Raw genomic sequence first — 57,671 nt, 5'->3', positions numbered from 1 at the left:
CAACGCCAACTGACTGTGACGATTTATGGAGAGTATTAATGAGGATTAAACAGTTTGTTGTTGATGCGTTTACCGACCAATTATTTCAAGGTAACGGGTGCAACACATGGCCAATTAACCCCTTATTGGACAAAGCAGTTAGATAAACCCATTTTAGAGGCACGACAACTTTCTCAGCGCGGTGGTGCTTTACGGTGCGAATGGCGTGGCGATAAGGTCATATTGTGGGATAGGGCAGTTACGTTTATGCAGAGTGAGTTATGGTTGGATTGAGGATGGAATCCAGTATCAGGTTATTAAACTCATTACCGCCAGCGTTTGAGATGCTATCGCAAGCTAATGAACGAGAAGGTTTTCATTTTCTCAAACGATTGAAACAAGAGTTTGTTTCAGGCGTAAACTGCTTTGATAAGGAAGGTGAAATTCTCTGTGGTGTTTATCAAAACGAGCAACTAATAGCGCTTGAAGGTATTAATACTTGGCTTTATCAAGATAACAGTGTTGGGCGCTTACGCCGCTTTTATGTACTACCTGATTATCGAAAACAAGGCATCGGGCGATTGTTGCTAACACATTTAGAAAACGCAGCGTCGTCACATTTTGAAACGCTGTATCTTTATACGGATACAGTGAGTGCTGCACAGTTTTATCAGGCTTGTGGCTATGAAGCCTGTGACGAGGCTGAGGCGAACTTTAAAAAAGTGTTTAAAAAACAACCTCGCTAAGGGCAGGATATAGAAGACATTCGAGCACTCCTACACCGGCTCTTTATCTCCTAGTTCAGTCACTTTTTTCAAGCGCTTGCCCTAGGATAAGTTTTGTAAACGAGACTCTACTTCGGCTTGTAAGGCTGAAAGCACAGCAGGGCTAATGGAGTCAGGCACAGGAAACCAAAACATACTGCTTAATAAGGCTAAGAGGGTCAGGGTCAGGGTAATGCCTAGATAAGAACGTTGATAGGCAAAATAGCAAAAGGGCAGTAAGAAAAGGGGGCGAATGTACCAGCTCAGTACATTATGATGTCTAGCCCAAGCCCATTCCATAAAGGTGTTTAGCAGCTCCATTGATACGTACTTCCTATTTTGATTATTGTCGATATGCATTGGTTCACGATACCACAGCGTTTACGGGTATAGTGTGAGCCACGGTCAATCGCCTTGCTCCGTGACTAACAGGCTGCTTTCTTAAAGGCCTCGTCGTAGTGAAGTTTCGGCTTCATCTGCGTCTCCTAGTATTCATCAGCACTGATCCTAAAACACCTCTTAACCACGTGTCCGTTTCTAGTAGACCAGAACACCCTATCAGGCTTGTGTAACACTAAGTTGTTTGGCAGGGTAGCGTACTGCATAGGTAGCAGTGACTTGAGCACAGGGCTTAGTGGATTGACCCGAGTAGAGCTGTGCTTCGACAAATGCCAGTGTCTTACCCTTACGAATGAGTCGTGCTACCGCGACGAGGTCACCAGCGCCTGCGACACTGAAAAACGAAATATTCAATGAAACGATAGCGGCAAATATCGACGCGCCGTAGAAGGCATGCACACAAGCATATAAAGCGGTATCAGCAAATCCCATGGTAATGGGGCCTGAAAGTACCGCTTGGCCTGAGCCAGCGGGTAAGTCGTGGCTCAGATACTGGGAGGTGACAGGAAGACGAATGCGTAAATGAGACTCCCCAATTTCTTCGATAATTTCTCCCCGATGGTCTACCGCTGGAAGGTTGTTCTCTAGTAGTGTCATTAGTTCAGCAGGACTTAGTTGGCTCATAAGCGTTTGACTCAACAGTTTGTGGAATAGCATCTGATATAGCATGGTTGCCAACGTGATGCCTAGCCGAGTGCGCCAATATTGAAACCCAATAAATCGTTTAATAGCCGGTCAATTCCATATACCCCATACCCGATTTGCCTTCATCGACGCTCACAACACCCTCCCAATACGGAAATTGTGCTGCCATCCATTGATTGGGATAAGGTGTGCTAATGTGCCAGCGCTTTTGTAACTGCGGTAATTCAATCGTCCATGCTAAAGGTAAGGTGATTTTGGTGGGTGTCTTTTGCCCTAAGCGTAACACTTCAATCGTTTGGCGTTGCTGAGGTGTTAGCACAATGTCATCCGCTTTTAGGGTTTGACTACTGCCATCAGGGCTAATCCAACTACCACTGAGCCAGTGTTTGCCGTGGGTATTGCGCAATTGATACACCATTAGCGCGTAGCCATCCTTGAAATGTAGTGAGAACCAATCCCAGCCCTGTTGATGCGAGGCGAGTGGTTGCGAACTCCATTCACGATCTAGCCAAGCCTTACCCTCTAAAGGAATGGTTTTTCCTAAACGACTTGCTTTACCTTTGATGGCTATATGTGCTTGGCTGTAATAATAGCTGGCTTGTTTGCCTTCCGACTTTTGACTGTAACCTTGATCGCCTTGTAGCACCCACGGTTTATCGCTTTGCAATTCAAACGTTAAGTTCCAATCTGCGGTCGTAAAGTGTAAGCGTGAGGGAAAAGGCTCTGTCGTATCACCTTGCCATTGCCAATCGTCCAACCACGCCGTAAAAGGTGCACTGCTTACGCCTGCTTGACCGATGCCACCACGCGCAAAACGTTGTTCGGGATAATAGCCGTTGGGTGTAGAAAGCGCGGCATGAGCCATCCACATTTGATTGCTAGCCCAGCCGTCTACCATAGGTGTCGGAGATAAGCTTTGGCGGAATAATGTCCATTGTATGCCCCAAGCATTTCCATCCGGATCGCTTAAATTAGCGGTGATATACCACCATTCAATACGATAATCGGGGTGCGGGGCATGATCAGCAGGGAATTGGAAACGGCGGTTTGGAATGACCTCGGCATAGCCCTGCGCGTCTTGGCGTAGCACTTGGTAGGCATCTTGAGTAACGCTTTGTGCATGAATAAGACTGCTGAGCACTAAACTTAATACGAATAAAATAGACCTCATGCTTGTGCTCCTAATTGTGCTAGCGCCTGTGGCAGTTTGCGGCGTAGTTGCCATGCGACTAGCACTAGCGTGAACAAAATTACACCTAGTGTTAATAGGGCGAGGTGCCACGCTGGCGTCATACTCCACAATAAAGGCATACTCCAACCAAAGGCCATCACATTGAGCTTATGGATGAGAATCCATGACAATAAAGCACCCAAGGGTAGGGCGGCTAGCCAAGTGATACCTGCCCAAATGAATAAAGGCGTACTCATCACCAACCACTGTTCTAGGCGATTCACACCCAAAGCGCGCCACTGTGCAAATTCCGGCAAACGCTCTTGTAAAATAGCCATTAAAGCAGCCAGTAAAGCAATGCTAGCTACCCACAGGGTCAGGCTATTCATGGCAGCGGTCATCGCAAACGTGCGATCAAAAATACTTAACGATAGGCTCTTAATGGTTTTTTGCTCCACCCAATCACCGGCTTTGGCACCCGCCTTTAAAAGTGCTTGTTCAGCCTGTGCGGCGAAGCGCTGATCCTTCAACCAAAGGGAAGTATTCCAAGGCTCAGCGTGCGGCCAATAGCGCTTTAGCAAGGAGTTGGGTAGAAAAAGTTGATAATAAGGATTGCCATAATCATGCACAAAACCAATCACCTGAAAAGCAACGGGGCCTTGAGGTGTTTCTAGTGCTAGGGAGTCCCCTAATTTGACACCCGCTAAATAATGCAATTGTTCATTGGCTAAGACCCACTGCTGTTGTGAGTCAGCCGCCTGCCATGTTTTCAAAGCATCGGGTAAAGCTTGGGTGAAACTAATGGTCTGACTATCCGGTGCGCTTGGATTAACACCACGGAGTAATAACGGGTGTTCCTGCCAACGTAAACTGATTTGCGTGCGCTCATTAACAGCGGCCAGCCAATCAGCGGTGTTTGGATCGTCTAATAGCGTTTGCAGCTTAAACTGGCTACTCCCTTGCACATAGAAATCTGCCGCAATACGTTGCTCAAGCCACGTGGATAAAGCCGTTCTGAAGCTACCCACTAGCATTTCTACGCCTAGATTAGCGGTTAAGGCGAGTAATAAGGCCATCATGGCGGTGCGTAGTGCGGGTAGTTGTGCCCAACCATCCCGTATGAGCCAGCGTGCTTTAAACGAATCTGGCGGCAGTAAATATTCCAAAAGCTTTAGACTGCTGGCCAGCAACGCAGGCAATGCCCAAGCAGCCGCGAGCAAAACCATACCGAGTAAGATAAAGCCTTGGATGAGTTGATGAATCAGTGGATAAATAAAAATAGCTAGTAGCGCCAAAACACTTGCCGCGATCAATAAGCGTTTACGTGTGCGTTGGTCGCTGCGCCAATGGGTGCTAAGTGTATTGCTAGGTAACACCGGCAAGCGTAATTGTTGCCATAAAGGTAAAGCCAGCGCGAGTATCAATCCACCTAAAGTCAGTAGCCATGCCCAAAGGAGTGTGCGGGTTTGGAAAATAATGTCACTACCCAAATTGGCGCCATACAGCGATTGCAGGCTGGAGCTAACCGTGGGTAATAGGCTTTGGCTTAGGAGATAGCCCAATGCTAAACCTAAGCCACTGCCAACAAGACTCCACACTAAGGTTTCTACGGCAATGGCTAAGCTTAGAGTCGAAACGCTAACACCCATGAGGCGTAAGGTGCGTAAGGTGGGTCGTCGATACCATAGTGAGAAACGCACAGCATTGAAAACAATGAATAAACCAACCGCGAAGGATAGTAAGCTCATTGCGGACAGTTGCGTGTGAAGACTTTGCGTGAGTTGGCTTAAATCAACACTTTGGCGATTCTCGACCAAACTTAAATGCGCGGGTAGGCTTTGTTGCAGACGTGTTTTCTCAGGCTCACTGAGTTGTGTGACTGCCAAATAGCTCAACTTGTCGCGTTTGAGTAAGCTTAAAGCGGGCGCAATATCTAATAAAACTTGGCGACCTTGTTGGGTTTGCGTTTGTAGCAGAGCGGGCGGCATCGTTTGCCCATCCTTTAATAGCAGCCGCTCATTCACTTGGACGCCTAGTTCACGCGCTAAACTCGGTGGAAACCACGCTTGATAAGGCGCTTGCATAAAAGCGAGGCCATTAAATTCAGTGGCTGAGGTATTCGTCTGAATAGCCTGTACCGGCAAAGCAATTGGATCGGTGGCAATAATAGGAATCGCTTGCTGTTTGGCGCTTAGGAGGACGCCTTGCACGACGGGATAAACTTCGCGAAACCCTTGGCGGCGTAATTGGGCATAATCGGCGGTACTCACACCAGTCTCATCTTTGGCGCGAATCCAATAATAGGCTTGCGCACCCAAGACTTGATTGCCTTGCTCGTAGCTTGCACGCGCATGCCCATTAATAATTTGCACCGCCGACCACAGTGCGACTCCGGCACAGAGCCCCGCGATTAAAAATAAAGCTTGCCACGGATAGCACCAATAATGGCTGAGCAAGGCTTTTAAACTTAAACCTAAGCCCTTCATGTGTCGATCACTTCGCTATGTAAACTACCTGCTTTGAGCCAATAGGCTTGGTCTAAATAGCTGGCCATTTGACGACTGTGCGTCACCATCAATAAAGCGCTACCCGCTTGTTTGACCAGCTCACTTAATAAAGCCATCACTTGTTCGCTGCTGTGTTCATCTAAATTGCCCGTTGGCTCATCAGCTAAGACTAAAGCCGGTTTATGGAGTAAGGCGCGGGCAATGGCTACACGTTGTTGTTGGCCTCCAGACAGTTGATGCGGATATTTTTGCAATTGATCCCCCAAACCTAGACGGTCCACTAATTGTTTTTCCCATGCGGGGTCGTAGCGCTGAGACAATTGGGCTTGAAAACGAATATTGTCGACCACCTTCAAGGTGCTAATCAGATAAAATTGTTGGAATACTAAACTAATGGTATGGCGTCTGAGTTCCGCTAATTTAGCCTCACTTAAGGTCATAATCGACTGATCGCGCACGACAATCTCGCCACTATCAGGTGTATCTAAACCCGCAATCAAATGTAGCAAGGTACTTTTTCCGCTACCGCTAGCGCCCAATAGCGCCGCCGACTGACCGGCATTAAGCTGGAAATCGATCCCCGCTAAAATCGGCGTTAATTGGCCATCGGGCTGGGGGAAAGCTTTGGAAACTTTAATCAGTTGCAACATAGCAGGCAGGTCTTCATAAAGGTATAGGCTTCACAGCATAGCGCTAGTAGTCATGCGCTTGCTAGTTTGTACTTAACTCCTATGATTATGATGCATTTGAGCGCTTAATTGATTAGGGTATTAGGAAAAATTCTATAGCAACACACTTGATTAATTCAGGTGAATGTCATTTGAGGGCGAGTACATTAACGAAAGGGCATAGGGGTTTGTTGATACATTTGTTTATAACATTACCAGTTAAAGCTTGGGGTATTCGCAGATTCCTATTCAGCATGTTAAAGTCCACGGCTTAAAAAAATTGTTGTTAATTCGCAACATTATTTGTAATTTGAGCGCAAAGTGCTATTGCAGCCAATGGAATTTAGCAGCGCTGTATTTTTTTATGAAAATTAAAAAATGTAATGAGAATTTGTTCAAGGAGCATGACAATGAAAAAAAAGATTTTAGCCGCTGTTGCGGTTAGTGTTTTATGGGGCTGGGGGCAAGCACAAGCGGAGGTTTCTTTGTTTGATTACAAACAAGGCAGCAGTGATTCGGAAGAAGCTTATGTTATTGGCGCCTTTGATTTGAGCAAAGGGCGCAATGATAGTCAATCGAGTTATAACCTAGATTTGAATGCTTTTTATGATCGCCTTTTTAGTACCCCTGCGCGTGATTTTAGTTATGGCGGCGAAATAATTGGTAATGTCAATCGCGGTTCAGCAAAAGATGCCGAGCGTAGTAGCACTTATCAAGCTTCGATTGATGGCAATATTGATTCTTATTTTGTGCCAGGTAGTAGTGGTGCGTTTTGGTATGGCGGCGGTCGTGTTGAAGCACGCGATAAGCTAGAGAATTTAGATAATTTTGATACGGATAATGTGGAGACCACCGCGACAATTGGTGCCGGTATGGGGCGTGTAACAGACGTTACACCGATGGCTTATACCATTCGCGTCATGGATGAATTATATAAACGCCGCATTATTAATGCTAAGCCTGCTGTTGGGGTATATCAAGAAATTGCCCAAATTGTTGCTAAGGAATATATCTACAAGCGTCGTTATGGTGCGAATGATTATGTGATGTATTGGGTCAGTGATATTGAAAAAGCCTTGCGGAATAGTGGTTCATTAGCGAATGGTTTAGGTGCGCAAGGGGCGATTAAAGTACGCGATGTGTTAATGCGTGAAAATACCTTCAAACGTCGTATTGGTTGGAAAGTCCGTGCGGGTTTAGGTTATGCCTTTACGGCTTTTGATGGTGATCCTAATCCAAAGCTAGAAGTGCAGGGTGAATATCATATGCCACTCAATAATCGCACCCAGTTTTCGAATGTTGCTACCTTTAGCACAAAGATTAATGACGGTGATGATTCGTATTCAGCTACCAATGATATGAGTTTGTCCTATGAACTGGCAGATAATATTGATTGGTTGAATTCATGGGATATTGATTATCGCCACAATGGTAAAGCAGATACTAATGGCACGATTCATACATTAGCTTCCACCTTCTCTTATGAGATTAATAATGTATTGAATTTCGAAACCACGGCGTCCTTAGTAAATGAGGATGGTTCTTCAGATGACGGCACCGATCGTCGTTTGACCATGGGCTTGAAGTATCGCCTACGTTAATTTGACGTTCTAGGTTAATGCTATAAAGAAAGGGAGAATGCTGCATTCTCCTTTTTTTTGTGGTTTGATGCGTGTATGACTGAATTAGAACCAATAACGAGGGCTCAGACACAGTCGCCAAGCTATGTAACTTGTACAGATTGTGGTTTAGCACATGATTACCGCCCGATTGCCGTAGGGGAAATAGCGCTTTGTCAGCGTTGTGAAGCCGTCTTGTATCGTAATCGCCCCCATATGGTGCAAATGGCGCTTGCCTTGACCTTGACCGGATTGATTTTGTTTATCTTGTCCAATGCTTTTCCGCTATTAGGCTTATCAGCGCGCGGTTTGATGCAAGAAATTACCTTGATTGGTGCAGGTGTGGCCTTTTGGCAGCAGGGTTATCCTGTTTTAGCCGTGTTATTGCTGTTGACTATTGTGATTTTTCCTTTATTTGAATTGTTGTCTCAGCTTTGGATTTTGCTTAGCTTACAGAGGCATTGGCCGCCTGAACCGGCCATTTTTTTATTCCGCTGGATTCATGAGCTAAAACCTTGGGGGATGCTTGAGGTTTTTATGTTGGGCATGTTGGTGTCTGTGGTCAAACTGGGCGAAATGGCTACTTTGATTGTAGGCCCTGCACTATGGTCGTTTGCTTTTCTGATTCTAACCATGGCAGTCACTAGCGCTACGTTAGATGACTTTAGCGTATGGAGTCAGTTAAAGCGCTGTGATGGCAAGAATGATGAATCAGTCTAATACCGTATTGTGCCGTATCTGCGGTTGCCTAAGCAAAGCCCCCGCTCAGCTTGCGGCACACGATAAATTACATTGCCCCCGCTGCCAGCATGGGATTCATCAAGGCTCAAAACGTAGTGTAGAAGTGACATGGGCTTTGCTGATTGCGGCGGCCATTTTATACGTCCCTGCTAATTTACTCCCCGTGATGAGCGTCTATTTTCTCGGTAAAGGCCAGCCTGATACGATTATTGGGGGAGTTTTTCATTTAGCAGAGGCAGGCCAATGGCCTTTGGCCTTATTAGTATTTGTCGCGAGTATTGTAGTGCCGATTTTAAAGCTGATTGCACTCGGTTTTTTACTGATCACTATCCAGCGTCAGTCAACGTGGCGGCCTTTGGATCGTATTAAGTTATATCGTTTTACCGAATATATTGGACGTTGGTCTATGGTGGATGTCTTTGTGGTGGCGGTGCTTACCGGTTTAGTGCAATTCGGTAATATTGCGCAGGTTCAAGCCAATATTGGCACGTTTTCTTTTGCAGCGGTGGTGGTTCTAACCATGTTTGCTGCACATAGTTTAGATAAGCGCCTCATTTGGGAAGCGCAGCCTATCCCCGGTGCGAATGTGATCGATGGATAATAATCATTTACTGGATATGGCTAGCTTGCCTGAGGTGCGGGTTAAGCGTCAACGTTGGCCTTCACCGGTGTGGTTAATTCCGCTGGCAGCGGCGTTGATTGGTTTATGGCTGCTAGCGACCTATTGGTATAACCGTGGTGATACTATTGTGGTGCGCTTTCCGAGTGCAGAAAATATTGAGCCCGGTAGTACGCGAGTACGCTATAAAGCGGTGACTGTGGGGAAGGTTGAGCGGGTGACTTTGGATGAAAACCTACAGCCTTTAGTCGAGTTGGCGCTCAATAAAGAAATCAGCAATGCCCTGAAATGTAGTGCTAAATTTTGGGTAGTTCGCCCACGGATTAAAGGCACTGAAATTTCTGGTTTGGGCACACTTTTCTCTGGTAGTTATGTGGGGATGATTCCCGCGCAAGAAGAAGAAACTACAGGCACACCAACGCAAGACCCTTTAGCGTGTTATCAAGCCTTGGAAGGGCCGCCACCAACACGCCCTGCGCGCGCTGGGCGCGAATATAAGCTTGTTACCGATACCATGGGATCACTGGATATTGGGACACCGATTTTTTATAAACAATTACAAGTAGGTGAAGTGATTGATTATAAACTTAAAACTGAGGGCGATAAGGTTGATATAGGGATATTTATTGATGAACCTTATTACCGTTATATCAATTCGGGTACTTTATTCTGGAATGTGAGTGGCTTTGATTTCAAAATGGGAACCACTGGTGCGGAATTGCGTATGGAATCGCTTACCACGTTGATTTCTGGCGGTATTGCGTTTGATACACCAGCGGATCAAACCGATAAAACCGTGAGTCCTCCAGGCACTTTGTTTGATTTATTTCCTTCTTATGCCAGTAGCCGTACTAAACGTTATCAAGATCGCTTGTATTACACCTTGTATTTCAACAATAGCGTGCGCGGTCTCGTGGAAAAAGCGCCTGTGGAATATAAAGGGATTCGGGTCGGTCAGGTCGAAAAAGTCAGCTTACTGATGGATAAAAGCACCCAAGATTTGCGTATTCCAGTCTTGATTTCGGTAGAACCCCAGCGTTTCTCAGAATCCATTAGTTTAGACCTAGCGCCGGCTTTGATGGAAAACTTGGTAGCTAAGGGAATGCGTGCCAAATTGCAAAGTGGCAATTTCTTAACAGGACAAGTGTTTGTTGATTTGGATTTTTCCGAGCCTGATGAACATATTAAAATTGCGCGTGGTCAGTTTTATGATGTGTTTCCCACCGTGTCTCAGCCCAGCCTACAAGATTTAATGAATACTGCGAATCAAGTGGCGCAAGATTTACAGCGTACCACGGCGAGCATTCGTCAATTAGTGGACAGTGATGAGGTCAAAAAGGTAGTCAAGAATGCAAATAGCTTATTAGTCGAAACGCAAACCACTATGCAGGAGGCGCAAGCCGCGTTAGCCGATGCACGCCGCGTGATGCAAACGGTGAACGCGCAAACCTTGCCAAATTTCAGCAAAGATATGAATCAAGCTAGCAACAGTTTTACACGTTCTTTGAATAGTCTGACAGGGAATGTGGGGCAGATGTCGAATAATTTTAGTCAATTGTCCGCTACTACTGAAAAGTCGATTCAGACCTTAACCAATAGTTGGGCGCCAACAGGGCGTGATATTTCGGCGAGTAGTGTCGAGTTGAATAAAACCTTGCAACGCTTACAGGGTTCTTTGGGTCACTTAGATCGGGTGATGGCAAAAAATTCCCCTACTCAATATCAATTAACGGAAATGCTTGACGAATTAACGGCAATGTCACGTGCGGTGCGTACTTTAGCAGAAAGCTTGCAGCGTCAGCCGGAGTCATTACTTCGTGGGCGACAGGAGTAATAATGCGGTACCGTGTGCTTATCTTATGGCTAGTGGGGAGTTTGGTGGCTTGTGCAGGCGGTAGCCCCAAAACCGCTTATTACACTTTGAGTTCCACCGAAGTTGCTAAGCCAGTAGCCAATAAGCAACATATTAAAAGTGTCGGGATTAGTCGTGTCCAAATACCGGATTTGTTGAAACGTAGCCAAATGGTGTTGCGTAAACAAGGGTATCAAGTCGATGTCTCGGATACGTATCAATGGGGCGGGGATTTGCGTGATGAGTTAACGAATGCTTTGGTACAGCAATTGCAAGTTCGTTTGCCTGCGACACGGATTCAAACTGCGCCTTGGGAGTTGGAGCAAACCCCTCAATATGAATTTTCACTGCAAGTGAGTCAATTTGATGGAGCCCTGAATGATAAGGCTTATTTAAAGGGGCGTTGGCAATTATTGCGGGGAGCATCGGATAAATTGGTGGAGGCAGGGACAGTAGATTTGGTGCGCAAGGTAGAAGGTGATACTGTTGGAGATATTGTAAAAGCCCAAAATGCCTTAATCGGGCAGTTAGTTGATCTGTGGGTATCTGCATTGCCGAAACCATAAGGAGAGTGTTTATGTCTGTCGCCAATTTAAGTGCCGAAGAAGCTTTAGCGCGTCTACGCGAAGGAAATCAACGCTTTGTTGCTGATTTAAGTAATAATACTACCGAAACAGGCCATCATCGTCGCATGGCATTATTAGCGGGACAGAATCCCTTTGCGATTATTATGGGCTGCTCCGATTCACGGGTGCCGGCGGAATTGATTTTTGACCAAGGCTTAGGGGCTTTATTTGTGATTCGGGTAGCAGGGAATATTGTTGCTCCCTCTCAGATTGGCAGTATTGAATTTGCTGCTACGCAATATGGCACGCGCTTAGTCGTTATAATGGGGCATACCCAATGTGGTGCAGTGAATGCGACAATCAATGAACTACGTAATCATGCGCAAAGCCCTTCCTCGCATCAGCGCTCCATAGTAGAGCGTATCGCTCCAGCCGTCGCAACCCTCATGGAAACGCCTTTGCGGGATGATCACGAAGCTTTAATGCGCCATGCCGTTCGAGCTAATATTCGCATGGCTACCACCCATGCGCGCCACGGCTCAGAAATTCTGGAAAGCTTGATTGCTAGCCGTCAATTGCTAGTAGTTGGTGCGGAATATTCTTTAGAAACGGGGGTGGTGGAATTTTTTGATATGCCACCCCTGTAAGTTTAGGCGTTAATGCGCCGCTTGTCCTAGCTCTTCCGCACTCATCATTTCCAAGCGTTTGCGTGCACGGTCGCGCGACGCTCGGACATGATGGCGCATCAGTAATTCCGCCATTTCCCCATCACGGCGCTCCATGGCTTGAACAATTAATTCATGCTCTTGCATCGCCGTTTCGGAGAAAATCGGATTTAAGCGAAACCGATAAAAGCGCACCAAATCGTATAAATCTTGGCAAAGCATAGTAATAAGACGTGCGTTTTTGCTACCGCGAATAATCGTAAAATGAAAATCTAAATCAGCATCTTGTTTATATTCGGTGCTGACGTGCTTTTCGGGGTGAGCCATCGCATTTTTATGCCATGCTAACAAACCACGTAAATGCTGCAATTCCGCATCACTCATCTGGTGGGCGGCTAAACGCGCGGCCATCCCCTCCATTGCCTCACGAATTTGATAAATCTCCATCAATTGCTCAATGGAAAAGCTAATAATGCGCGCACCAATATTGGGTTTGCGTGTGACCAAATTACAATTTTCTAGTTTGCTAATGGCTTCACGTAATGAACCCCGACTGACCCCATATTGTTGGGCTAATTCGGGTTCACTAATTTTTTTGCCAGCGGATAGCTCTCCCTCCAAAATAGCACGGCGTAAATCTAAAAATAAACGATCTGCAATCGTTACCGGCTCATAAGGGGGTAAGGCTTGAATAGCTATCATGGTGCTGCCTCTAAACTATAATTCATGTTATGTTGACAATCTTAGCGCTAAGCCATGATATTTTAAATGTGCAGTGCAATATTGTTGACATCGTATGCTTGTTTGGCAGGATAGTAGCTTCGAAAAACCCTGCATTTGTTCAGCGCAACTAGGTGAGTGTTGCCAAGCAGAGTATAGTCTTTGCTCTGTCAACTACTGTGCTAGGATCATGGCTGCTGTTATTGCTGTACAAAATTTAAGAAAAATCGTTCCAGCCACCGGCGCTCAAGCCGGTAGCGAATTGGTCATACTGGACGATGTTAATCTCACCATTCAAGCCGGTGATTCGGTCGCAATTACCGGCAGCTCAGGCTCAGGCAAAAGTACTTTATTGGCTTTATTAGCGGGTTTGGATATCCCATCAGCAGGGAAAATCGAGCTATTTGGAGATAGCATTGAAAGCTTAGATGAGGATCAACGCGCGGCAGTACGTTTAGGCAAAGTGGGCTTTGTGTTTCAGTCTTTCCATCTGCTCGATTATTTAACGGCGGCTGAAAATGTCATGTTGCCACTGGAGCTTGGTAATGCCACCGCCAAGGCTCGTAGCATGGCGCTGGATGCTTTAAATCAAGTGGGTTTAGCAGCACGTGCTGAACAATGGGTCAGTAAGTTATCCGGTGGTGAACAACAGCGAGTCGCTTTGGCTCGGGCTTTTGTGACGAAGCCACAACTGCTGTTTGCGGATGAGCCTACCGGTAATTTAGATCGTGCTACTGGTCATGAGGTTGCTGAATTATTATTTCGTTTGCAGCGTGATTACCAAACGACTTTGGTCTTGGTTACACATGACGAAAGTTTAGCGGCTCAATGCCAGCATTGGTACAAGCTGGTGGAGGGTAAGTTGCAAACGGGGAGAGTGAGTCCATGAGTTCCTTTTGGCAAGTGGCTCTAACGCAATGGCAGCGCCGTTGGCGTTTACCAGAAATGCGTTTGCTTTTCCTCGCTTTACTGGTTTCTGCCATGGCAGTTGCTTCAGTGGGGTTTTTTACCAATCGTGTTGATCAAGCGATGCAGCGCCAAGCAAGCCAATTGCTAGGCGGTGATTTAGTACTCAATTCCGCTCGTCCTTTGTCTGAAGAATATGTAGCGCAGGCAGAGACGCTCGGGATTAAGGTAGCACGCACAGTGAAATTGAATAGTATGGTGATGGTGGGCGAACGCCTGCAATTGGCGCAAATTAAGGCTATTTCCGCCAATTATCCGCTCCAAGGGGCAATTGAATTAAGTAATACACTCGGCGTCACGGGAGAAACACTGGAGGCTAATCGCTTAAACTCCGGTGAAGTCTGGGCTGAAGCCCGTTTATTGAATGAGCTACAAATTCAGCCAAATACCGACGTGCAAATAGGCGAAAAAAGCTTTCGCTTAAATTATGTCTTAATTAAAGATCCTGCCGAAGCGGCTAATCCATTTCAGCTTGCTGCCAATGTCTTAATGCCATTGGAAGATTTAGACAGTACACAACTATTATCTCCAGCCAGCCGCGCGGAATATAGCTTGTTATTTGCAGGAAGTCCGAGTGCCATTCGTCAATTTCGCACTAGCATAGCTAATCGTCTGCAACCCACTGAACGCATTCGTTCCTTGGAGGATGGGGCACGACCTGTAAGACAAGCCTTGGAACGAGCAGGACGCTTCTTAGGTTTGGCGGCTTTATTGAGTGTGGTATTGGCAGGCGCTGCTATTGCTTTAGCAGCCGCTAGCTTAATCAAGCATGAAACACGCGCCGTGGCAGTCTTAAAGGCGATCGGTTTACCACGTAAGCGTATTTTGTGGGATTACTTATTGAATGTTTTGGCACTAGCGCTCTTGGCGGGTTGCTTAGGAGCAGTACTGGGATTTGGCCTGCAATTTTTCTTAGCGAATTGGCTTGCGAATATCATTAATTTGGAATTGCCTGCACCCACGTTAGCACCGGCATTAACAGCCATTTTGACCGCAACAATTATGGTAGCAGGCTTTGCAATCCCGTATTTATTAAATCTGGTTAGCCAAGCGCCTGTGCGTATCTTGCAAGGCGATGTCCCTATGAATAATCCTGTAGCGGGTTTGATGGCCTTAAGCATCTTGCCAGCTATTTTTCTATTACTGTGGTTACAGGCGGGTGAATTAGTCTTAGCGGTTTGGTTATTGCTCGGCCTATTAGCAGCGATTCTGATTTTTTGGCTTAGCACTCGCTTGATCTTAACTAGCTTGATCAAGCTGAGCGCCAAACCGCGTTTTAATGGCTTAAGTGTACTGCGTCAGGCGCGTCGTTCAAGTTTATTGGTTGTGGTATTTGCCATGGGCTTATTTGCTTTACTTTTGCTCACTGCATTGCGGACTGATTTAGTGGGGCGTTGGCAAGCCTCTTTGCCCGCCGATGCACCCAATTATTTTATGATTAATATTCAGCCGCAGGAAGTGGAGGCTGTACAAGAATTTTTCAAGCAAAATCAACTCAAAGGCGAGTTGTTTCCGATGATTCGCGGGCGTTTGGTGGAAATAAACGGTAAACCGCTGGATCCCGATCAATTAGGCGCTGAGCGTGCGCAACGTTTGGCGAGACGTGAATTTAATCTTTCTTCTTTTGCTGTATTGCCGAGTAGTAATAAAATTCTGGAAGGCAAATGGTTTGATGCTCAATCACGCTCCGGCTTTTCGATTGAGCAGGAGATTGGCAAGGACTTAGGGTTTGGTTTGGGTGATACCCTTACGTTTGATATTGCAGGCCAGCGCTTCACCGAAAAAATTACCAGTGTACGCTCAGTAAGCTGGGATAGTATGCAACCGAATTTCTTTGTCACCGCAGCTCCCCACGCCTTAGACGATAAACCACGTACTTTTATTACCAGCGTATATGTACCCGCTGCCCAAGCTAAAGCGATTCCTGAATTAATTCGTCGCTATCCTTCGATTACGGCAATTGATACCAGTGCGATTGCCAAACAAGTGCGCAATTTAATTGAGCAAGTGAGTTTTTCCGTACAAGGTATTTTTAGCTTCACCTTAGTCACGGGCATTTTGGTTTTATTGGCTGCTTTGCAATCACAAAAAGCCGAACGGCGGCGTGAGATTGCAGTCTTGAAGTCGTTAGGCGCGGGGCGGCTGGTCTTACGCAAACGTATTATTACGGAATTTGTCCTGCTAGGAGCGATTGCCGGTAGTTTGGCGGGACTGTTTACTGTCTTAACCAGTAATGTAGTGGGCAGTTACTTGTTTGAATTGGAGTGGAATCTGAATCTATGGCTAGTGTTGGCTGGGTTTTTCATAGGGGCTTTATTGGTAGCGAGTGCGGCCTATGGCAATTTACGTGGACTGTTAGGGGTTCCGCCAGCGGTATTATTAAAGAGCTAATCCGATAAACGGTAATCTAACGCAACTGGTCGGCAGAATTCGTACCAACATCCTGTTTTTGCTATCCTCGGGTTAAATATAACAATAAGCCACAAACAGGATTTTTTCGCGATGGAAATCACAGCAGTCTCCCAAGAAGTATCCCCCTATACCATTCCTTTGTCTGAAAATAAGGCTAAGGAATGGATTGACTCGCTGTCAGTAACCGACTTTGGCGAGAGCACTAAACGTATTTTTCACGGCTTAGTAGACTTAAATCGCCGTGCTTTACCTTCTGGTGCAAGGATTCGCATTGGCGAAAAACTAATGCCGAAATTCGATGTATTACTTTCTAATCTACAACGCCATCTTAATCAGCGTTCGTTTCCGCTGCCTGAGCGTAGCCAGCGCATTTTTGATCTGAGCCAAGCTTTATTATTAGAGTTTGCCGGATTATACCAATTAGCCGCTTTGGATATGCTCACCCGCGATGAAGGCGGTAAGCGAGATTTGCAAACCGCTATTTATCGTGTGGTCGATTATTTAGGCCAGTATTTACTAAGTTCCTATTCGGTTTATGCGCGTACAGGCGAGACGATTTGGCATGATATTCATCACATGTACTTACTCGCCAGTGAGCGCGGTTTGGACATGAAAAAGTTTGATGGTGGACGCGAGACCGCAAAGAGTATTGAGGCGCGTTATATTCAAATTAACTTACTCGCTTTATTTAAACCGTATAGTTTGCGCCAAGAAGAAATTGTGCGTATTGCGCGCTATGTCGAAACCGTGACACCTTTGATTCGTATTTCTCAAGAGCCGTTAGTAGATGAGCGGATTGGTGATATTGTGCATTCAGCCTTGCTGAATAATGACGAGCCAGCCGTGATTATGCCGTTCCGTGATTTACCGCATTCGCCCACGGTACGTGTATTTAATATGCGCAAGCTCATTCTACAATTGGATGAGATGATTCAGGAGTTGGCGCAAGATCAATTAGCCGGTTTAGCCATGAAAAATGGCCTGAGCCGCAATCTAATTAAGCGCATGGTATTTAATTTAACGACCGTGCGTAATCGCAGCTCTAATCGTTTTCCAAAGCAAGAAAAATTAGCGGTGGTCATGGGTCTAAATGGCGTGCTAGAAGCATTATCCAAACAGTTTAGAACCAATAGCCCTGATGAGCGTCGTGAAGAGGATCTCTTATTCAATACCATGACCTATGGTGAAGTAAGTTATCTCGTTCAAAGCAGTCCAACCACCACTAAAAGTAATGGTGGTATTGATTTGGAACGTGGGATTTATATTTGGGACATGATTAATAGTAGTGTGGGCGGCTATGGGTTGTTCTGGCCGCACAAAGAACCCTCTAGTGCGCGGGTCGGTGAATTAGTGGGCTTGCGGGATATGTCTTCTGAGGATAATCCTTGGATGGTGGGTGTCATTAAATGGATGGAAAATATTAATAAAAAAGGATTATTTTGTGGTGTTGAGGTGCTATCCAGTAAGTTGATGGAACTTGAAGTTCAAGCGGTAAATAACCGTAAAATTCCACAGCGTTTACCGTTACAAGGATTGATGCTGCCGAGTGTGGAAGGCTTGCGACCTGACCCCGTGATTATTTTACCATCTTATGTATTGCAATCGGGTGATGACCTGACGCTAAAACTACAAGGGCGTCAAGAGCGTGTGTCTTTAGCGGTATTGGATGAATGCTTGGGTTCTTTTGCTCATTTTCGCTTCAAAAAAATTAATGAAAAGCATGGTAAAGAATCGGAAGGTTTCGAGAGTTTGTGGGGAACTTTATAAGATTAATTAATTTGCAGAATAGTTTTTAACCCTTTAACCGCCAAAATCAGCCTGTCAAAAGTCTAATGACGGTAATCGGGAAAAACGGCCTTTATGCTTCTGAAGCTACCAGAACTTGGTATCTTCAGGAGCATGAGCCAGCACCCCGTATCTTGCATTCTTGTACAACCTCGTGAACCGACTAGCCGTGTACTAGAAAGTTCACTACGCCGCGCTGCGCCTCGATTAAGTCTACGTCAAGTCCAGCATATCAACGAACTCGCCAAAAAACTTAATGAGTTGCCTGCCTTATTGCTTTGGAATCGTGCTTTGCCTGATGAACAAGAACATCAATTATTGAGCCTGATTCAGCAGCGTTCCCCTGACACTATTTTAGTAAAAACTTCGACAACTCATTGGGAGCCACTAGAAAAACGCCTGCTCGAAGTGGAGGTATGTACCGTTGCTCTGACCAATGAAAGCTTAGCTGATCAGCAGTTAGATTATTTATTAAATTATGCCAATCTAAAACGTAGTTTTCGCCATAGTAAACAGCTTTTACGGCTTTCTGAGTTGCGTTGTCAGTGGCTAGTCGATCAATCGCGTGAGCCAGTTGCCTTTTTAGTCCAAGGTAAACATGTACATTTGAATGTACCTTATTTGACTTTATTTGGTGCTGAGCATGAAACTGAACTCTTGCACCAGCCCTTTGCTGCTTTAGTACAGCAGGGTGAGTTGGGTATTTTTCAATCGTTATTGAAAAGTGCTGAGCAAAGTATTCAACCCTCCAATAAAGTCTTACTGACACTTTATCAAAAGTCCGGCGAGCCCTTTCGTGCTGAAGTACGTTTTATTCCAGCGGTGTTTCGGCATCAACGTGCGGTACAAGTTTATATTCACCCACTAGACCATCAATTAGACTTAAAAACCCGTTTGGTACGACCAGATTCTGATCCGTGGCAAACGCCGGCAACACTTAATGCGAGTCCTAAAGTTGCAGCGGTGAGTAAGCCTATACTACCTACACAGCCTAGCGCGCCAGTTGCACCTGCTCCAGTCAAGCCCGTCTTAGCTCCACCTAGTCAAGCGGATAAAAAGGGTTTAAGTCTGCACGGGCGTTTCCGTGAGACCCTAACGGTTAGAGCAGGCGAGCCCGCTTTATTATTGGCTGAGCCTTATTTACAAACGGGAACCGGTAAGAAAGTAGCCTATGCTCAGCTTAAACAATATGCCGAGCGGGAAAATAATCGGCGGCGTTTGGATAATTGGACGCTACGTCAGGCAATGGCGCGTGCGATGCTGCCAGCGAAAGCGGGGAATGATGCAAATATTCTGGTCTGGGTTGAGTTAGGCGAGTGGTTCTTGGCTGAACCTAATCATGCAGCTGAATATTTGCGTCATTTACAACAACAACCCTTGTTGGCCATGCGCTTGATTTTATCAGTACGTCTTGATGCTTTTTTAAAATACGAAGGTACTGCCATACGTATTTTGCCATTGCTCAAGAAAGTAGGCTCTCAACTCGCTTTGGAGGCAACACCGGCAATCAGTCAGCCCAGTTTAGAGCGAGCCAAAAAACTTGGAGTGAGCTTTGTCCGTTTAGCTTTGGATAGTGCACAAGTTGCGGCTTGGGCCAAGACTAATGTCAGGGATACCACCTTACAAACCCTTTTAACGCAATTAAATAGCCTTGGCCTGAAAGTTGTGGCCGAAGACTTAGCTGATATAGCCTCGATGAATTGGCTTTGCCAAAGCCCATTGCATTATTTGGCAGGTGGTGTTTTAGATCGTTTTCGGCAGGCTGCTTAAGCCATTTTACCTTTCATCCTTGAAACATCAACGCGTAATCCATAAATTTTGTTTATGTTTTTGAGATGTATAAAAATAACGATTAGTTGAGATTTTCAGCACATAACTGCCGCTGCAACAGGGCTTAATTAACGCAGCTAAATGAAGCGCACACAACATGGTGCTATCGGAATACCTTATTTACCTAGTTTTAGGTTTTTTGTGCAGCGTGTTGCTCGTTGGCTTTGTGTTTTCCTTGAAAACAGCGCTTATTGAAAAATTTTCTTTGGATGAATTTTTGTATAAGTTAGAACTACCACTTGCCGGTGAGATTCCTAGTGTAGATCTTCTAGCGAAGACCACGCCAGCGGCTAACTCTTTTACGATACAGAACGCTTTGGCTGATCAATACCTGACAGTGGCCAAGCGTCTCCCTATCTTTCAGCAAGGTGGCAAACCACAGGTGCTGCTAGTTACTGGTTCGAAAACGGGGGAAGGTTGTTCAACAGTTGCTGCCAATTTGGCGAATAGTTATGCAAAGCTAGGCGCGAAGGTGCTGTTAATCGATGCCAATGCCAGTCGTCCTAGAATTCACTATTTGTTTAATTTACCTAATCAATGGGGGTTGACGCATTATTTGGTAGGGGCTTGCCAATTAGCAAAGGTAACTCAACGCTATAGTACAGAAACCCATGGTTTATATGTTATGAGTGCCGGTGATCCTGCACGCGATGCCTTGCAATTGTTTAGCGGACGTGTAATGCGCCAGTTACTTGAATCAGCGAGACAACATTTCGATGTAACGATTCTGGACTCGCCGTCGGTCAGTGAGGGCGCAGAGGCCTTAGTATTGGCTTCACTAGCCAATGCCACTTTGCTGGTGAGTAGTGTGAAACTATGGCAGCACAAAAATCTAGCGGCAGCCGTGGATCAGTTAGAGCGAGTCACCCCGAATATTGTGGGCGTACTTAAAATGGATGCTAAACAGGGCGCGTTAGAAGATTATTTTGAACAACAACAACGTGAAGCTTTAAAGCGGGTGAATGCGCGTGGTGGTGGTTTAAATCTGTTACGTCGGCACGCGAATTTGCCCAAATTAAAACGTTGATGTTGAAGGTTGTGCTTAAGCAAAAAGCTTAAGCACAACTCAGGACAAGCTCTTAAGGAAGTGTGGTTGTCCCCATGAGGAAGCGATCACATTCCCGTGCGGCTTGGCGGCCTTCATTAATAGCCCAAACTACTAAACTTTGACCACGACGCATATCGCCAGCTGCAAAAACACCATTCAGATTGGTGGTATAACGACCGTAATCTGCTTTTACATTACCGCGTGGATCGATATCCAGTTTAAGATCGTCAATAAGGGTTTTCTCAGGGCCCGTAAAGCCCATCGCCAATAGCACTAAGTCAGCGGCTAATACGCGTTCGCTACCTTCTATTTCAACCAAATTCATACGGCCATCCGCTATTTTTTCCCAGCGTACACCTATGGTATGAATTTCTTTTACCTGACCGTTTTCATCGCCGACAAATTTTTTGGTTGAAACCAAGTAATCGCGTGGGTCAGACCCGAAGATGGCAGCCGCTTCTTCTTGACCATAGTCCATTTTGAAAACCATCGGCCATTCAGGCCAAGGATTCGTTGGCGCACGTTGATCCGGTAAGCGCGGCATGATTTCTAGTTGAGTGACAGTTTTACAGCCATGACGCATGGAGGTGCCGACGCAATCGGTGCCTGTATCGCCGCCGCCAATCACGATGACATGTTTATCTTTAGCAGAGATATAGTTACCGTCAGACAATTTGGAATCTAATAAGCTTTTGGTATTCGCGGTGAGGAATTCCATAGCTAGGTGAATACCTTTTAAGTCACGGCCAGCAACAGGCAAATCACGCCCTTGGGTCGCACCCGCGCATAGTACGACTGCATCGAATTCCTTACGTAATTGTTCAGTAGAGAGCGTTTTACCGATTTCTACACCAGTCACGAATAGTACGCCTTCGTCTTTCATGACTTGAATACGGCGCTCAACGACTTGTTGCTTGTCGAGTTTCATATTCGGAATACCATACATCAATAAGCCACCAACACGGTCAGCACGCTCAAAGACCGTAACATGATGCCCCACTTTATTGAGCTGGTCTGCGCAAGCTAAGCCAGAGGGGCCAGAGCCCACAACCGCAACTTTTTTACCGGTGCGTTCGGCGGGTGGGGTAGCTTTAACCCAACCTTCCTCATAAGCTTTGTCAATAACCGTGACTTCATTAAGCTTAATGGTGACGGGTGGTTCATGAAGTCCCAGTGTGCAAGAGCCTTCACAAGGAGCCGGACAGACCCGACCGGTAAACTCAGGGAAGTTATTGGTCATGCGCAAGCGCTCATAAGCTTCACGCCATAAACCACGATAAATCATATCATTCCATTCAGGAATGAGATTATTCACGGGGCAGCCACTGGCACCACCGGGCAAGATTTTACCGGTTTGACAGAAAGGAATGCCGCATTCCATGCAGCGTGCGCCTTGCCGTTGGCTTTCGGCTTCCGTATGAAAATGTAAGTGGAATTCGTCCCAGTCTTTAATGCGCTCGGCAGGTGATCGGTCTGCTGGCAACTGACGCTGGTATTCGATAAATCCGGTTGGTTTACCCATGTTATAATCTTCCTGTATTAGTTGCCGCTAGCGCGTGTTTCGTCTGCATTGTTCGCTTGGAAGGCCGCCATTAATGCTTCTTCGCCTTTCATACCTTGCGCTTCAAACTTCCTCACGGTGTCGAGCATCCGCTTATAGTCATGTGGCATCACGCGCACAAAATGCTGCACCTGATTTGACCAATCTTGCAGGATTTGGCTGCCACGGGGACTTTCTGTATGCAAGACATGCTTCTCGATCATGCTTTTCACGGTAGCAATATCGTCAGCTTCTTGTAATGCACCATAGGAAACCATTTCGGTATTACCACTCAACGCTAGAATACCTTTCGGGTCATAAACATACGCAACACCCCCCGACATCCCTGCCGCAAAGTTACGTCCCACATCACCTAAGACCACGACACAGCCGCCGGTCATGTATTCACAGCCATGATCGCCGGTTCCTTCTACGACCACATGGACACCCGAGTTACGCACACAAAAACGCTCGCCTGCAATGCCGCGAATATAAGCCTCGCCTTGACTTGCACCAAAGAAAGCAACGTTACCAATGACGATATTTTGCTCGGCAATATATTGGGCTTGGCGGGGAGGATAAACGATGATTTTTCCGCCAGATAAGCCTTTGCCGATATAATCGTTGGAGTCGCCTTCCAGTTCCATGGTCATGCCTTTGGGAATGAAGGCGCCAAAACTTTGACCGGCTGAACCGGTAAATTTCAAGCGAATCGTATCGGGTGGCAAGCCAGCCGCTTGATATTTCTTGGTAATTTCGTGGCCGGTAATTGTACCTGCAACACGGTCAATATTTTTAATGCGGAAGGAAGCTTGAACAGGCGTACCTGCTTCTATCGCGGGTAAGCAGGCCGGTAAAATCTCACGCATATCCAAGGATTCGTCGATATTGTGATTTTGTGAACGACAACAGCGCACACCGTCATTTTCTTCCAGTTCAGGTTGATAGAGAATATTGCTCATATCAATCGAACTGAATTTCCAGTGATCTACCTTTTTGGCATAAAGCTTATCCACACGCCCCACCATTTCATCAATGGTATGGAAGCCAAGCTTCGCCATATATTCCCGCAATTCTTGCGCAATAAAGGTCAATAAATTCACCACATATTGGGGATCACCCGTATATTTTTTGCGTAACTCAGGGTTTTGCGTTGCAATGCCTACTGGGCAGGTGTCCAAATGGCATACGCGCATCATCACACAACCCAAGGCTACCAATGGCATAGTTGCAAAGCCGTATTCCTCCGCACCCAATAAGGCGGCGACGGCAACATCACGACCCGTCATTAATTTACCGTCAGTTTCAACGCGCACACGGCTACGCAGATTGTTGAGCAGTAAAGTTTGGTGGGTTTCGGCCAAACCCAATTCCCAAGGCAAGCCAGCATGTTGCACACTGGTCTTGGGTGATGCACCAGTACCACCATCATAGCCAGAGACTAATACAACATCAGCCTTACCTTTTGCGACACCTGCTGCTATTGTTCCAACGCCTGCACCAGAAACTAATTTGACGTTAATGCGTGCGTGACGGTTAGCATTTTTCAAGTCATAAATCAGTTGGGATAAGTCTTCAATCGAATAAATATCATGATGCGGTGGGGGCGAAATCAATCCAACACCGGGCGTTGTACCGCGAGTTTTGGCAATATAAGGGTAAACTTTTTTCCCCGGCAATTGACCGCCTTCACCGGGCTTTGCACCTTGCGCCAATTTAATTTGCAGTTCTTGCGCATTGGTTAAGTAATGGCTATTTACACCAAAACGACCCGAAGCCACTTGTTTAATTGCGCTACAACGGGAGTCACCATTAGCCTCAGGAATATAACGCGCTGGATCTTCGCCGCCCTCACCTGAGTTTGATTTGCCGCCAATGCGATTCATTGCTATAGCTAAAGCTTCGTGCGCTTCAGGGCTAATAGAGCCTAAAGACATTGCACCACTTTTGAAGCGTTTGAAAATGCTTTCCACCGATTCTACTTCTTCGAGCGGCACGGGCTGTTCGGCGTAATGGAAATCTAATAAGTTACGCAGATTGAATTTTACTTCGGGATCATCAATCAGCAAAGAAGTGTATTGCTTGAATAGTGCGTAATCATTGGTGCGCACGGATTTTTGCAGCATATAAATCGTTTGCGGATTGTATTGATGGGCTTCTTCACCGCTACGCCATTGGAAAGCACCGCCGGAAGGCAAGGTACGCATTTCACTGTCATGGTGCGCGTATGCACGGCTATGGCGCATCAAGGTTTCTTTGGCGATCAGATCTAAATCGATCCCGCCGATACGTGAAGCAGTAGCAGTAAAATAGCGATCAACCACTTTAGGGTGGATACCCAAGGCTTCGAAAATTTGCGCCCCACGATACGATTGAACCGTTGAGATACCGATCTTCGACATGACTTTTATCACGCCCTTGGTTACGGCTTTGATGTACTTATAAACCGCCGTTTCATGGTCGGTACCTGTCATTAAGCCTTCACGAATCAAGTCATCAATCGATTCAAACGCGGTATAAGGATTAATGGCTTGTGCACCATAACCGAGCAGCGTAGAAAAATGGTGTACTTCGCGCGGTTCGCCCGATTCCAGAATTAAGGCCACCCGCGTGCGTTTACCATCGCGAATTAAATGGTGATGTAAGCCAGCAACCGCTAATAAAGAGGGAATAGGTGCATATTCTTTATCGACACCACGATCCGATAAAACGATGAGATTGGCGCCACCATCAATAGCAGCATCTGCGGCGGCAAATAAGTCATCTAAAGCCTGTTCCAAACTACCTTTTTCTTCAGACGCTTTAAAGAGAATAGGCAAGGTGACACATTTAAAACCTTGTCGCTTCACATTTTGTAATTTTGCTAGCTCACTATTATCCAAGATCGGTGTTTCGAGCAAAATTTGGCGGCAACTTTCAGCATTGGGCTGGGTAATATCGCCTTCTGAACCTAAGGTAGTGAGCGCGGAAGTGACTATTTCTTCGCGAATCGCATCTAAAGGTGGATTAGTGACCTGTGCAAACAATTGTTTGAAATAATTGAATAAAGGTTGTGGTTTGTCTGACAGAACCGCAATGGGTGAATCAATGCCCATCGCACCTAAAGGATCAATGCCATCTTGAGCCATTGGTACAATAATTTTACGAATATCTTCGTAGGTATAACCAAAGGCTTTCTGACGCTGAATTAAGGTGTCATGGTCTGGCACGGGCACTTCAGGGGCTTCAGGCAAATCCTCTAAACGCACCAAATACTGATCTAACCAGTCTTGATAGGGCTTGGCAGTAGCGATTTGTTGCTTAATTTCTTCGTCAGAAATAATCCGGCCTTGTGCAGTATCAACGACTAACATCCGCCCCGGTTGTAAGCGTTGCTTAGAAATGACTTTTTCGTCTGGTAAGCTATCTAACACCCCTACTTCTGAAGCCAAAATGATCATGTCATCATTGGTTAGATAATAACGCGAAGGACGTAAACCATTACGATCGAGCGTTGCACCCACCAAGGTGCCATCCGTAAAACCTAACGCCGCAGGGCCATCCCAAGGTTCCATTAAACAACTATGATATTCATAGAAGGCACGTTTTGCTGGATCCATATTCTCGTGTTTTGCCCAAGGTTCTGGAACCATCATCATCATGGCGTGGGGCAGGGAATAACCGGATAAATATAAGAATTCCAAGGTGTTATCCATGCGCGCGGAGTCGCTACCATCTGGACGTACAATCGGAAATAAGTTTTTGGGATCTGTACCGAATACCGGCGTTTTGATCATTGCTTCGCGTGCATTCATCCAGTTTTGGTTGCCGCGCATGGTATTAATTTCACCATTATGAATCATATAGCGATTCGGGTGAGCGCGCTCCCAGCTGGGGAAGGTATTGGTAGAGAAACGTGAGTGAATTAAAGCAATCGCAGACTCCATATCAGGATCGCTTAAGTCAGGATAAAATTCTTGCACTTGTTCCGTAGTCAACATGCCTTTGTAGATCAAAGTGCGCGTTGATAAACTGGCTAAGTACATATAACCCGGATTATCTTTGCGATAGAGCACATCAGTCGCTGTACGTTTACGAATGACATAAAGCTTACGTTCAAAATCAAGGCCGGGTTTTACGTCATCGGAGCGCTGAATAAAGACCATGCGCATCACCGGCATAGTTTTCAAAGCACCCTTGCCTAAGGATTTTGGATTAGTGGGGACATCACGCCAGCCCAATAATTGTTGGCCTTCAGCTTTAATATTGCGCTCAAATAGGGCTACCGCATCGGCACGCACCGCATCATCTTGCGATAAATAAGCGAAGCCAACCGCATAATCCCCTGGTTCAGGTAGAGTAATGCCGATTTTGCTACACTCTTTTTTCAGAAAGCGATGGGGTACTTGAATCATAATACCCGCGCCATCGCCGGTATTCACTTCCGCACCTTGAGCTCCTCGGTGCTCCATATGATTCAGTACCGTTAAGGCTTGCTGAACGATTTGGGCGGACTTGACACCTTTTAAATGGGCCACAAAACCCATACCACAGGCATCATGTTCAAAAGCAGGGTCATACAAGCCCTGTGCTGGAGGAGTAAGGTCAGTGTGTTTCATCGGATCCTTCAGGCAACGAATTGGTTGCGATCATGCAAAAAACAAATAGGAGAAATGGCCGGTTAAAAGTGTGATAGCGTGACACAACTTTGGTTAGCGGCGGGCAACTCCAAGCAAATGTTTGGGTATTCTAATAAAATTGTTCCTTTTAAGTAAAAATTTTTGCAGCACAGCATGGCAGGACGTATTCCTAAAGACTTTATTGATCAGTTGATGACTCGCATTGACATTGTCGAGGTCATCCAAGCACGCGTGCCTTTGAAAAAGGCAGGGCGTGAGTATACTGCCTGCTGTCCATTTCATAACGAAAAGTCCCCATCCTTTACGGTCAGCCCAACTAAACAATTCTATCATTGTTTTGGTTGTGGTGCGCATGGTACAGCCATTAGTTTTCTAATGGACTATGAGCATATGGAATATGCAGAAGCTATTGAGGCGTTGGCTGCTGCATTGAGCCTTGAAGTACCTCGAGAGCAAGATGCAAAATCTATGCCCGCCAAAGTAAAACGCCATCAAGATGATTTATTCAGCTTAATGAGCCAAGCGCGTCAATTTTTTGTAGAACAACTGACTAAAGCGCCTCATGCTCAACACTATATCCAACAGCGGGGTCTGAATCCTGAGGTCGTCGCGCAATACCAAGTGGGTTTTGCTCCAGACCAGTTTAATGCCTTAGGTGTGCAATTTGGTCAAACTTTCGGCCAAGCAAAATTATTGGCAAGTGGTCTACAAGTCCGTAACGAAGCAGCTCAAGTCTATGACCGTTTTCGTGGCCGTTTAATGTTTCCCATTCGGAATCGAAAAGGCCAAGTGATTGGTTTTGGGGGGCGAGTGTTGGGGGATGGCAAGCCAAAATACCTGAATTCACCCGAAACGGAGTTATTTCACAAAGGCTCAGAACTGTATGGCCTATACGAAGCACGCCAATATACACGCAATCTAGAACGTCTCATTGTGGTTGAGGGGTATATGGATGTGATTGCCTTAGCGCAATTTGGCATCACCTATGCTGTAGCGACCTTGGGTACAGCCACGACCAGCGATCACATTAAAATCTTATTCCGTTTAGTGCCAGAAATTGTGTTTTGTTTTGATGGCGATAAAGCGGGCAGGAATGCTGCGTGGAAGGCTTTAGAAACCTTATTGCCGCATTTGAATGATGGGCGCGAAGTCCGTTTTTTATTTTTACCTACCGGCGAAGATCCAGATACCCAAGTCCGAAAAGTCGGAACGGAGGCTTTTGAAGCGAGCATTAAAGCAGCACTACCTTTGACCAAGTTTTTTACCTTGGGTTTAAAGGAAAACTTAAGTTTATCGCCAGAGTCTGCGCTTACTACGGCTGAAGAGAATGTGCGTTTTAACCAAGAGGCTGATCGTTTATTGGCTTTAATGCCCGCTAGCAAATTGAAAACTTTACTGGTGGCGCAGAATCAGGGCATGTTTCGGGTTTTGGTTGAGGACGAGGCGAGCAAGCAGAAAAAGAATAAGTTTTTTAAGGATAAAGATGATAAGGCCAAGAGTGCGCCTAAAGCTACCAGCCATGAAGTTAAAAAAACGCCGGTACGTTATGCGATTGCTTTGTTGCTGCACGATCCCACCTTGACGCTATGGATTGAAAATCCTGAACGCTTAGTGGAGTGGGATATTCGTGGGGTGGATTTATTGCTGAAAGTCGTTGAAACGATTGAGGAAAACCCCCAAATCCATAGTGCGGGTTTACTGGAGCGTTTTCGTGGCACACGTTATGAAGCCGCTTTAATGAAATTAATGGCATGGCAGCCCGTGCAAGCAGAGCAGGGTATTTTGCAGCGCGAATTTCAAGATTGTTTACGCCAAATCGCCAAACAAGCGCGTCAAAAAGCGATCGATGATTTACTGCATAAAGAGCAATTGCAGGGTTTAAGTGAGCAGGAAAAGCAGGATTTATTATCTTTATTGAGTTATAAGTGACGGATCACACACCCATAGTTTAATCGGTTCACTAGGATGCTGTGCTAAGTCTAAGCAGGCTTGCTGTTGTGGGCAAAGTTTCCAAGCTGACGGCGTTGTGCCTGATGCCGCGAGTATTAATTCAGTTTGGGCGGGAAGCTGTGGTTGCCATTCCCACCAGCCATTTTTTAGTTGAGCATTTTCCCCTGGTTCCATTCCTGCGCCTGAACCTTTAACACGCGCATTGATCAGTCTTAAGCTGTGATTTTCAACGTGCCAGTCCTCTTGCCATTCGATTTTTTCTACTGAATGTGTCCACGACAAACTAAAGAATGTGCTGGCAAGCACCAAGGTTTTGCCAGCACTAACAATACACAAACTCATAAAATACACGCGCTCATAGAGCCGCTTTCGCTTGGCGCGATTTGAACCATAGCCATGCCACAAAAGCAGCACTGAGGGCAAAGCCAATTTCGTCCGTTAAGGGAATGGCTGCAATGAGGCTAAAGGCTGCAAGCATAGCCCAGCAACGCTCCCACACCGTAAGAGGAGCATTGATATAGCCAATCACCGCCGCACCCCATAAACCAATGGCTATGATGGCTTTTAAGGTAATATAGATCACGCCTAACACCGTAGCATTTTGTAGCATTAAGGCGGGTGTATAAACGGCCATAAAGGGAATGACGAAACCTGCTGCTGCGATTTTTATGGCTTCCAGCGAGATTTTTAAGCCACTTTCCTTGGCAATCGGTGCGGCAGCAAAGCAAGCTAGGGCAACTGGAGGAGTTAGGTCGGCCAAAATGCCGAAATAAAAGACAAACATATGGCTAACGATTAAAGGTACACCTAATTCTAAGAGGGCAGGCCCTGCAATCGAGGAGGTAATAATGTAGTTCGGAATAGTGGGAATACCCATGCCGAGCACAATGCAAGTAAGCATGGTCAAAATCAGCGATAACAGTAAACTTGTGTCGCCTACTGAAACAATGAATTGCCCGAAGGTATTCGCAGCCCCCGTTAGGGTCATGGTGCCAATAACAATGCCTACAATGGCGCAGGCAATACCCACTGGTAAAGCTGTCTTAGCGCCTTCTGCCAGTGAGTCAACGCAATCTTTGAGCGTGGCGCGTCCTCCTTTGACGAAGAAATTCCAGATTACTAATAAGACCAGTGCTACCAAGATGACCTTAATGCCATATTTAAATGAAGCGCCAGCGATTAAACCTAAGCCAATCCAGAATAGAAGGCGAATGGTCGTAGAGGGTAAGCCTAGCGCCACCGAGCCGCCGAGAATCAGTAAGACGGTCAGGGCGAGGCCGACCGTGCCGGCAAATAAGGGGGTATAGCCAGAAAATAACAGGTAGATCAAACCTAATAGGGGTAAGAGCAAATACCATTGGCTGCTAATTGCCTGCCATGCCGACGGTAGTTCCGATTTATTTAAGCCCACTAAGCCATTTTTTCCAGCTTCCAGATGGACCATCCAGAAGGCTGAAGCAAAGTATAAAATGGCAGGAGTCAGTGCAGCCTTTACAATTTCGTGATATTCCACCCCTAAGGTTTCCGCCATAATAAAAGCAACAGCCCCCATAACCGGCGGCATGATTTGTCCACCCATGGAGGCAGTCGCTTCTACACCGCCCGCAAATGCTGCGCGATAACCAAATTTTTTCATCAAGGGAATGGTGAATTGGCCGGTGGTAACTACATTGGCTACGCCCGAACCAGAAATCATCCCCATGAGGCCGGAGGAGATAACCGAAACTTTAGCGGCACCGCCACGTTTTCCTCCCACTAAGCCCATGGACACATCGTTAAAGAGTTGGATCATGCCAGCGCGTTCAAGGAAAGAGCCGAATAAGATAAATAGAAAAATATACGAGGAAGAAACAAAAATCGGGATACCATAAATCCCTTCTGTACCAAAACCCATATGCTCGATAACTTGGGCGAAATCATAGCCCCGATGATTTAAGGGCGATGGCAGATATTCTCCCAACAAGCAATACGCTAAAAATGTACCTGCAATAATGGGCAAAGCAGCGCCCATAGCATACCAAGCGGCAAGGAAGACCAGCATCAGTGATAGCACACCCACCACAATATCGCGCGGTAAAGGATCACCTGCACGTTGCAGTAAGGCGTTGTATTCAAACCAATGATAAAAGGCTAAGCCGACAGCCAAAATTCCTAAACCCCATGCTAGATAGCGCACGGTTTGGGAGTTAGTGCGGGTTTCAGCTAGTAAAGGAAAGGCGAGTAATAGTAAAAAGGCGAGGTGTACCACACGCACGATTTGGCTAGGAAAATCAATAAGGTGGGCAGCGGTCAGTAATTGAAAGCTTGAGAAGGCTACGGCAATGCCAAAAAGCCAACGCCCCGCTGCGTTACTCGGAAAACTGACTTCTAGTGCATCATGGGGTACTGCTGCGGTCACGGGAGAAGATGTTTGCATAAATGACATCCCTTAAAATAAGGCTAAAGCCCTTGCAGATGCGATGAAATGCAAGGGCATCTGTAGATCACTTATTTTATTAAGCCTTTTTCCTTAAAAAACTTTTCAGCGCCTGGATGTAAAGGAATGGGCATACCTTCTAAGGCTTTTTCGAGCTTAATATCTTTGGCTGCTTGATGAGCGGCTTCCATGGCAGGCAAATTATCAAACATCAGTTTTGTCATTTGATAAACCGTCTCTTCCGGTACATCAGCATGGGTCACTAAGAAGTTAATGACGGCTGCGGTGGGCACATCCTTGTCTTGACCTTGATAAGTGCCCGCTGGAATAGTCGTAGCAATATAAGGCGTACCCAGTTTAGTGATAATATCAGCGGGGATAGAAACAACCGTAATGGCTTGGGAAGTTGATAAATCTTTTAGCGAAGCAACGCCGAGACCGGCTGACTGTAAGGTGGAATCGAGTTGGCGATTTTTCATGAGTTCCACGGACTCGGCAAAAGGCAGATACTCGGTTTTACCCAAATCGCTATAACTCATACCAGCCGCTGCAAAAATAGCGCGTGCGTTTAATTCCGTCCCCGATTTGGCTGCACCTACCGATAAGCTTTTGCCTTTTAAATCGCTGAGTGCATTAATCCCTGCTTCCTTAGAGGCCACAATTTGAATGTAATTGGGATAGATCGCCGCAATCCCGCGTAATTTATCTAATTTGCCTTTAAAACCCGCATCGGTATTGCCTTCCCATGCCATTTTAACGGAATCACCCAAGGCTAAAGCAACTTCACCTTTGCCTTGTTGCAAAAGATTCAGGTTTTCAACCGATGCCTTGGTGGCTTGGACTTGGGTGCGAACATCTTTAATGTTTTCGCCATAGATTTTGGATAAGGCAACACCCAAGGGATAATAAACGCCTGAAGTACCGCCGGTTAGGATATTGATAAATTGTTCTGCTTGCGCCGTAACACTGGCAGTGGCTAGGGTTAGCGCCACGCTGCTAGCGAGTAAGTTGCGACGTAAGTTGCGTAGATAGGCCATTTCATTCTCCTCTAATGATGACTGATTTGATGGCTACCATAACAAAAATAATGGAAATCTGTTAGGCGAATTCATCAAACAGCCAGTTTTCTAACCATACTATTTTGAATAAACACAGCTAAGCTCAGAAGAACTTGACAAACGTGTATTGAAACGAATCTGACGTATCCCCATATACGCTAGAACATTAACGCTATGTGCCACTACGAAGCCTTCATGGGGGTTTTTAGAGTTAATACAACAACTTGAATACACACAATCACCTGTAACGGATGCGCGCAGAGTGATTTTTTCAAGTAGGGCTTGTATTTTCAGAATTTGTGATATAATCGCGCGTCCATTTTGTCGAGGTCAATACGGGACATGAGTCAACAAGAGCAGCAACAGTCCAGTCTTAAAGAGCTGATTGCACGTGGTAAGGAACAGGGGTACCTTACTTACGCAGAAGTCAACGATCACTTACCCGATACGATTGTCGATCCCGAACAGATCGAAGACATTGTCGCCATGATTAATGACATGGGGATTACTGTCTATGAGCATACACCCGATGCGGATTCCCTGCTATTAAATGATGAAGCCGTTCAGGCTGATGATGAGGCGGCTGAAGAAGCAGCGGCAGCGCTGGCGAATGTGGATAGCGACTTTGGTCGAACCACTGACCCTGTGCGCATGTATATGCGTGAAATGGGCACTGTTGAGCTTTTAACGCGTGAAGGCGAAATCCAAATTGCGATTCGGATTGAAGAAGGCTTAAACGAGATCTTACGTGCCTTGGCGCAATATCCTGCTTCTACCGAAGTCGTGTTGGATATGTATGACAACATCGACGAAGAGAATAAGACGCTACGCTTAACTGATATTTTGAATGGGTTTGTCGATCCGAATGCGGTTGATGTGAATCCATTACAAATTCAGGTACGTAGTGATGAAGAGTTGGAGGCTGAGTTAGGCGAGGCTGAAGGCGCTGAAGTGTTAGTGGTAGGCGACGAAGAAGAAGAGGAAGTGCCGGAAGATCCAGTGGATACTGGCCCTGATCCGGAAGAAGCCGCGATTAAATTTGCTGAATTGCGTGAATTATACGAAGTGGTTGGCAAAGCAGGTGACGGTAGTGCTAGTGCTTATAGCTCAGCACGCGAGGCTTTAGCGGCTAAGTTTATGGAATTCCGTTTAGCGCAGCCGGTCATTGATAAGTTGACCAACCAGCTCAATGAAATCGTGAATCGTATTCGTGCGCATGAACGCGCGATTATGAAGTTATGCGTGCAAAACGGTGGTATGTCGCGCCAAGTGTTTGTGGATAGTTTTCCACAAAACGAAACGGATACAGGGTGGTTAGAGCGTTATTGCAAAGACTATCCGAATCAACGCACGCGCTTGATGGAATATAAAGCGCAAATCGACGACGCCCAAAAGCAACTGCGTGCGATTGAAGATGAGTGCCGCTTAAGTATTGCCCAAATTAAAGACATTAATCGTAGTATGTCGGTGGGTGAAGCAAAAGCACGCCGCGCTAAGAAAGAAATGGTGGAAGCTAACTTGCGTTTGGTCATTTCAATAGCTAAGAAATATACCAATCGTGGCTTGCAATTCTTGGATTTGATTCAAGAAGGCAATATTGGCTTGATGAAGGCGGTCGACAAATTCGAATATCGTCGCGGTTATAAATTTTCGACGTATGCGACGTGGTGGATTCGTCAGGCGATCACGCGTTCGATTGCTGATCAAGCACGCACCATTCGTATTCCGGTGCATATGATTGAGACGATTAATAAGCTCAATCGTATTTCGCGCAAATTGCTGCAAGAGAAAGGCCGCGAAGCAACACCGGAAGAGTTGGCAGAAGCGATGGATATGCCGGAAGATAAAATCCGCAAAGTCCTGAAAATCGCGAAAGAGCCGATTTCAATGGAAACGCCAATTGGGGATGATGAAGATTCGCATTTGGGCGATTTTATTGAAGATAACAATATGTTGTCGCCTTTGGAATCTGCGACCACGAATAGTTTGGCGGAAGTGACACGTGAAGTGTTAGCCAGCCTAACATCACGCGAAGCGAAAGTATTGCGGATGCGTTTTGGCATTGATATGAATACTGACCATACCTTAGAAGAAGTGGGCAAGCAGTTTGATGTTACGCGTGAACGTATTCGTCAAATTGAGGCAAAAGCGTTGCGCAAGTTGCGTCATCCAAGCCGTTCAGATATGCTTCGCAGCTTCTTAGATGGCGGTAATGATTCGCCATCGTTATCGTAAGCTTTAATGTTTTCGGGCCTGTAGCTCAGTTGGTTAGAGCAGGGGACTCATAATCCCTTGGTCGCGGGTTCAAGTCCCTCCGGGCCCACTTATATTATATTTCTGGACGTTCCAGAAAATCCTAAAACCCTTTGCAGGCATCCATCTGCAAGGGGTTTTTTTGTTTGTTTATTTCAAGAAGCTAATCTTTGATTCGCCATTCCAGCTTCCAAGTCGCATAGTCATTTACCTTCAATGCTTCACATAATTTTGGCAATAAGGCTTTTAAGGGCTCATCGAATTGCCAAGGTGCATTAATAATGGCTACACCTGAACCATGCATACCAAATTCGAGTTGTTGAGATTCCACGGCCAGCTCAGCGATTAATAAGTTCTTACAAGCTAAAGCCTGCAAGCGCCGTAGCAAAGGAATGGATTGATCGCGGCCTTTGGCGAGCAAGGGATACCAAACCATATAAGTTCCAGTCGACCAGCGATGGAGGGCTTTTTCTAAAGCATCCGGTACTTGTTTATATTCATCCACTTGTTCGTAAGCAGGATCCAGCAAGACCAAACCACGACGCGGCGTGGGCGGAAGCAGAGCGATTAAGCCTTCTAAGCCATTGCGTTGATGAATGGTGACGCGCTTATCAAAACCGAGATTATTTTTTAGATTTTCGACTTCACTACTATGCAATTCCATCAGCACGACTTTGTCTTGCTCACGCAATAAACTACGTGCTAGTTCAGGCGAACCCGTGTAATGTTGTAAAGTTCCATTCGGATTATGCGTCGCGAGCACTTGAAAATAATCCTTTAGTTCCGGCCATTTCTGTTGGTTTTGCCATAATCGCTCAATACCATTCTTATATTCGCCGGTTTTTTGTGCCCATTCGCCTTGTAATGCATATAAGCCCGCCCCTGAATGCGTATCTAAATAAATAAAGGGTTTATCCTTTTGGCGAAAGTTGGCGATTAATAAACTTAACGCAGCATGTTTGAGTACATCCGCATGATTACCGGCGTGAAAAGCGTGGCGATAACTCAACATGGCTTAAGCCTCAACAGGTGATGGAATAAATTGGCCGCTACTGACGCGATCTTGACCCGCCAGATCCTTATGACAAGTAACCTTTTGAAATCCAGTGTGACGCAGTAAATCAGTAACAGCTCGCCCTTGATCATAACCATGTTCAAGTAATAACCAAGCGTGGGGGGCTAAAAACTGTGGAGCATTTCGGCAAATGGTGCGCAGCGCGTTTAACCCATCATGGCCAGAACTCAAGGCGCTACGGGGTTCAAAACGCACATCCCCTTGTTGTAGGTGTGGGTCTTGGTCGGGAATATAAGGCGGATTCGACATTATTAAATCAAAGGCTTGCTTGGGAATGGCTGAAAACCAATCGGATTGTAAAAATTGAATAGTCGTCAAGCCTAATTGGTTAGCATTATCTTGGGCTACTGCTAAGGCAGCAGGGCTTGAATCCACGGCAAGCACTTGCGCTTGTGGCCGTTCTTTGGCAATGGCTAAGGCAATCGCACCTGTACCTGTCCCTAAATCCAATACCTTAAAGGCTTGATGCGGTGCTAAGAGCGCCAGTGCTAACTCAACCAATAATTCGGTTTCAGGACGCGGAATTAAGGTATCTGCGGTAACCTTTAATGCCATGCCCCAAAATTCGCGATAGCCAATTAAATAGGCCACAGGCATACCCTTGGCACGTTGTTCAATCAAACGTTCAAACGCCGTGTATTGTTCTTGATTTAAACTCACTTCCGGCCAAGTGAATAAATAACTACGTGGCTTGTTTAACACCTGCATCAGCAGTATTTCTGCATCCAAACGTGCCGAATCGGATTGCGTTAAGCGGGTTTGCGCTTGTTGCAAAGCGTGGCGTATTTGCACCGTTTATTCGCCCGCCAAAGCAGTAAGCTGGTCAGCTTGATATTCATTGATTAATGGCTCAACCACTTGATCCAAATCGCCCGCTACAATCGCATCCAATTTATACAAGGTGAGGTTAATACGGTGGTCAGTCATACGCCCTTGCGGGAAATTGTAGGTGCGAATACGCTCAGAGCGATCACCGGAGCCTACCAAATTGCGACGCATTTCAGATTGCTCATTGGCTTGCTTTTGACGCTCTTGCTCTAATAAGCGAGATTGTAATAAGGACATCGCGCGGGCGCGGTTTTTATGCTGGGAACGTTCGTCTTGGCATTCGACCACTAAGCCGCTTGGTAAATGAGTAATACGAATGGCTGAGTCCGTTTTATTAATGTGTTGTCCCCCCGCGCCCGAGGCTCGATAGGTATCCACTTTTAAATCGGCTGGATTGATGGCTTGTGCTTCTACTTCATCCACTTCCGGCATGACGGCAACAGTCGCCGCAGACGTATGAATGCGCCCTTGTGCTTCGGTTTCTGGCACGCGTTGTACACGATGTGCACCCGATTCAAATTTCAGACGGGAATACACATTATTGCCAATAATCCGCGCGATAATTTCTTTATAGCCGCCATGCTCGCCATCGCTGGTGCTGACCACTTCAATCTGCCAACGGCGTTGTTCCGCATAACGTGAATACATGCGGAATAAATCACCTGCGAAAATAGCTGCCTCATCGCCACCTGTTCCCGCGCGAATTTCCAAGAAAATATTGCTGCCATCGTGAGGGTCTTTAGGAAGTAGCAGTTTTTGCAATACGATTTCTTGTTCAGCAATACGTTCTTTGGCGGAATTGATTTCATCCTGAGCCATTTCTTTTAGCTCAGGGTCATTGAGCATGTCTTGCGCAGTTTCTAAGTCAGCTTGGATTTTCATGTAATCACGATACCCCAAGGCAACCGGCTCTAATTGGCTGTATTCAATGGAGAGTTTGCGAAACTGCTCTTGATCGGCTACTACATCACTTTCACTGAGTAGTGCTGCAATCTCGCTATAACGCTCATTTAGATTTTCGAGTTTTTGTAAAATAGAGGCTTTCACAGCATTAATCTTCAGTTAGGTTAAATAATAATTTGGCTTGCGCCAATAACGCTTCATTGCCTGCATGTGCTGCTTGATTCATCATCTGGGTAGGCGCATGAGTCAATTTATTCGTCAGAGTATGCGCTAAGAATTCTAAGGCTTCTTCGGGTGATTTAGATTGTAATAGTTTTTGTGCACGTGCTAATACATCGTTGCGAATGGCTTCATTATGCTGGCGATATTGTTTAATCACACTCATTTGTTGCTGAGCGCGTAGCCAACCCATAAAGCGCTCAACTTCTTCGTTGACCATGACTTCAGCTTGCATGGCCGCTTCACGGCGTGATTGCAGATTTTCCTCAATGACCGAGCGCAAATCATCTACGGTATATAAATACACATCATCCAGCTTGCCGACTTCTGGTTCAATATCGCGTGGCACGGCAATATCAACCATAAACATAGGACGATGTTTGCGGACTTTCAAGGCGCGTTCTACCATGCCTTTTCCGATAATCGGTAAGGGGGCGGCGGTGGAGGAAATCACAATATCCGCTTTGGGTAGATATTCGCTGATTTGTGGTAGGCCAAAACCAAGGCCGTTATACGATTTTGCTAAGGCTTGGGCACGTTCCACATTACGATTCGCTATCATAATTTGCCCGATGCCATTGGTGGCTAAATGCCGACCCACCAATTCAATGGTTTCGCCTGCTCCTACTAATAAGGCGGTTTGCTGTTCTAATTTACTGAAAATTTGGCGTGCTAAACTAACTGCTGCAAAAGCGACAGAAACAGGATTTGAGCCTATACTGGTTTGCGTGCGCACACGTTTTGCCGTCGAAAATGCATGTTGCATTAAACGATTCAGCTCTAGCCCTGTTGCATGTGCTTCACTGGCATTTTGTAAGGCGTCCTTGAGTTGGCCTAAAATTTGTGGCTCGCCTAACACTAATGAATCGAGGCCACAAGCGACACGCAGGGCGTGTTGCACCGCTTCTTCGTGGTGATACGTAAATAAGTAAGGTTTTAATTGCTTGGCAGGCAATTGATGGAAATGCGCAAGCCAGTCGATTAATTGCTCGGTTGGTGGATGCCCTTGATAAGCGGCATACAGTTCCGTGCGATTGCAGGTAGACAGAATAAGATTCTCAGGCGCAACCAATTTGGCCGATTGTAAAGCATCAGCTAAACGTTCTGGGGAAAAAGCTACCTGTTCACGAATAGCAACAGGAGCCGTTTTGTGGTTGACACCAACGACGAGAATGGACATTCGGAGCGAGTTTTTTACCAAGCATACATTTAATTTTCAGAGTGATTGATTTTCTGATACGTTATGCAGGATTACAAGGTAATTCTCAGAATCTACCGCTTAAGTCAAATACGTAAAAATTTTTAATAATTGGGTGTCCTAAGATACCGGAGTTGCTTATGCCGCGTTTGCAGTTTCTTCATCGCCTTATCCGTTTATCCTTAGTTACAGGGATGGTTGGCTTTGCGATAAGTTCGCCTAGCTTTGCAGAGTCGCCACAAGCAACCCCCAACGCGACCGAAAAAGTTGACGTTCCTGCACCTGAAGTCAGCGCTACAGCAACTGCTACGGATAAAAAGACGCCGGAAAATGGCCCCCTGTTACCGCCTCGTCCCTTTCAATCAGAAGCTAGTTTTGAAATGTATAATTTTTTGATGGGCGAGATTTTGATGCGAGATGGCAAGGCCAAGCAGGCTGTGCAGCACTATGTCTTGGCAGCTTCTCGTAGTTCTAACTCTGAGTTAATCAAGCGTGCCGCCCAAAGTGCGTTGCAAGTGAATGATCCTTCCTTATCTAAGGGAATATTGGATCGTTGGACAACTCTTGAGACCGATTCGCTCGAAGTGCGCGAATACCGTATTCTGCTCAATGCACGCCAAGGCAATTATGAGCAAGCCTTAAAAGATATGGTCTGGGTACGTGATCAAATCGAAAAGAAAGAAGGCCATGGTTTCGAGTTTTTGGTCTCGCTCTTGGCCTTAGAGGTGAATGCTGAGCATACTTTAGAGCTATTTAAGCGTTATGCCAGCACTATTGATGGTGCTCCTAAATCATGGCTGGCGGTTGCCAATTTTGCACTCAGTGCAGATCGTTATGAGGATGTATTAAAAGCTTCGGACAATATCTATGCCAATGGCGACGCCTTACAAAAAGAGCAAGCCATTCGCTTAAAATCCAAAGCTTATATTGGTTTGAAACAATTAGATCAAGCAGCGACTACCCTAAAACCTGTGGCTGAAGCTACCAAGGATCAGCAGATTCGTTTTGAATATGCCCGTCTTTTATTGGTCTTAGATCGCTCGGATGAAGCCCTACCGATATTCTCGGAAGTTTATAAAGCTGCGCCAGATAATGCCGAGGTACTGTATACCCTCGGTTTGCTGCATCTGGAAAAGAAGCAATATAAAGATGCCGAAGAATTAATGAAAAAGCTGCAAGATAATCCCTTGCGCCGTTCGGAGGCCAGTTACTTCCTCGGGCAAATTTATGAGGATCAAAAGCGTAACGATGAAGCGCTAAAGGCTTATGAAGATGCCTTGAATGGACAGTTCAGTAAAGAAACTATTGGGCGTAAAGCGACTTTATTAAAGCGCGAAAAAGGGTTTTCAGTCGCACAAGCTTGGTTAAAAGATTTAACAGCAAATGCCTCGACGGCAGAGGATAAAGTCCCGGCGCTGATGGCCTTAGGGCAATTATTGCACGACGACAATCAATACCAAGCCGCTGTTGATACCTATAGTGAAGCTGAAAAGGCCGGTGCTAAGAAAAGTGAAGTATTGTATGCGCGCTCTTTAAGCTATGAAAAAATGGGTAGTTTAGAGCAAGCAGAAAAAGATTTGCGCAGTTTAATTAGTGATAATCCTAAAGATGCCGATGCTATGAATGCGTTGGGTTATATGCTGACCGTTAATACTACACGTTATCAGGAAGCGGGTGAGTTAATTGATAAAGCCTTAGAGCTAAGTGCGAATAATCCAGCCATTATGGATAGCAAAGGTTGGATTGCCTATAAATTAGGTGATTTGGCGACGGCTGAGACGTGGTTGCGTAAAGCCTTTCAAGCCATGGAAGACCCTGAAATTGCTAGCCATTTGATTGAAGTATTAAGCAAAAATGGTAAAGATGTTGAGGCTAAGCAAATTTTAAAAGATATGATGGTAAAACACCCGAACGATAAGTTGTTGGATGATGTGCAAAAGCGCTTAAGCTTATTAGGGATTTGAGCCCAAGGATCATTGAGAACAAGGAATTAAGTTTCATGAAGCAAGGTTTAGTGGTTTTATGTGTGCTTGCGGTAATGAGTGCAGCGGGTTGTACATCCAATCAAAGCCGTTCTGCTCCCAGTTCAATGCCACAAGCTTCAGGGCTAAGTCCTGAAGCGGCATGGGCTAAGCGCCAAACGCAAGTGGCCAGTATGGCGCAATGGCGTTTACAGGGGCGGGTAGGTTTGCAGATTCGCGAGCAAAGTTGGCCATTTGCGATTGATTGGCAGCAACAGCAAAATGGCGTATATGCCATGCAAATCAATAATCCTTTGACGGGGGCTTTAATGGCGGCGATTGACGCAAGCAGCGATTCCAGCATTAGCTTAAAAGCGTCCAATGGACAGACTTATCGGGATACTGATGCTGAGCGTTTATTGTCCCGTCAATTAAAACTGAATTTTCCGCTTAATAATTTACGCTATTGGGTGCGTGGTATTCCTGCACCTAATAGCCCAGTAGGCCGTTTGCAGCTAGATGCTTATGGCCGTCCTACCCATATGGAGCAGGCTGGTTGGGTCATTGATTATCCCGCTTATCGTGGTAATAGTTTTGATGCCATGCCAGAGAAAATCCAGCTAGAAAAGGCATCTGAGCAAGTTAAGGCTAAGGTTGTTGCAAAACAATGGCAGACCCGTTATTAAGTCTTAGCTTACCTGCACCCGCCAAGCTTAATCTTTTTCTGCACATTACCGGTCAGCGAGCGGATGGTTATCATCTGCTCCAGACTTTATTCGTGTTTCTTGATTATAGTGACACTATTACTTTAACGGTTTTGCCTCAGGCTGAGATCCAGCGCATCAGTACTATTGTAGACGTCCCCGCCGAGCAAGACTTAGTTGTACGCGCTGCAAAATTATTACAACAAGTCACTCAGACCCCAAAAGGGGTGAGCATTCAGGTCATTAAGCGCTTACCGATGGGCGGTGGCTTGGGCGGTGGCAGTTCAGATGCAGCAAGCGTATTAGTAGGCTTAAATAAACTGTGGGACTGTGGCCTTAGTATCGATGAATTAGCCGCGTTGGGCTTGCGTTTGGGGGCGGATGTGCCGGTTTTTGTTAAAGGGCAGTCTGCTTGGGCGGAAGGAGTTGGCGAGATTTTGCAGGCGGTGAGTGTACCGCAGCAGTGGTATGTGGTGGTACATCCGAATGTGCATATTTCGACTGCAAAACTTTTTGCACATCCGGCCTTGACACGCAACTGCCAAGCTAGCACAATGGCGACCTTTCTTGCAGGGCAGACAACAAATGTGTTTGAACCTGTAGTGAAAGAAGCTTGTCCCGCCGTTGCTAAAGCCCATAATTGGCTCTCGCAATTTGCGAAAACAAGCTTAACTGGTTCTGGAGCATGTTTATTTGCGGCTTTCGAATCACAGCTTGAAGCAGAGCAGGTGTTACTTCAACTGCCGCAACAATGGTCTGGATTTGTCGCACAAAGTCAAATGATTTCGCCGCTCTATCAAGTGCTTAATAACCAGTATAGTTAAATAAATATCCTACTAATGGGCCGTCGCCAAGTCGGTAAGGCACCGGATTTTGATTCCGGCATCCCTAGGTTCGAGTCCTAGCGGCCCAGCCATCCTCTATTTCTAGCGCATACGAGTTGTTCATGTCTGACGAACTGATGGTGTTTACTGGCAATGCTACCCCTGCTCTTGCTAGTAAAATCGTTGATCACCTCGGAATTCCCCTCGGAAAAATTAAAGCAGAACGCTTTAGTGATGGTGAAGTACATATCGAGATTCTCGAAAATGTACGGGGTCGAGATGTTTTCATTGTGCAATCAACCTGTTCGCCAACCAATGACAATATTATGGAGTTATTGGTGATGGCCGATGCTTTATATCGGGCATCAGCTGGGCGTATTACGGCGGTTATCCCTTATTATGGTTATGCACGCCAAGACCGGCGAGTGCGTTCCAGACGTGTGCCTATTTCAGCTAAATTAGTGGCTGATATGGTAGCTACCGCGCATATCGACCGTGTTCTCACCATTGATTTGCATTCTGAGCAGGTACAAGGCTTTTTTGATGTGCCAGTCGATAATATCTACGCACAAGGTGTGCTACAGGCTGATGTGCTAGCTAAGAATTTGGACAATGTTATTGTGGTTTCACCGGATGTCGGTGGTGTAGTACGGGCGCGTGCCTTGTCCAAAGCACTAGGTAATAATGTGCAATTGGCGATTATTGATAAGCGCCGTCCCGAGCCTAATAAGGCCGAAATTATGAATATTATCGGTGAGGTCGCAGGACACCATTGCGTACTCATCGATGACTTGATTGATACAGGTGGTACCCTGTGTAATGCTGCGGCAGCCCTCAAAAAGCAAGGTGCACTCAGTGTTTGCGCTTACGCCACCCATGCGGTTTTCTCTGGTAATGCAGTAGAAAATATTATGAATTCTGAGTTAGACGAAGTGGTGGTCACCGATTCCATCCCATTAAGTGCAAAAGCACTAGAATGTGATAGAATCCGCCAGCTTTCGGTCGCAGGAATTCTGGCTAAGACGATTTTGCGTATTAATCGCGATGACTCAGTCTCTTCCTTATTCGAAGAAATCTAAATTTGGCCGCTAGTCAGTGCTTGTAAAAAGACGACTAGCCGCTCGGAAAGTGCCACCGGTTCTGGTCGCGGAACGGGTGGTTTTTGTTTTAATGGGAGTTAATTATGTCTAAATCATTTACGTTGCAGGCTGAAGTCCGCAACGATCAGGGCAAAGGTGCGAGCCGCCGCCTGCGTCAGGGCAATAAAGTACCTGCTGTTATCTATGGCGCTGGTCAAGCGGCACAATCCATTTCTTTAAAGCACAATGAATTGTTGCGCAATTTGCAAGATGAAGCGTTTTATTCGCAAATTATTGCAGTGGACTTTGGTGATCGTAAAGAGCGCGTGATTCTGCGCGATTTGCAACGTCATCCTTCACGTCCTGTGATCATGCACGCTGATTTGTTGCGTATTCAAGAAGACCATGTGTTACAAGTTCATATTCCGTTGCACTTCCTGAACGAAGAAAATTCGGTAGGGGTGAAAACTCAGGGTGGTACGGTGAGCCGCATTACTAACGAAGTTGAAGTAAGCTGCTTACCAAAAGACATTCCAGAATATATTGAAGTCGATATGGTCAATGTAGAAAAAGGCCAAATCGTACACTTATCGGATCTGAAATTACCTGCTGGCGTTTCTTTACCGGCGTTGGCCTTGGGTGAAGATCACAATTTAGCTATTGCAGCGATTCACTAAGTAATAGCAAGTAATGGCTGATCCCATTCGCTTAATCGTAGGCTTGGGCAATCCGGGCAGCAATTACGACAAAACCCGGCACAATGCTGGGTTTTGGTTTGTTGAGGAATTAGCAAGCCAATATGGCGGACAATTTGCGCCAGAAAAACGTTTCTCCGGCGAAGTGTGTCGTATTCAGATTCAAGGTGAGTCCATTTGGCTCTTAAAGCCTATGCTGTTCATGAATCGTAGCGGCTTGGCAGTGCGTCAATTAACTGACTTCTATCGTATTCCCGTTACCCAAATCTTAGTGGCTCATGATGAGTTAGATTTGCCAGTCGGTGATGCACGCCTAAAACAAGGCGGTGGTCATGGCGGTCATAATGGTTTGCGTGATATTCATGCGCACCTTAGTCCTGATTACTGGCGCTTGCGCATCGGTATTGGGCATCCGGGCGATAAAAGTTTAGTCACAAATTATGTCTTAGCTCAGCCTTCCAAAACCGATGAGACTTTGATCAGGCAAGCACTGGAACGTGCAGCAGATCACAGCGGCTTATTGGTTCAAGGCGAGCTACCAAAAGCGATGAATGAATTGCATCGCAAGCAATAAAGGGTAATAGGTATGGGATTCAAATGCGGCATCGTTGGTTTGCCGAATGTCGGAAAATCTACACTGTTCAATGCACTCACGAAAGCAGGTATTCAGGCGGAAAATTATCCGTTTTGTACCATTGAGCCAAACGTGGGCATTGTGCCTGTACCTGATTTACGCTTAGAGGCTTTGTCAGAAATCGTAAAGCCAGAGCGCATTCTGCCTACCACGATGGAGTTCGTGGATATTGCCGGTTTAGTGGCGGGTGCCTCCCGTGGCGAAGGCTTAGGTAATAAATTTTTGGCGCATATCCGCGAAACGGATGCCATTGCTCAAGTAGTGCGCTGCTTTGATAACACCGACATTATTCACGTGGCGGGTAAAATTGATCCTGCTGATGATATTGATACCATCAATACAGAATTAGTCTTAGCGGATTTGGAGTCTATGGAGCGTGCTGTACAGCGTGTGACCAAGGCCGCGAAAGCGGGTGGTAAAGATCAATTAGCGCTTAAAAATCTAGCAGAACGTCTCTATGCGCATCTGTCCGAAGGTAAGGCCGCGCGTTTATTGGCGATGTCTGAGGAGGAGCGGCGGCTAGCCCATGAATTTCACCTGATTACTATCAAGCCTTTATTATTCATCGCTAATGTGAATGAGGATGGTTTCGACAATAATCCTTACTTAGACACGGTGCGTAAGATTGCGGAAGCAGAAAATGCACAGGTGGTGCCGGTATGTGCAGCGATGGAAGCTGAGTTAGCGCAATTAGATGGGCCTGATCAGGCCGATTTCTTAGCAAGTATGGGGCTAACGGAGCCGGGCTTGAATCGCGTAATCCGCGCCGGTTATCAATTACTCGGCTTGCAGACTTTCTTTACCGCAGGGGTTAAAGAAGTGCGTGCATGGACGGTTAATCGTGGTGCAAGTGCGCCGAATGGCGCTGGTAAAATTCATAGTGATTTCGAACGTGGGTTTATTCGTGCGGAAGTGATTGCCTATGAGGATTTCATTAAGTATCGCGGTGAGCAGGGCGCAAAAGATGCAGGTCGTTGGCGCTTAGAAGGTAAAGATTATATTTTGCAGGAAGGCGATGTTGTCCACTTCCGCTTTAATGTTTAAAGCTTGATAAATATCGTATTCATAGACGGTAAAGGTTGACAGCAATCGAGGAGCAGTCTAATATTCGCAGCCTCTTGGCTATGTAGCTCAGTTGGTTAGAGCACAGCACTCATAATGCTGGGGTCGTAAGTTCGAATCTCACCATAGCCACCATTTTCTAGGCCTCAACTCACTATTTGGTTGGGGCTTTCTTTTTTCTGCACTAAAAATTCTTTTTTTCTTCACATTTTTGTCACTTCTGGAAGTCTGCTTAGGGCTATAATGAATTTGTGGTATAAAAACAACTAGGCTAAATCCGTGCGGGGTAGGTCAGAAAACCAGTTACTGTTTGTGTTGGATAGTTTTAAAAGTGCGAGGCCAAACTGGGTATAAATAGAGGACTAAAGATGCAGTGCTGAACCCCGTTTATTGTTGCGATGCTGCATCCTAGTCTACTCATCGCAAGAGTAAGCCGACTGACGTTTGAATATAATAGACGCTTAGATAGGTGGTTGTTTTTGGGGGCTAAATGGCAAAGATGTTGGGTTGAGTCGTTAAATATAATAGCCTTCAAATCAGGTATACTGTTTAAACTGAGCGGTTCGTGTAAAATCACGCCTTGCGGCGAGGTAATCCTAAGAACAATGGACTGCTAAGCTGTTAATTTTTTAAGGTATGTCACGATTTATTCGCAAAAAATAGGCATCTATAAGCGGCAGGATAATAACGTTGAATCAGGATTTTAGGCAGATTCCACAAGCAACTGCCCGTGGGAGTCAAGATGCATGGTGGCTACGCATAGTGAAAGGAATCTGGTTTTCTATGGCAGTCTTTGGTCGGGTATTCCGCATTTTACTCATTGTGGGCTTGGTGTTAGGCGTATTGGCAGGCACGGTTTATGCCATGCAGCTTGACGAGCAAGTTCAAGCACAGTTCAAAAGCAAACGTTGGGCTCTACCCGCACGCGTATTTGCACGGCCACTTGAGTTATTTCAAGGTCAGCAGCTAGAGGCCAATCATTTAGAGCAGGAATTAAAATTATTAAGTTATCTGCCAGTCACTGATCGCCCAGTTGAGCGTGGACAATATCAACGCAAAGCAGAAAGTTTTGAAATTATTACGCGTGGTTTTCAGTTTAACCAAGATAAAGAAGATGCGCGCAGTATTAAGCTAAGTATCAGTGGCGGCAAAGTTTCTAATTTAGCCCTGTCGAATGGCGGTGAGGTTGCAATTATGCGCCTTGAGCCTGTCTTAATTGGTAATTTTTATCCGACGCATAACGAAGATCGCATTCTTGTGCAAATGGGTGATGTCCCGACCAATTTATTGAAGGCTTTGTTAGCGGTAGAGGATAAAAAATTCTACGAGCATCAAGGGGTTAATCCCATGGCGATCATTCGTGCCATGGTGGCGAACTTGAAAGCAGGTGATAAGGTTCAAGGCGGGAGTACGATTACCCAACAGTTGGTTAAAAATTTCTATTTAACCAATGAGCGGAGTTGGCAGCGTAAACTCAAAGAAGCCCTCATGGCATTTTTGTTGGAGCTGCATTTTACAAAGCAGGAAATTCTTGAAGCTTATTTGAACGAAATTCATCTCGGGCAAGATGGCGATCGTGCCATTCACGGCTTTGGCTTAGCTGCTCAGTTTTATTTTAATCGTGAATTACGTGATCTCAAAGACGATCAAATTGCCTTGTTAGTCGGTTTAGCTAAAGGCTCTAGTGCTTATAATCCTCGCCGTAATGCCGATAAAGCTTTAGAGCGTCGCAATGTAGTGTTAACCGTCATGGAGCAGGAAAAAATCCTGACGCCTCAGCAAGCCGAATCCTTCCGTGCTTTGCCTTTAGGCGTAAGTCCTCAGCCTCCTTCAGGTGCTAGTCCTTTTCCGGCTTATTTGGATTTAGTGCGTCAACAGTTGCAGCGCGATTATCGCGAAGAAGATTTGCGTACAGAAGGTTTATTGATTTTCACTGCGATGGATCCGATTGTGCAATTAATGGCAGAGCAGACTGTCATTGATCGGGTGCAAAAACTGGAGCGCGCGAATCGTATTCCACGCGGAAAATTAACCGGTGCCATGGTTATTAGTACGGTGCAAGGGGGTGAAGTGATTGCCCTCGTTGGCGGGTTGAATGTGCGTTATCCGGGCTATAACCGTGCACTGACCGCCCAACGTCAAATTGGTTCTTTAGTGAAGCCTGCTATTTATCTTGCTGCTATTGAGTCTGGCGGGCGGTATTCCTCTTTGGGTGCACGAGTCAGTGATGGCCCTGTCGTAGTGAAAATTGGGCGTAATAAATACTGGGAGCCGGGCAATTATGATCAGCGCGATATGGGTACCGTCACGGTTATGCAAGCCTTGGCCTTATCGCGTAACACGCCTGCGGTGCGAATTGGTGTTGATGTTGGTTTAGATAAAGTCATCAAGATGCTGGGTGATTTAGGTATTAATAAGCAAATCCCCGCGTTTCCTTCGATTTTGCTAGGGGCTTTGGAAATGACGCCCATGAATGTGCAGCAAATGTATCAGACCATGGCAGCAGGCGGCTCTTACTCGCCTTTGAAAGCGATTCGTCAAGTCATGGAAGGGCGACAAGGTCGTATCCTAACGCGCTATCCTTTGACGGTTAAACAAGTGGCTAAACCCGAATCGGTGGATGTATTGGACTATGGCCTGCATCAGGTCACGGTTTCAGGCACTGCTAAAATGCTGAGTGGCACCTTGCCCAGTTGGAAAAAAGTTGCGGGCAAAACGGGCACCACCAATGATAAAAAAGATAGCTGGTTTGCTGGTTTTTCAGGTGAGCATGTGATGACTGTGTGGGTTGGGCGTGATGATAATAAACCAATTAATATGACGGGTGGTACCGGCGCTCTTTATGTGTGGTCGGATATGATGCGTCAGTTAAACTCTAAACCGATGAAAGTGGGTGGATCGTCACGCTTAGTTTGGGTCGATGTGGATGAGTCTACAGGATTATTGTTTAATCCGGCCTGTGGTAAAGCAGTGAAGATGCCGTTTATTCGGGGTACTCAGCCAAAGAAAGTGAGCTATTGTGCTGCGCCTGTCGCGCCAACCACTTCACCCGAAGAAGCCCCTGCTCAAGGAAGTCCAGCTCCTGCTCCCGCTCGACCAGCCGCTCAAGGCCGCGCTGGGAATTGGGTGGAAGACTTGATGCGCTAATTGGAGAGAACACTATGAAAATAACAGTAAAATCGTTGCCTTACACTTTATTGAGTATGCTTACCTTGGGTTTGGCTGCTTGTGCGCCTATGACACCTGAGCCGGTTTATGAGCCGCAATATGGCCAGCCACAGCCGCAAGCCTTACCGCATTATAATCAACCACCGATTATTATGGATGCGCAACCTCTGCCGCGTCCCTCGCAACAGCAACAACAAGCCCCGTATCAAGCACCACGCCAGCAGCAAACGATGCCGCCGCCAGAACAGCGTGCTGATACCACGAAACGTGCTCAGCCCTCATGGATGACCGCACCCTATCCAGATCCTAACTCAAAAACAGCTAAAACACCCAAGGCTGAAACGAAGCCTTTTTGGGATGAAGGTAAGGTACAGGTTGAAGTCTTAGATATTAAGAAGGATGCAGGCACTAACAATGCTAGCACCGATAATAACGGCACAGTCACCACTTCGGTGACGCCACTCCAACGGCCTAGCTCTGGTGACGCAGTAAGTAAGTCGACCAGTACTAGCACTAGTACCACCATTAGCGCTAGCTCGACCCCTAGTATTTCAAGTTCTAGTTTTGGCTCTAGTAATCCAGCAGTAGCTGTTTTAATGCGCCAAGCGAATAATGAATTGGCAGCGGGTAATACTGGACGTGCCGCTTCCACTTTAGAGCGAGCCTTACGCATTACCCCCGATGATGCGAATTTATGGTTGCGCCTCGCCGAAGTGCATCAACAGCAAGGCGATAAGCGTCAAGCAGCGTCCATGGCTGAAAAAGCGCTGACCTTAGCGCCAGATGATCCGAGTGTGCGTCAGCGTAGTCAACGTTTCTTACCTTAGGATAGATGCATTCTGGACACGCCATCACCTGATTGGTTAAGTGAAACAGGGGCATTTGCTAAGCATGTGTCCGGTTTTCAAGCGCGTCCTCAACAGCAAGCCATGGCGCAAGCCATTCGTGAGCTATTACAAGACAACGGTGTGCTAGTGGTTGAGGCAGGAACGGGAGTAGGCAAAACCTTTGCTTACTTGGTGCCCGCCTTTGTCTCGGGTTGTCGTGTGATCATTTCTACCGGTAGTAAAACCCTCCAAGACCAATTATTTTTCAAGGATTTACCCTTAGTAAGTAAGGCATTAAGTTATAACCCGAGCCGCGCCTTACTGAAGGGACGTGCTAATTATCTTTGCTTATTGCGTTTAGCCTTGGCTGAGTCCGAAGGGCGTTTTGGTGATCGTAAGGAAATTGTGTGGTTACGGCGTATTGCTGATTGGGCGCGGGTCACCCAAGAAGGCGATATTGCTGAAATGACCGCGATTCCACGCGATGCGGAAGTATGGCCGAAAGTGACTTCGACCCTCGAAAATTGTCAAGGGACGGATTGCGAATTTTATCAAGACTGTTTTGTAGTGAAGGCGCGTCGCCAAGCCCAAGAGGCTGATGTCGTCGTCGTGAACCATCATCTATTTTTTGCGGATATGGCCTTAAAAGAGGATGGTTTGGGTGAGTTATTACCGCAAGTGGACTTGGTGATTTTAGATGAGGCTCATCAACTCCCTGATATTGCTTCAAGTTTTTTTAGTGAATCATTAAGTAGTCGTCAATTATTAGACTGGTCACGTGATCTACGTAATGAGGTCTTGGAAAATGCTAGTGATTTAGTGCAAGTACGCGACGAATTACCGGCTTTAGAAAAGGCAATCGCTGATTTACGGTTGGCGATGGAGGCGCCCGGACAGAAAGCGCCGTGGAGTCAATTACGTGATCGGGCAGGCGTGACGGAGCAAATGCAAGTCTTGGAGCAGTGCCTGAGTAAGTTGGCGCTTATGCTGGAAGCGACCCTGGAGCGTAGTAAAGGGCTTGCTTTAGCTTATCAGCGTTTGAGCGATTTTCAACAGCGTCTCAGCGATTTACAGCAGCCGCAAGCGGATAAAGTGCAATGGTTCGAAACCTTTACACGGGGTTTTGCCATTACGGCTACCCCTTTGGATATTACCTCACCCTTGCGCCGCTGTATGGACGCCTTGCCTTGCCGTTGGGTGATGACGTCCGCCACCTTAGCAGTGGGGGAGTCCTTTGAACATTTTACGAGCCGACTAGGGTTAAACGAAGCGCGCACGCTAAAGCTTGATAGTCCTTTTGATTATTGGCATCAGGCCTTGTTATATCTGCCAGCGGGCTTACCAGAACCACAACGGCCAGATTTTGTGGCGCATATGATTGATGCCGCTTTGCCAGTAATTCGTGCCTGTGGCGGGCGTACTTTTATCCTGTTTACCAGTTATCGTGCGTTGAATGAGGCTGCGCAATTATTAGAAGGTCAATTGGATTATCCTCTGTTAATTCAAGGTGAAGCGCCACCCCGTGAGATGATTCAACGTTTTCGTGACTTGGGCAATGCGGTGTTATTAGGTACTGCTAGTTTCTGGGAAGGGGTCGATGTGCGTGGTGAAGCGTTATCCTGTGTCATTATTGATAAATTACCCTTTGCCGCACCCAATGATCCTGTGCTAGAGGCGCGCTTAGAAGCAATACGACAGCAAGGCGGAAATCCTTTCAATGATTATCAATTGCCGCAAGCTGTCATTACCTTAAAGCAAGGGGTAGGGCGTCTCATTCGTGATCAGCAGGATCGTGGAGTATTGATGATCTGCGATACCCGTTTGCGGGATCGTTCTTATGGCAAAACGTTTTTAGATAGTTTACCGACGATGCCACGTACCCAAAAATTAGCCGTAGTAGAACGCTTTTTTGCCAAGCAAGAACTACCTATACCACCCAAAAGCCCAGAACAGCAGAGTGCCGCATGAAATTATTAGCTTTGGATACTTCCAGCGATGCTTGTTCTGCTGCGGTACTTACCGATGAAGCTTGTTTTAGTGCGTTTGAAATCACACCGCGTGCCCATACGCGTTTAATTTTGCCTATGATTGAGTCGGTGCTCAAGCAAGCAACCCTTCAGTTATCAGAACTGGATGCCATAGCTTTTGGTTGCGGGCCCGGGGCTTTTACAGGGGTGCGTATTGCCACTGGCATTGCTCAAGGATTAGCCTTAGCCGCTCATAAACCCCTAATGCCCGTATCGACGCTGGCTGCTTTGGCACAAAAAGCGTATCAAGAAACCAAGGTGACACAAGTGTTGGTGGGTTTGGATGCGCGTATGGGCGAGATGTATTGGGGGCAATATTCGCTACAAGCAGGTCGTATGCAGCTGGAGAATGCTGAGCAAGTGCTCGCACCTACCTCCGTTCCGCTACCCAATCGCGGGCAATGGCTGGGTGTTGGAAGTGCTTGGTCAGTGTATGCTGATGATTTAGCAGAACATTTAGCGGCTTATCTAAGCACTACTCCCGCTTTGGCCGATTATTTGCCAGAAGCTAAATATATTGCCGAATTAGCGCGTTTTGCTGGTTTGGCGACAGCACTAGCGCCTGAACTGGCTCAACCGGTTTATTTGCGTAATAAAGTTGCCCAAACAACGCTTGAACGTACCGGCTTATCGGTGTGACTAAAGCGTAATTGTGGTCTATCTTTTATATTCCCACTCTGCGACCAATGAATTTTTCATTCAGGACGAAACACTTATAATATTAGTCAGCTCTTATATTATAAGTTAGCAATGGAATTATATATGCAAATAAAACAGTTCATGGGCTTAGCATTTATGCTTAGCATTGGAGCTAATCTAGTTCATGCCTCGCCTGCCACTACTGAAAAAGAATTATTAAAAACCATCGAACCATTACCCCTTTCTCATCCTTGTGCACGTTGGTCTGTAAAAAAATTACATGCGCGTGCAGAGCCTTATCAAGAAGCCATTGAGCAATATGCTAAGCGCTATGGTGTGGAAGAGGCGGTGATTAAGGCCGTGATTGCAATTGAATCTTGCTATAACCATAGCGCGGAATCACCTAAAGGCGCACAAGGTTTGATGCAGCTCATCCCTGATACCGCGCTACGTTTTGGCGTCTCTAATAGCTTTGATACAACCGAAAATATTCAAGGTGGCACGCGCTACCTGAGTTGGTTATTAAAGCGTTATAAGGGGGACTTGACCAAAGTGTTAGCTGCTTATAATGCGGGTGAGGGGAGGGTAGATCAATATGATGGTGTGCCACCTTACACGGAAACCAAGCATTACGTGCGCAATGTGATGGCAGTTTATGAAAAGCTTTCGGGCAAAAAGGGCAGCGAAGCCGTGGAGTTACCAGCGTTAGCAGAGAGCAACTCGAGTGAAAACGATAATGCGGAATTGCTAGCCAATGCGGTGCGAGCTTTATTGCAATCTGCCAATCCAAGTCCAAACCAAGCGGTTTTACAAAAAGCTTCTTATCGTCCGAACCTAGCCGTTCAGCCTCAGCGCGTACAAGCCTCATTCCGTTCGCCTTTTCAAGTAGCGGAAAGAGTAGCGACTGTTGCACCACCTGCGCCCAAGCCCATTGTGCGTCCTAGTAAACCAGGTCGAGGTGGTTTCGCGACCAATCGGGCACGGGCGCCACAATTATATAAGCGTGCTGGTGGGCCAGATTTATTGGCGCAAGCTGAACAAACGATGCCCTAAGGTGCGGAGAAAGCGTGTAAAAGCTATTGCACAAGCTGAACGGTTTCAGTATAGTTCTCCTCCTCACACACTAGGCATATAGCTCAGTTGGTTAGAGCACCACCTTGACATGGTGGGGGTCGTTGGTTCGAGTCCAATTATGCCTACCAAAATTTTGAAGCCGATCAAGTACTTACGCTAGGTCGGCTTTTTTGTTTCTGAGCTTGTTCCGTATTTGTTCCGTATTTGTTCCGTATTCTGGAGAGCGGCACGTCCTTGTGCTGCTTCAATCTACCGCAGTTGATGCTGCCCCATGCGTGCTCGTAAGGTGCAGCGGTTTTTCTGTAAAAGTAAAGCCGCTTCAGTTTGGTTGCCGTCGGTAAGTGCTAAAGCGGCCTTAATCATGCCCATTTCCGCTTGGCGGATGATGCTATCCCAGATAGAGAGCTTGCCGGTTTCAACCAATTCACGGGTCGCTTGGTAGGCTTGTTGTTCGAAGTTGGTCATGGTGCAATCTCCAGTTGGCTGGCGATTTGTTTCCAATTGAGCGGGCGAGGGAGTAAAGCCTTGAACTTTTTCTTCCATGTTTTCTTTAGGTAGGCAGTAAAAGGTGCGGCGCGGCATAAGTGGTGATGAATCCATTCTGTTTGCAGCTCTTTCAGCAGGGGCATAAATTCATTAAAGGTTCGTTTTTCCCAAGTGTCCACTAAATCCACGGCTTCTTGGTAACGCTCTTCAGGGATATTGGCGATATTTTCAATGTCAAAATGGAAACGTAAGGTGTTTTGCAATTCAAAGACGGCTGAACCTGATGCGCCGATGCGTCCTACAAAGAAGTCGATACGATTGCGTAGGGCAATGTATTGGGCAGCGCTAATAGTTTTTACTTCAGGTAGCGGAGCAAGATAGCCGCCCGTCTTGCGAATGCTGGGTAGGACTTCATCACAAACCCAGCTTTCAAACTTTTCCGCTTCGGGTTTGCGGCTTTTGATGATGAGGCGGTAAAGGTTGCCTTCGTTGATGAAGGTAGTTGAAACCTGCTGAATCGCTGGCGTTCCGTCAGTTTTGTAGCCGGTGATGACCCCCATGTCACGTTTCGTTACACCGGGGGTACGGCAATGATCCGCAAGGGCTTTTCGGCTGTTGGTATAGCCGAGCACGTCGCAAATATCAGCAACAGCAAACCAAGGTTCATTATCGATGGTAATGATACGGATGCTGCTTTCACCAAAGCAGAAGGTATTAGAAATAGTTGGGGTTGTTTTAGTGGATTGGTCGGTACTAATAGTAATAGTGACGTTTTGCATAATGGTAGTTCCAGTTCAGTGTTGGACTACCCGCAGTCTGGTTCCTAAGCAGAGGTGCGGGAGCTGTACAGGGTTAGGAACTACCGGGAACTGAATACCGGCCAGCCTGACGGCTGCCCCGCACAGTCCCACATAGAGGACTTTTGCACCCGCAAGTATACCGCAGGCACAAAAAAACCGCTTAACGCGGTTTGTGCGTTCAGTTCACGACGGGGTTCCTAATCCCGATGCAGTTTTTTGCTGCATTTGGTAAAAGTATAGCTTTTATACTGGCGTGTCAAGTGGTGGGATCGAACCGCCGGACGTTGTGCTAGTCTTCTATCTCCAGCCTAAAACCAGGGGCTTTACGGCCTCTTTGGTAATGACCGTTAAGCCTCTTGGTGGGATGTCTATTTCAAAAGTACGAGATTCGTTCTTTTTAGAAAAATCAATAAGATAGAAGTGTTTTTCTTCCTGAACTTTATGCCCAAGGGTTATACGGTAGTTCTTTTGGCTTTTCTGAGTTAGAATGCTTTCTAATCTCTATCATCTTGCTCATGGTTTTTACCGTCATTTTCTCGGTTTGGTCTTTGTATATATCATATTCACCATCATAAAAAGCTTGAAGGTCAACTTCTACGCCCAGTAATTTTAACTTTTCTAACTCAAGATAAAGCTCGAACTCTTTTTCAGCGTGTTGCATAGCTGAGTCTTTAAGAAAGTCTTTATAGCCATCAAAGACAGGATAACCATTTAGTATTAGTAATTTATCTAGCTGCTGATGCAACTGCCTCATGGTCATTCGCTCTCCGCGAAGAGCCGTAGATTCGGCATATAGTAGAAATTGCTCAGAAAGCAGATGGAGGCGATATAGCTCGCTTTCGGTAAGGTAGTTTTTACCGGTTTGAGCTTCTTTTAAAGTTGGCAAAAAGCCCTCAACTGATTGCACCCCCATATTTTGATCTGCATGATCAGCGCGCTCAAGAATAAGTTTAGAAGCTGTCATTTTGGTAACAGCATGATGAAATTTATCTTGTAGTAGCGCATAGAACGTCTTAACTTCTGGAGAGGACGGATCATAATCTGAAGCTGAAATTTTGAAGCATTCTCGAACTGACGCATAAACATTTTTCTCATTAGCTCTAAGCTCGCGTATTTTTGCAGCTAACTTATTAAGTTTTTCAGGGTCATCTCGCAAACGTTTTTCATCAATGACAAAGCCATCAGTGATGTATTGCCTTAATACTTGCGTAGCCCAAATACGAAACTTTGTTGCCTTTTGCGAGTTGACTCGATAGCCCACTGAAATGATGGCATCAAGATGGTAGTGAGCCGTTTTGTATTTCTTTCCATCGGAGGCAGTTATTTCCAAAATGGAAACAACTGAATTTTCATCTAACTCGCCCTCCTCAAAAATATTGCTGATGTGTTTTGATATGGCGGGTACATTAACGCCAAAAATTTCCGCAAGATTTTTCTGCGTTATCCATACAGACTCATTTGATACTATAATCTCTATATTTTTTGAACCGCCATCCTGATAGGTCAATAAGGCTTGTTGGTTGAGACTGTCACTCATTGCTTATTCCCTGCTTTAATCTGTTAATCATTAATTCCAAGCTCATTTAGTTCTCTTAATATCTTCGCAAAGTCGGTTTTATTCATTTTTTATTGCTTTCGTGAAATGAGCATTAATTAAGCATATCAACAAAAGTGCAAGCCCGCACTGTAAAGCTAGAGCTGTTCCATCACGCGAAGACTTAAATCGGCGTGGACAATCACAGGCTTTTTAGCTTCGTGGCCGTCGATATAACGTTGGGTCATGGCTGGTGTGGCGTGTCCGTCTAGGGCTTGAATGTAGTCCAGTGGGTAGCCCGCTTTTTCATAAAGATAGGATCCCAGCGCCCGCAGGTCGTGCAAGCTGGGGCGGTGGTCTTTAGGCAGGTGGTCATAAGCACCGCATTGGTCACGAATAGCAGAAAAGCTTTTGCTCAAATGATCAAGTGTGACAGCAAAGGGATGCAATTTGGCTTTGCGCTGTTCGGTGGTCATGCGTTTGGGGCGGTAATGGATTAAATACGGGCATGGCACCCCGCTATTAAAACAATCTTTTACCGCTGCATATAATTCTTCACCCATTTTTATTTTAATAAAGACTGGGTTTTCATAATTTTTGGTTTTGCTTTGTAATATAGTGATGGTGCGTTCGTGCATATCAATCCTATCACGATGCAAACCGACTAAATCAGCACGCCGTTGCAGCGATAATAACGCTATTTGCATGGCACGTTTGAGCCAGTCCGGCGCGGCTTTGTAGATTTTTAAATACCCTTCTAGGGTGTGCCTTTGCTTTTTGCGCTTCGGCTCGCGTTTAACTTCAGTATTTTCCACCGGATTGTGGTTGATAAATCCGCGTTGAATGGCGAATTTGAATAGATCATTTAAAAACTGGCGGTGTTTGATATACGGGTGTTGGTCATGATTTAAAGGAGTTGAAGAAGCGTCTTTCGATACAGGTTCCAATGACTTTGTCATGAATCTCGATAGACTTAGAAAAACAGATCGTCTTGCGTGCTAGACGTTTAATCCAAATCCTCAAATTCAGGTTTTGCCGTTCAATGCTTTGTGTGTAGCGCTTAGTGATTAAATGCTTATCTTCAGGCAATAAACGCTCATAAGCGCCCCAATCATCCGTGCAATACAATGCCAGTTTGAAAG

The 57,671-nt window shown here is 46.0% G+C and carries 48 protein-coding genes and 4 tRNA genes (1 of these 52 running past the window's edge); 32 read left to right on the top strand and 20 right to left on the bottom strand.

From position 1 onward, the window contains the following. The 3 genes in view from A3IE_RS0112595 to A3IE_RS0112585 are tightly spaced (at most 15 nt apart) and all read left to right on the top strand, a layout consistent with a single transcriptional unit that may run on beyond the window. On the top strand, positions 1 to 39 hold the final stretch of the coding sequence (locus A3IE_RS0112595; protein WP_020395978.1) for a secondary thiamine-phosphate synthase enzyme YjbQ. It extends 381 nt beyond the left edge of the window; the window shows 39 of its 420 coding nt (coding positions 382-420); the start codon falls outside the window, past its left edge; the stop codon is at positions 37 to 39. 15 nt (positions 40 to 54) lie between these two features. Next, positions 55 to 273, top strand: a complete 219-nt coding sequence (locus A3IE_RS0112590) for a hypothetical protein (RefSeq protein ID WP_157832874.1) — start codon at positions 55 to 57, stop codon at positions 271 to 273. A gap of 2 nt (positions 274 to 275) precedes the next feature. Beyond that, positions 276 to 725, top strand: coding sequence for a GNAT family N-acetyltransferase (locus A3IE_RS0112585; protein ID WP_020395976.1), 450 nt, complete (start codon positions 276 to 278; stop codon positions 723 to 725). An 81-nt stretch (positions 726 to 806) separates the two neighbouring features. Here the strand turns inward: A3IE_RS0112585 and A3IE_RS20635 are convergent, their stop codons facing one another. The 5 genes from A3IE_RS20635 to A3IE_RS0112560 form a co-directional block, all read right to left on the bottom strand. After that, positions 807 to 1,064, bottom strand: a complete 258-nt coding sequence (locus tag A3IE_RS20635; protein WP_020395975.1) for a hypothetical protein — start codon at positions 1,062 to 1,064, stop codon at positions 807 to 809. Positions 1,065 to 1,301: 237 nt separating this feature from the next. After that, positions 1,302 to 1,766 carry a PaaI family thioesterase gene (locus A3IE_RS22135; RefSeq protein ID WP_157832873.1) on the bottom strand — a complete coding sequence of 155 codons (465 nt, stop codon included), beginning with the start codon at positions 1,764 to 1,766 and terminating at the stop codon, positions 1,302 to 1,304. A 100-nt stretch (positions 1,767 to 1,866) separates the two neighbouring features. After that, positions 1,867 to 2,958, bottom strand: a complete 1,092-nt coding sequence (locus A3IE_RS0112570) for a lipocalin-like domain-containing protein (protein ID WP_020395973.1) — start codon at positions 2,956 to 2,958, stop codon at positions 1,867 to 1,869. Continuing rightward, the gene (locus tag A3IE_RS0112565) at positions 2,955 to 5,444 is read right to left on the bottom strand and encodes an FtsX-like permease family protein (protein WP_020395972.1); all 2,490 of its coding nucleotides are present in this window, start codon (positions 5,442 to 5,444) and stop codon (positions 2,955 to 2,957) included. Before A3IE_RS0112565 ends, A3IE_RS0112570 begins: the two co-directional genes overlap by 4 nt. Beyond that, positions 5,441 to 6,115, bottom strand: a complete 675-nt coding sequence (locus A3IE_RS0112560; protein ID WP_020395971.1) for an ABC transporter ATP-binding protein — start codon at positions 6,113 to 6,115, stop codon at positions 5,441 to 5,443. Before A3IE_RS0112560 ends, A3IE_RS0112565 begins: the two co-directional genes overlap by 4 nt. Before the next feature lie 428 nt (positions 6,116 to 6,543). Between A3IE_RS0112560 and A3IE_RS0112555 the strand changes: the two genes are divergently transcribed. The 6 genes from A3IE_RS0112555 (at position 6,544) to A3IE_RS0112530 (ending at position 12,177) form a co-directional block, all read left to right on the top strand. Continuing rightward, a complete protein-coding gene (locus A3IE_RS0112555) occupies positions 6,544 to 7,734 on the top strand; it encodes a DUF481 domain-containing protein (protein WP_020395970.1) in 1,191 nt (396 codons plus the stop codon). A gap of 75 nt (positions 7,735 to 7,809) precedes the next feature. Next, on the top strand, positions 7,810 to 8,472 hold the full coding sequence (locus tag A3IE_RS0112550; protein ID WP_020395969.1) for a paraquat-inducible protein A: 663 nt from the start codon (positions 7,810 to 7,812) through the stop codon (positions 8,470 to 8,472). Then, positions 8,456 to 9,094, top strand: coding sequence for a paraquat-inducible protein A (locus A3IE_RS0112545; protein ID WP_245539196.1), 639 nt, complete (start codon positions 8,456 to 8,458; stop codon positions 9,092 to 9,094). Before A3IE_RS0112550 ends, A3IE_RS0112545 begins: the two co-directional genes overlap by 17 nt. Beyond that, on the top strand, positions 9,087 to 10,946 hold the full coding sequence (locus A3IE_RS0112540; protein WP_020395967.1) for a PqiB family protein: 1,860 nt from the start codon (positions 9,087 to 9,089) through the stop codon (positions 10,944 to 10,946). Before A3IE_RS0112545 ends, A3IE_RS0112540 begins: the two co-directional genes overlap by 8 nt. Positions 10,947 to 10,948: 2 nt before the next feature. Beyond that, positions 10,949 to 11,530, top strand: coding sequence for a PqiC family protein (locus A3IE_RS0112535; RefSeq protein ID WP_020395966.1), 582 nt, complete (start codon positions 10,949 to 10,951; stop codon positions 11,528 to 11,530). A gap of 11 nt (positions 11,531 to 11,541) precedes the next feature. After that, positions 11,542 to 12,177: a carbonic anhydrase gene (locus A3IE_RS0112530; protein WP_020395965.1), complete on the top strand. Its 636-nt coding sequence runs from the start codon at positions 11,542 to 11,544 to the stop codon at positions 12,175 to 12,177. A 9-nt stretch (positions 12,178 to 12,186) separates the two neighbouring features. On the opposite strand, the gene A3IE_RS0112525 is transcribed toward A3IE_RS0112530, so the two are convergent. Next, on the bottom strand, positions 12,187 to 12,897 hold the full coding sequence (locus A3IE_RS0112525) for a GntR family transcriptional regulator (RefSeq protein ID WP_020395964.1): 711 nt from the start codon (positions 12,895 to 12,897) through the stop codon (positions 12,187 to 12,189). Between the two features lie 208 nt (positions 12,898 to 13,105). Here A3IE_RS0112525 and A3IE_RS0112520 point away from each other — a divergent pair, with 208 nt between their 5' ends. The 5 genes from A3IE_RS0112520 (at position 13,106) to A3IE_RS0112495 (ending at position 20,935) form a co-directional block, all read left to right on the top strand. After that, positions 13,106 to 13,804 carry an ABC transporter ATP-binding protein gene (locus tag A3IE_RS0112520; protein ID WP_020395963.1) on the top strand — a complete coding sequence of 233 codons (699 nt, stop codon included), beginning with the start codon at positions 13,106 to 13,108 and terminating at the stop codon, positions 13,802 to 13,804. Next, the gene (locus A3IE_RS0112515; RefSeq protein ID WP_020395962.1) at positions 13,801 to 16,272 is read left to right on the top strand and encodes an ABC transporter permease; all 2,472 of its coding nucleotides are present in this window, start codon (positions 13,801 to 13,803) and stop codon (positions 16,270 to 16,272) included. Before A3IE_RS0112520 ends, A3IE_RS0112515 begins: the two co-directional genes overlap by 4 nt. A gap of 111 nt (positions 16,273 to 16,383) precedes the next feature. Then, on the top strand, positions 16,384 to 18,060 hold the full coding sequence (locus A3IE_RS0112510) for a hypothetical protein (RefSeq protein ID WP_020395961.1): 1,677 nt from the start codon (positions 16,384 to 16,386) through the stop codon (positions 18,058 to 18,060). 132 nt (positions 18,061 to 18,192) lie between these two features. Beyond that, a complete protein-coding gene (locus A3IE_RS0112505; RefSeq protein WP_020395960.1) occupies positions 18,193 to 19,848 on the top strand; it encodes an EAL domain-containing protein in 1,656 nt (551 codons plus the stop codon). 277 nt (positions 19,849 to 20,125) lie between these two features. Beyond that, a complete protein-coding gene (locus A3IE_RS0112495) occupies positions 20,126 to 20,935 on the top strand; it encodes a tyrosine-protein kinase family protein (RefSeq protein WP_157832872.1) in 810 nt (269 codons plus the stop codon). A gap of 52 nt (positions 20,936 to 20,987) precedes the next feature. Here A3IE_RS0112495 and A3IE_RS0112490 read toward each other — a convergent pair whose 3' ends face one another. Together A3IE_RS0112490 and gltB are read right to left on the bottom strand one after the other, a co-directional pair. Beyond that, positions 20,988 to 22,478 (bottom strand): glutamate synthase subunit beta, encoded by a 1,491-nt coding sequence (locus tag A3IE_RS0112490; RefSeq protein ID WP_020395957.1) that lies wholly within the window; start codon positions 22,476 to 22,478, stop codon positions 20,988 to 20,990. Between the two features lie 17 nt (positions 22,479 to 22,495). Further along, the gene (gltB, locus tag A3IE_RS0112485) at positions 22,496 to 27,094 is read right to left on the bottom strand and encodes a glutamate synthase large subunit (RefSeq protein WP_020395956.1); all 4,599 of its coding nucleotides are present in this window, start codon (positions 27,092 to 27,094) and stop codon (positions 22,496 to 22,498) included. Positions 27,095 to 27,268: 174 nt separating this feature from the next. Between gltB and dnaG the strand changes: the two genes are divergently transcribed. After that, positions 27,269 to 29,044 carry a DNA primase gene (gene dnaG / locus A3IE_RS0112480; protein WP_020395955.1) on the top strand — a complete coding sequence of 592 codons (1,776 nt, stop codon included), beginning with the start codon at positions 27,269 to 27,271 and terminating at the stop codon, positions 29,042 to 29,044. Here dnaG and A3IE_RS0112475 read toward each other — a convergent pair. From A3IE_RS0112475 to A3IE_RS0112465, 3 genes are all read right to left on the bottom strand, one after another. Further along, positions 29,027 to 29,407 carry a DUF1850 domain-containing protein gene (locus tag A3IE_RS0112475; RefSeq protein ID WP_020395954.1) on the bottom strand — a complete coding sequence of 127 codons (381 nt, stop codon included), beginning with the start codon at positions 29,405 to 29,407 and terminating at the stop codon, positions 29,027 to 29,029. The genes dnaG and A3IE_RS0112475 overlap by 18 nt on opposite strands. 13 nt (positions 29,408 to 29,420) lie before the next feature. Beyond that, positions 29,421 to 31,481: a TRAP transporter permease gene (locus tag A3IE_RS0112470; protein WP_020395953.1), complete on the bottom strand. Its 2,061-nt coding sequence runs from the start codon at positions 31,479 to 31,481 to the stop codon at positions 29,421 to 29,423. Positions 31,482 to 31,552: 71 nt separating this feature from the next. Further along, a complete protein-coding gene (locus A3IE_RS0112465; RefSeq protein WP_020395952.1) occupies positions 31,553 to 32,518 on the bottom strand; it encodes a TAXI family TRAP transporter solute-binding subunit in 966 nt (321 codons plus the stop codon). A 363-nt stretch (positions 32,519 to 32,881) separates the two neighbouring features. Between A3IE_RS0112465 and rpoD the strand changes: the two genes are divergently transcribed. Continuing rightward, the gene (rpoD, locus tag A3IE_RS0112460; RefSeq protein ID WP_020395951.1) at positions 32,882 to 34,774 is read left to right on the top strand and encodes an RNA polymerase sigma factor RpoD; all 1,893 of its coding nucleotides are present in this window, start codon (positions 32,882 to 32,884) and stop codon (positions 34,772 to 34,774) included. 14 nt (positions 34,775 to 34,788) lie between these two features. Then, positions 34,789 to 34,862: transfer RNA gene (locus A3IE_RS0112455), tRNA-Ile, on the top strand. Between the two features lie 93 nt (positions 34,863 to 34,955). Here the strand turns inward: A3IE_RS0112455 and A3IE_RS0112450 are convergent. From A3IE_RS0112450 to hemA, 4 genes are read right to left on the bottom strand one after another with little or no spacing between them, the layout of a single operon-like run. Then, the gene (locus A3IE_RS0112450; protein ID WP_020395950.1) at positions 34,956 to 35,804 is read right to left on the bottom strand and encodes a 23S rRNA (adenine(2030)-N(6))-methyltransferase RlmJ; all 849 of its coding nucleotides are present in this window, start codon (positions 35,802 to 35,804) and stop codon (positions 34,956 to 34,958) included. A 3-nt stretch (positions 35,805 to 35,807) separates the two neighbouring features. After that, the gene (prmC, locus tag A3IE_RS0112445) at positions 35,808 to 36,659 is read right to left on the bottom strand and encodes a peptide chain release factor N(5)-glutamine methyltransferase (protein WP_020395949.1); all 852 of its coding nucleotides are present in this window, start codon (positions 36,657 to 36,659) and stop codon (positions 35,808 to 35,810) included. A 3-nt stretch (positions 36,660 to 36,662) separates the two neighbouring features. Continuing rightward, positions 36,663 to 37,742 (bottom strand): peptide chain release factor 1, encoded by a 1,080-nt coding sequence (gene prfA / locus A3IE_RS0112440; RefSeq protein WP_020395948.1) that lies wholly within the window; start codon positions 37,740 to 37,742, stop codon positions 36,663 to 36,665. A gap of 4 nt (positions 37,743 to 37,746) precedes the next feature. Further along, entirely contained in the window at positions 37,747 to 38,997 is a 1,251-nt protein-coding gene (gene hemA, locus A3IE_RS0112435) for a glutamyl-tRNA reductase (RefSeq protein ID WP_020395947.1), read from the bottom strand. 158 nt (positions 38,998 to 39,155) lie between these two features. Here hemA and A3IE_RS0112430 point away from each other — a divergent pair, with 158 nt between their 5' ends. The 15 genes from A3IE_RS0112430 to A3IE_RS0112360 all read left to right on the top strand — a co-directional run bounded on the left by A3IE_RS0112430 (position 39,156) and on the right by A3IE_RS0112360 (position 53,837). Next, entirely contained in the window at positions 39,156 to 40,979 is a 1,824-nt protein-coding gene (locus A3IE_RS0112430; RefSeq protein ID WP_020395946.1) for a tetratricopeptide repeat protein, read from the top strand. Between the two features lie 35 nt (positions 40,980 to 41,014). After that, the gene (gene lolB / locus A3IE_RS22130) at positions 41,015 to 41,662 is read left to right on the top strand and encodes a lipoprotein insertase outer membrane protein LolB (RefSeq protein ID WP_020395945.1); all 648 of its coding nucleotides are present in this window, start codon (positions 41,015 to 41,017) and stop codon (positions 41,660 to 41,662) included. Then, the gene (gene ispE, locus A3IE_RS0112420; protein ID WP_020395944.1) at positions 41,644 to 42,504 is read left to right on the top strand and encodes a 4-(cytidine 5'-diphospho)-2-C-methyl-D-erythritol kinase; all 861 of its coding nucleotides are present in this window, start codon (positions 41,644 to 41,646) and stop codon (positions 42,502 to 42,504) included. The genes lolB and ispE overlap by 19 nt, the downstream gene beginning before the upstream one ends. A 16-nt stretch (positions 42,505 to 42,520) precedes the next feature. Next, a tRNA-Gln gene (locus A3IE_RS0112415) sits at positions 42,521 to 42,596 on the top strand. A gap of 30 nt (positions 42,597 to 42,626) precedes the next feature. Further along, on the top strand, positions 42,627 to 43,583 hold the full coding sequence (locus tag A3IE_RS0112410) for a ribose-phosphate pyrophosphokinase (protein WP_020395943.1): 957 nt from the start codon (positions 42,627 to 42,629) through the stop codon (positions 43,581 to 43,583). Positions 43,584 to 43,687: 104 nt separating this feature from the next. Then, on the top strand, positions 43,688 to 44,260 hold the full coding sequence (locus tag A3IE_RS0112405; RefSeq protein ID WP_020395942.1) for a 50S ribosomal protein L25/general stress protein Ctc: 573 nt from the start codon (positions 43,688 to 43,690) through the stop codon (positions 44,258 to 44,260). A gap of 13 nt (positions 44,261 to 44,273) precedes the next feature. Beyond that, a complete protein-coding gene (pth, locus tag A3IE_RS0112400; RefSeq protein WP_020395941.1) occupies positions 44,274 to 44,852 on the top strand; it encodes an aminoacyl-tRNA hydrolase in 579 nt (192 codons plus the stop codon). Positions 44,853 to 44,864: 12 nt separating this feature from the next. Beyond that, positions 44,865 to 45,956 (top strand): redox-regulated ATPase YchF, encoded by a 1,092-nt coding sequence (gene ychF, locus A3IE_RS0112395; RefSeq protein WP_020395940.1) that lies wholly within the window; start codon positions 44,865 to 44,867, stop codon positions 45,954 to 45,956. A 76-nt stretch (positions 45,957 to 46,032) separates the two neighbouring features. Further along, a tRNA-Met gene (locus tag A3IE_RS0112390) sits at positions 46,033 to 46,109 on the top strand. Positions 46,110 to 46,757: 648 nt separating this feature from the next. Then, positions 46,758 to 49,121, top strand: coding sequence for a penicillin-binding protein 1B (gene mrcB / locus A3IE_RS0112385; protein WP_020395939.1), 2,364 nt, complete (start codon positions 46,758 to 46,760; stop codon positions 49,119 to 49,121). Between the two features lie 14 nt (positions 49,122 to 49,135). Continuing rightward, complete coding sequence (locus A3IE_RS22125; RefSeq protein WP_020395938.1) at positions 49,136 to 49,969, top strand: tetratricopeptide repeat protein; 834 nt, start codon at positions 49,136 to 49,138, stop codon at positions 49,967 to 49,969. Positions 49,970 to 49,978: 9 nt separating this feature from the next. Next, on the top strand, positions 49,979 to 51,937 hold the full coding sequence (gene yoaA / locus A3IE_RS0112375; RefSeq protein WP_483855278.1) for a DNA repair helicase YoaA: 1,959 nt from the start codon (positions 49,979 to 49,981) through the stop codon (positions 51,935 to 51,937). Then, the gene (gene tsaB, locus A3IE_RS0112370) at positions 51,934 to 52,635 is read left to right on the top strand and encodes a tRNA (adenosine(37)-N6)-threonylcarbamoyltransferase complex dimerization subunit type 1 TsaB (protein ID WP_020395936.1); all 702 of its coding nucleotides are present in this window, start codon (positions 51,934 to 51,936) and stop codon (positions 52,633 to 52,635) included. Before yoaA ends, tsaB begins: the two co-directional genes overlap by 4 nt. A 123-nt stretch (positions 52,636 to 52,758) precedes the next feature. Beyond that, positions 52,759 to 53,688 (top strand): lytic transglycosylase domain-containing protein, encoded by a 930-nt coding sequence (locus tag A3IE_RS22120; protein ID WP_020395935.1) that lies wholly within the window; start codon positions 52,759 to 52,761, stop codon positions 53,686 to 53,688. A gap of 72 nt (positions 53,689 to 53,760) precedes the next feature. After that, positions 53,761 to 53,837, top strand: a tRNA-Val gene (locus A3IE_RS0112360). A 121-nt stretch (positions 53,838 to 53,958) separates the two neighbouring features. Here the strand turns inward: A3IE_RS0112360 and A3IE_RS22870 are convergent. The 5 genes from A3IE_RS22870 to A3IE_RS0112335 all read right to left on the bottom strand — a co-directional run. Then, positions 53,959 to 54,174: a helix-turn-helix domain-containing protein gene (locus tag A3IE_RS22870; protein ID WP_020395934.1), complete on the bottom strand. Its 216-nt coding sequence runs from the start codon at positions 54,172 to 54,174 to the stop codon at positions 53,959 to 53,961. Further along, the gene (locus A3IE_RS22115) at positions 54,171 to 54,974 is read right to left on the bottom strand and encodes a BRO-N domain-containing protein (RefSeq protein WP_020395933.1); all 804 of its coding nucleotides are present in this window, start codon (positions 54,972 to 54,974) and stop codon (positions 54,171 to 54,173) included. Before A3IE_RS22115 ends, A3IE_RS22870 begins: the two co-directional genes overlap by 4 nt. 460 nt (positions 54,975 to 55,434) lie before the next feature. Beyond that, complete coding sequence (gene rhuM, locus A3IE_RS0112345) at positions 55,435 to 56,532, bottom strand: RhuM family protein (protein ID WP_020395932.1); 1,098 nt, start codon at positions 56,530 to 56,532, stop codon at positions 55,435 to 55,437. A gap of 155 nt (positions 56,533 to 56,687) precedes the next feature. Next, positions 56,688 to 57,488: a tyrosine-type recombinase/integrase gene (locus A3IE_RS20600; protein WP_083900638.1), complete on the bottom strand. Its 801-nt coding sequence runs from the start codon at positions 57,486 to 57,488 to the stop codon at positions 56,688 to 56,690. Further along, a partial coding sequence (locus tag A3IE_RS0112335) for an IS1 family transposase (RefSeq protein WP_020395930.1) occupies positions 57,430 to 57,671 on the bottom strand: 242 nt, incomplete at its 5' end. The genes A3IE_RS0112335 and A3IE_RS20600, both read right to left, overlap by 59 nt.

The organism is Thiolinea disciformis DSM 14473 (assembly GCF_000371925.1).
GTDB classification, from domain to species: Bacteria; Pseudomonadota; Gammaproteobacteria; order Thiotrichales; family Thiotrichaceae; genus Thiolinea; species Thiolinea disciformis.
This window is presented reverse-complemented; position numbering and strand designations above follow the sequence as displayed.

Excerpts from the sequence above, each read along its gene's own strand:
- A3IE_RS0112585 (WP_020395976.1), top strand. The coding sequence starts at position 276 with ATGGAATCCAGTATCAGGTTATTAAACTCATTACCGCCAGCGTTTGAG.
- A3IE_RS20635 (WP_020395975.1), bottom strand. The coding sequence starts at position 1,064 with ATGGAGCTGCTAAACACCTTTATGGAATGGGCTTGGGCTAGACATCAT.
- A3IE_RS22135 (WP_157832873.1), bottom strand. The coding sequence starts at position 1,766 with ATGAGCCAACTAAGTCCTGCTGAACTAATGACACTACTAGAGAACAAC.
- A3IE_RS0112570 (WP_020395973.1), bottom strand. The coding sequence starts at position 2,958 with ATGAGGTCTATTTTATTCGTATTAAGTTTAGTGCTCAGCAGTCTTATT.
- A3IE_RS0112565 (WP_020395972.1), bottom strand. The coding sequence starts at position 5,444 with ATGAAGGGCTTAGGTTTAAGTTTAAAAGCCTTGCTCAGCCATTATTGG.
- A3IE_RS0112560 (WP_020395971.1), bottom strand. The coding sequence starts at position 6,115 with ATGTTGCAACTGATTAAAGTTTCCAAAGCTTTCCCCCAGCCCGATGGC.
- A3IE_RS0112555 (WP_020395970.1), top strand. The coding sequence starts at position 6,544 with ATGAAAAAAAAGATTTTAGCCGCTGTTGCGGTTAGTGTTTTATGGGGC.
- A3IE_RS0112550 (WP_020395969.1), top strand. The coding sequence starts at position 7,810 with ATGACTGAATTAGAACCAATAACGAGGGCTCAGACACAGTCGCCAAGC.
- A3IE_RS0112545 (WP_245539196.1), top strand. The coding sequence starts at position 8,456 with ATGATGAATCAGTCTAATACCGTATTGTGCCGTATCTGCGGTTGCCTA.
- A3IE_RS0112540 (WP_020395967.1), top strand. The coding sequence starts at position 9,087 with ATGGATAATAATCATTTACTGGATATGGCTAGCTTGCCTGAGGTGCGG.
- A3IE_RS0112535 (WP_020395966.1), top strand. The coding sequence starts at position 10,949 with ATGCGGTACCGTGTGCTTATCTTATGGCTAGTGGGGAGTTTGGTGGCT.
- A3IE_RS0112530 (WP_020395965.1), top strand. The coding sequence starts at position 11,542 with ATGTCTGTCGCCAATTTAAGTGCCGAAGAAGCTTTAGCGCGTCTACGC.
- A3IE_RS0112525 (WP_020395964.1), bottom strand. The coding sequence starts at position 12,897 with ATGATAGCTATTCAAGCCTTACCCCCTTATGAGCCGGTAACGATTGCA.
- A3IE_RS0112520 (WP_020395963.1), top strand. The coding sequence starts at position 13,106 with ATGGCTGCTGTTATTGCTGTACAAAATTTAAGAAAAATCGTTCCAGCC.
- A3IE_RS0112515 (WP_020395962.1), top strand. The coding sequence starts at position 13,801 with ATGAGTTCCTTTTGGCAAGTGGCTCTAACGCAATGGCAGCGCCGTTGG.
- A3IE_RS0112510 (WP_020395961.1), top strand. The coding sequence starts at position 16,384 with ATGGAAATCACAGCAGTCTCCCAAGAAGTATCCCCCTATACCATTCCT.
- A3IE_RS0112505 (WP_020395960.1), top strand. The coding sequence starts at position 18,193 with ATGAGCCAGCACCCCGTATCTTGCATTCTTGTACAACCTCGTGAACCG.
- A3IE_RS0112490 (WP_020395957.1), bottom strand. The coding sequence starts at position 22,478 with ATGGGTAAACCAACCGGATTTATCGAATACCAGCGTCAGTTGCCAGCA.
- gltB (WP_020395956.1), bottom strand. The coding sequence starts at position 27,094 with ATGAAACACACTGACCTTACTCCTCCAGCACAGGGCTTGTATGACCCT.
- dnaG (WP_020395955.1), top strand. The coding sequence starts at position 27,269 with ATGGCAGGACGTATTCCTAAAGACTTTATTGATCAGTTGATGACTCGC.
- A3IE_RS0112475 (WP_020395954.1), bottom strand. The coding sequence starts at position 29,407 with ATGAGTTTGTGTATTGTTAGTGCTGGCAAAACCTTGGTGCTTGCCAGC.
- A3IE_RS0112470 (WP_020395953.1), bottom strand. The coding sequence starts at position 31,481 with ATGCAAACATCTTCTCCCGTGACCGCAGCAGTACCCCATGATGCACTA.
- A3IE_RS0112465 (WP_020395952.1), bottom strand. The coding sequence starts at position 32,518 with ATGGCCTATCTACGCAACTTACGTCGCAACTTACTCGCTAGCAGCGTG.
- rpoD (WP_020395951.1), top strand. The coding sequence starts at position 32,882 with ATGAGTCAACAAGAGCAGCAACAGTCCAGTCTTAAAGAGCTGATTGCA.
- A3IE_RS0112450 (WP_020395950.1), bottom strand. The coding sequence starts at position 35,804 with ATGTTGAGTTATCGCCACGCTTTTCACGCCGGTAATCATGCGGATGTA.
- hemA (WP_020395947.1), bottom strand. The coding sequence starts at position 38,997 with ATGTCCATTCTCGTCGTTGGTGTCAACCACAAAACGGCTCCTGTTGCT.
- A3IE_RS0112430 (WP_020395946.1), top strand. The coding sequence starts at position 39,156 with ATGCCGCGTTTGCAGTTTCTTCATCGCCTTATCCGTTTATCCTTAGTT.
- lolB (WP_020395945.1), top strand. The coding sequence starts at position 41,015 with ATGAAGCAAGGTTTAGTGGTTTTATGTGTGCTTGCGGTAATGAGTGCA.
- ispE (WP_020395944.1), top strand. The coding sequence starts at position 41,644 with ATGGCAGACCCGTTATTAAGTCTTAGCTTACCTGCACCCGCCAAGCTT.
- A3IE_RS0112410 (WP_020395943.1), top strand. The coding sequence starts at position 42,627 with ATGTCTGACGAACTGATGGTGTTTACTGGCAATGCTACCCCTGCTCTT.
- A3IE_RS0112405 (WP_020395942.1), top strand. The coding sequence starts at position 43,688 with ATGTCTAAATCATTTACGTTGCAGGCTGAAGTCCGCAACGATCAGGGC.
- pth (WP_020395941.1), top strand. The coding sequence starts at position 44,274 with ATGGCTGATCCCATTCGCTTAATCGTAGGCTTGGGCAATCCGGGCAGC.
- ychF (WP_020395940.1), top strand. The coding sequence starts at position 44,865 with ATGGGATTCAAATGCGGCATCGTTGGTTTGCCGAATGTCGGAAAATCT.
- mrcB (WP_020395939.1), top strand. The coding sequence starts at position 46,758 with ATGGCAGTCTTTGGTCGGGTATTCCGCATTTTACTCATTGTGGGCTTG.
- A3IE_RS22125 (WP_020395938.1), top strand. The coding sequence starts at position 49,136 with ATGAAAATAACAGTAAAATCGTTGCCTTACACTTTATTGAGTATGCTT.
- tsaB (WP_020395936.1), top strand. The coding sequence starts at position 51,934 with ATGAAATTATTAGCTTTGGATACTTCCAGCGATGCTTGTTCTGCTGCG.
- A3IE_RS22120 (WP_020395935.1), top strand. The coding sequence starts at position 52,759 with ATGCAAATAAAACAGTTCATGGGCTTAGCATTTATGCTTAGCATTGGA.
- A3IE_RS22870 (WP_020395934.1), bottom strand. The coding sequence starts at position 54,174 with ATGACCAACTTCGAACAACAAGCCTACCAAGCGACCCGTGAATTGGTT.
- A3IE_RS22115 (WP_020395933.1), bottom strand. The coding sequence starts at position 54,974 with ATGCAAAACGTCACTATTACTATTAGTACCGACCAATCCACTAAAACA.
- rhuM (WP_020395932.1), bottom strand. The coding sequence starts at position 56,532 with ATGAGTGACAGTCTCAACCAACAAGCCTTATTGACCTATCAGGATGGC.
- A3IE_RS20600 (WP_083900638.1), bottom strand. The coding sequence starts at position 57,488 with ATGACAAAGTCATTGGAACCTGTATCGAAAGACGCTTCTTCAACTCCT.